The 57,671-nt window shown below is 70.8% G+C and carries 47 protein-coding genes and 2 tRNA genes (2 of these 49 cut by a window edge); 40 read left to right on the top strand and 9 right to left on the bottom strand.

Annotated features, from left to right (window positions below):
• A protein-coding gene (locus EDD93_RS17315; protein WP_123525991.1) for a biotin transporter BioY crosses the window boundary here: on the top strand, positions 1 to 119 show its end. 478 nt of this gene lie to the left of the window's left edge; 119 of the gene's 597 nt are visible here — the last part of the coding sequence; the start codon falls outside the window, past its left edge; it ends in the stop codon at positions 117 to 119.
• On the opposite strand, the gene EDD93_RS17320 is transcribed toward EDD93_RS17315, so the two are convergent.
• Positions 100 to 1,410 carry an FAD-binding oxidoreductase gene (locus EDD93_RS17320; protein ID WP_123525992.1) on the bottom strand — a complete coding sequence of 437 codons (1,311 nt, stop codon included), beginning with the start codon at positions 1,408 to 1,410 and terminating at the stop codon, positions 100 to 102. The genes EDD93_RS17315 and EDD93_RS17320 overlap by 20 nt on opposite strands.
• Positions 1,411 to 1,514: 104 nt before the next feature.
• The gene (locus tag EDD93_RS17325) at positions 1,515 to 2,966 is read right to left on the bottom strand and encodes an amino acid permease (protein ID WP_123525993.1); all 1,452 of its coding nucleotides are present in this window, start codon (positions 2,964 to 2,966) and stop codon (positions 1,515 to 1,517) included.
• A 229-nt stretch (positions 2,967 to 3,195) separates the two neighbouring features.
• On the opposite strand from EDD93_RS17325, the gene EDD93_RS17330 reads away from it, so the two are divergent.
• Together EDD93_RS17330 and EDD93_RS17335 are read left to right on the top strand one after the other, a co-directional pair.
• Positions 3,196 to 3,684, top strand: a complete 489-nt coding sequence (locus EDD93_RS17330) for a ribose-5-phosphate isomerase (protein ID WP_123525994.1) — start codon at positions 3,196 to 3,198, stop codon at positions 3,682 to 3,684.
• A gap of 86 nt (positions 3,685 to 3,770) precedes the next feature.
• Positions 3,771 to 4,580, top strand: a complete 810-nt coding sequence (locus tag EDD93_RS17335) for an Fpg/Nei family DNA glycosylase (RefSeq protein ID WP_123525995.1) — start codon at positions 3,771 to 3,773, stop codon at positions 4,578 to 4,580.
• Between the two features lie 36 nt (positions 4,581 to 4,616).
• On the opposite strand, the gene EDD93_RS17340 is transcribed toward EDD93_RS17335, so the two are convergent.
• Positions 4,617 to 5,849 (bottom strand): GNAT family N-acetyltransferase, encoded by a 1,233-nt coding sequence (locus EDD93_RS17340; RefSeq protein ID WP_123525996.1) that lies wholly within the window; start codon positions 5,847 to 5,849, stop codon positions 4,617 to 4,619.
• 105 nt (positions 5,850 to 5,954) lie between these two features.
• Here EDD93_RS17340 and EDD93_RS17345 point away from each other — a divergent pair, with 105 nt between their 5' ends.
• The gene (locus tag EDD93_RS17345) at positions 5,955 to 7,100 is read left to right on the top strand and encodes a PP2C family protein-serine/threonine phosphatase (RefSeq protein WP_123525997.1); all 1,146 of its coding nucleotides are present in this window, start codon (positions 5,955 to 5,957) and stop codon (positions 7,098 to 7,100) included.
• A 50-nt stretch (positions 7,101 to 7,150) separates the two neighbouring features.
• Here EDD93_RS17345 and EDD93_RS17350 read toward each other — a convergent pair whose 3' ends face one another.
• Complete coding sequence (locus tag EDD93_RS17350) at positions 7,151 to 8,314, bottom strand: cation:proton antiporter (protein ID WP_123525998.1); 1,164 nt, start codon at positions 8,312 to 8,314, stop codon at positions 7,151 to 7,153.
• A gap of 314 nt (positions 8,315 to 8,628) precedes the next feature.
• Here EDD93_RS17350 and EDD93_RS17355 point away from each other — a divergent pair, with 314 nt between their 5' ends.
• The 3 genes from EDD93_RS17355 to EDD93_RS17365 are packed head-to-tail and all read left to right on the top strand — an operon-like array spanning position 8,629 to position 12,488.
• On the top strand, positions 8,629 to 9,483 hold the full coding sequence (locus EDD93_RS17355; RefSeq protein WP_123525999.1) for an ABC transporter ATP-binding protein: 855 nt from the start codon (positions 8,629 to 8,631) through the stop codon (positions 9,481 to 9,483).
• Positions 9,483 to 11,993 (top strand): FtsX-like permease family protein, encoded by a 2,511-nt coding sequence (locus EDD93_RS17360; protein WP_123526000.1) that lies wholly within the window; start codon positions 9,483 to 9,485, stop codon positions 11,991 to 11,993. The genes EDD93_RS17355 and EDD93_RS17360 overlap by 1 nt, the downstream gene beginning before the upstream one ends.
• Before the next feature lie 9 nt (positions 11,994 to 12,002).
• Positions 12,003 to 12,488 (top strand): HD domain-containing protein, encoded by a 486-nt coding sequence (locus tag EDD93_RS17365; protein WP_123526001.1) that lies wholly within the window; start codon positions 12,003 to 12,005, stop codon positions 12,486 to 12,488.
• 64 nt (positions 12,489 to 12,552) lie between these two features.
• On the opposite strand, the gene EDD93_RS17370 is transcribed toward EDD93_RS17365, so the two are convergent.
• A complete protein-coding gene (locus EDD93_RS17370) occupies positions 12,553 to 13,710 on the bottom strand; it encodes an acyltransferase family protein (protein WP_123526002.1) in 1,158 nt (385 codons plus the stop codon).
• A 479-nt stretch (positions 13,711 to 14,189) separates the two neighbouring features.
• On the opposite strand from EDD93_RS17370, the gene EDD93_RS17375 reads away from it, so the two are divergent.
• Complete coding sequence (locus tag EDD93_RS17375; protein WP_123526003.1) at positions 14,190 to 14,384, top strand: hypothetical protein; 195 nt, start codon at positions 14,190 to 14,192, stop codon at positions 14,382 to 14,384.
• A gap of 157 nt (positions 14,385 to 14,541) precedes the next feature.
• Here EDD93_RS17375 and EDD93_RS17380 read toward each other — a convergent pair.
• Positions 14,542 to 14,615: transfer RNA gene (locus tag EDD93_RS17380), tRNA-Gly, on the bottom strand.
• Between the two features lie 165 nt (positions 14,616 to 14,780).
• On the opposite strand from EDD93_RS17380, the gene EDD93_RS17385 reads away from it, so the two are divergent.
• The 5 genes from EDD93_RS17385 to clpX all read left to right on the top strand — a co-directional run bounded on the left by EDD93_RS17385 (position 14,781) and on the right by clpX (position 19,485).
• Positions 14,781 to 14,857: transfer RNA gene (locus EDD93_RS17385), tRNA-Pro, on the top strand.
• 150 nt (positions 14,858 to 15,007) lie between these two features.
• Positions 15,008 to 16,396, top strand: a complete 1,389-nt coding sequence (gene tig, locus EDD93_RS17390) for a trigger factor (protein WP_123526004.1) — start codon at positions 15,008 to 15,010, stop codon at positions 16,394 to 16,396.
• Positions 16,397 to 16,660: 264 nt separating this feature from the next.
• Positions 16,661 to 17,266 carry an ATP-dependent Clp protease proteolytic subunit gene (locus tag EDD93_RS17395; protein ID WP_164494417.1) on the top strand — a complete coding sequence of 202 codons (606 nt, stop codon included), beginning with the start codon at positions 16,661 to 16,663 and terminating at the stop codon, positions 17,264 to 17,266.
• A 79-nt stretch (positions 17,267 to 17,345) separates the two neighbouring features.
• Entirely contained in the window at positions 17,346 to 18,029 is a 684-nt protein-coding gene (locus EDD93_RS17400) for an ATP-dependent Clp protease proteolytic subunit (RefSeq protein WP_024492986.1), read from the top strand.
• Positions 18,030 to 18,186: 157 nt separating this feature from the next.
• Positions 18,187 to 19,485: an ATP-dependent Clp protease ATP-binding subunit ClpX gene (gene clpX / locus EDD93_RS17405; RefSeq protein WP_123526005.1), complete on the top strand. Its 1,299-nt coding sequence runs from the start codon at positions 18,187 to 18,189 to the stop codon at positions 19,483 to 19,485.
• An 83-nt stretch (positions 19,486 to 19,568) separates the two neighbouring features.
• Here clpX and EDD93_RS17410 read toward each other — a convergent pair whose 3' ends face one another.
• Positions 19,569 to 20,579: a hypothetical protein gene (locus EDD93_RS17410; RefSeq protein ID WP_123526006.1), complete on the bottom strand. Its 1,011-nt coding sequence runs from the start codon at positions 20,577 to 20,579 to the stop codon at positions 19,569 to 19,571.
• A gap of 150 nt (positions 20,580 to 20,729) precedes the next feature.
• On the opposite strand from EDD93_RS17410, the gene EDD93_RS17415 reads away from it, so the two are divergent.
• From EDD93_RS17415 to obgE, 20 genes are all read left to right on the top strand, one after another.
• Positions 20,730 to 23,351 carry a valine--tRNA ligase gene (locus EDD93_RS17415; protein ID WP_123526007.1) on the top strand — a complete coding sequence of 874 codons (2,622 nt, stop codon included), beginning with the start codon at positions 20,730 to 20,732 and terminating at the stop codon, positions 23,349 to 23,351.
• Positions 23,352 to 23,465: 114 nt separating this feature from the next.
• Positions 23,466 to 24,989, top strand: coding sequence for a folylpolyglutamate synthase/dihydrofolate synthase family protein (locus EDD93_RS17420; protein ID WP_123526008.1), 1,524 nt, complete (start codon positions 23,466 to 23,468; stop codon positions 24,987 to 24,989).
• Positions 24,990 to 24,994: 5 nt separating this feature from the next.
• Positions 24,995 to 25,351: a DUF4233 domain-containing protein gene (locus EDD93_RS17425; protein ID WP_123526009.1), complete on the top strand. Its 357-nt coding sequence runs from the start codon at positions 24,995 to 24,997 to the stop codon at positions 25,349 to 25,351.
• A gap of 115 nt (positions 25,352 to 25,466) precedes the next feature.
• Positions 25,467 to 25,880 carry a nucleoside-diphosphate kinase gene (gene ndk, locus EDD93_RS17430; protein ID WP_024492992.1) on the top strand — a complete coding sequence of 138 codons (414 nt, stop codon included), beginning with the start codon at positions 25,467 to 25,469 and terminating at the stop codon, positions 25,878 to 25,880.
• Positions 25,881 to 26,170: 290 nt separating this feature from the next.
• Positions 26,171 to 27,190 (top strand): rod shape-determining protein, encoded by a 1,020-nt coding sequence (locus EDD93_RS17435; RefSeq protein WP_024492993.1) that lies wholly within the window; start codon positions 26,171 to 26,173, stop codon positions 27,188 to 27,190.
• Positions 27,191 to 27,289: 99 nt separating this feature from the next.
• Complete coding sequence (gene mreC, locus EDD93_RS17440) at positions 27,290 to 28,342, top strand: rod shape-determining protein MreC (protein WP_123526010.1); 1,053 nt, start codon at positions 27,290 to 27,292, stop codon at positions 28,340 to 28,342.
• An 11-nt stretch (positions 28,343 to 28,353) separates the two neighbouring features.
• Positions 28,354 to 29,019 (top strand): rod shape-determining protein MreD, encoded by a 666-nt coding sequence (gene mreD, locus EDD93_RS17445; protein WP_123526011.1) that lies wholly within the window; start codon positions 28,354 to 28,356, stop codon positions 29,017 to 29,019.
• Between the two features lie 61 nt (positions 29,020 to 29,080).
• Positions 29,081 to 31,246, top strand: a complete 2,166-nt coding sequence (mrdA, locus tag EDD93_RS17450; RefSeq protein WP_123526012.1) for a penicillin-binding protein 2 — start codon at positions 29,081 to 29,083, stop codon at positions 31,244 to 31,246.
• A complete protein-coding gene (gene rodA, locus EDD93_RS17455) occupies positions 31,246 to 32,436 on the top strand; it encodes a rod shape-determining protein RodA (RefSeq protein ID WP_123526013.1) in 1,191 nt (396 codons plus the stop codon). The genes mrdA and rodA overlap by 1 nt, the downstream gene beginning before the upstream one ends.
• A 62-nt stretch (positions 32,437 to 32,498) precedes the next feature.
• Complete coding sequence (locus EDD93_RS17460; RefSeq protein ID WP_123526014.1) at positions 32,499 to 34,025, top strand: CYTH and CHAD domain-containing protein; 1,527 nt, start codon at positions 32,499 to 32,501, stop codon at positions 34,023 to 34,025.
• Positions 34,026 to 34,075: 50 nt separating this feature from the next.
• Positions 34,076 to 36,001: a TIGR03960 family B12-binding radical SAM protein gene (locus tag EDD93_RS17465; RefSeq protein ID WP_123527834.1), complete on the top strand. Its 1,926-nt coding sequence runs from the start codon at positions 34,076 to 34,078 to the stop codon at positions 35,999 to 36,001.
• A gap of 87 nt (positions 36,002 to 36,088) precedes the next feature.
• Entirely contained in the window at positions 36,089 to 37,279 is a 1,191-nt protein-coding gene (locus EDD93_RS17470) for a hypothetical protein (protein ID WP_123527835.1), read from the top strand.
• A 122-nt stretch (positions 37,280 to 37,401) separates the two neighbouring features.
• Entirely contained in the window at positions 37,402 to 38,184 is a 783-nt protein-coding gene (locus tag EDD93_RS17475) for a TIGR03936 family radical SAM-associated protein (protein WP_123526015.1), read from the top strand.
• Positions 38,185 to 38,415: 231 nt separating this feature from the next.
• Positions 38,416 to 42,531 carry an Rne/Rng family ribonuclease gene (locus tag EDD93_RS17480; protein WP_123526016.1) on the top strand — a complete coding sequence of 1,372 codons (4,116 nt, stop codon included), beginning with the start codon at positions 38,416 to 38,418 and terminating at the stop codon, positions 42,529 to 42,531.
• A gap of 121 nt (positions 42,532 to 42,652) precedes the next feature.
• The gene (gene galU / locus EDD93_RS17485; protein ID WP_123526017.1) at positions 42,653 to 43,543 is read left to right on the top strand and encodes a UTP--glucose-1-phosphate uridylyltransferase GalU; all 891 of its coding nucleotides are present in this window, start codon (positions 42,653 to 42,655) and stop codon (positions 43,541 to 43,543) included.
• A gap of 79 nt (positions 43,544 to 43,622) precedes the next feature.
• Positions 43,623 to 44,375, top strand: a complete 753-nt coding sequence (locus tag EDD93_RS17490) for a sugar phosphate nucleotidyltransferase (RefSeq protein ID WP_123526018.1) — start codon at positions 43,623 to 43,625, stop codon at positions 44,373 to 44,375.
• Complete coding sequence (locus EDD93_RS17495; RefSeq protein ID WP_123526019.1) at positions 44,363 to 45,424, top strand: iron-containing alcohol dehydrogenase family protein; 1,062 nt, start codon at positions 44,363 to 44,365, stop codon at positions 45,422 to 45,424. Before EDD93_RS17490 ends, EDD93_RS17495 begins: the two co-directional genes overlap by 13 nt.
• A gap of 196 nt (positions 45,425 to 45,620) precedes the next feature.
• The gene (gene rplU, locus EDD93_RS17500; protein WP_024494442.1) at positions 45,621 to 45,941 is read left to right on the top strand and encodes a 50S ribosomal protein L21; all 321 of its coding nucleotides are present in this window, start codon (positions 45,621 to 45,623) and stop codon (positions 45,939 to 45,941) included.
• Between the two features lie 14 nt (positions 45,942 to 45,955).
• Positions 45,956 to 46,213: a 50S ribosomal protein L27 gene (gene rpmA / locus EDD93_RS17505; protein ID WP_018103204.1), complete on the top strand. Its 258-nt coding sequence runs from the start codon at positions 45,956 to 45,958 to the stop codon at positions 46,211 to 46,213.
• A gap of 139 nt (positions 46,214 to 46,352) precedes the next feature.
• Complete coding sequence (obgE, locus tag EDD93_RS17510) at positions 46,353 to 47,792, top strand: GTPase ObgE (RefSeq protein WP_123526020.1); 1,440 nt, start codon at positions 46,353 to 46,355, stop codon at positions 47,790 to 47,792.
• A 76-nt stretch (positions 47,793 to 47,868) separates the two neighbouring features.
• Here the strand turns inward: obgE and EDD93_RS17515 are convergent, their stop codons facing one another.
• The gene (locus EDD93_RS17515) at positions 47,869 to 50,100 is read right to left on the bottom strand and encodes a bifunctional glycosyltransferase/CDP-glycerol:glycerophosphate glycerophosphotransferase (RefSeq protein WP_123526021.1); all 2,232 of its coding nucleotides are present in this window, start codon (positions 50,098 to 50,100) and stop codon (positions 47,869 to 47,871) included.
• Positions 50,101 to 50,307: 207 nt separating this feature from the next.
• Here EDD93_RS17515 and galE point away from each other — a divergent pair, with 207 nt between their 5' ends.
• From galE to rfbD, 4 genes are all read left to right on the top strand, one after another.
• The gene (gene galE / locus EDD93_RS17520; protein ID WP_123527836.1) at positions 50,308 to 51,279 is read left to right on the top strand and encodes a UDP-glucose 4-epimerase GalE; all 972 of its coding nucleotides are present in this window, start codon (positions 50,308 to 50,310) and stop codon (positions 51,277 to 51,279) included.
• Between the two features lie 389 nt (positions 51,280 to 51,668).
• Positions 51,669 to 52,739 (top strand): glucose-1-phosphate thymidylyltransferase, encoded by a 1,071-nt coding sequence (locus EDD93_RS17525; RefSeq protein ID WP_123526022.1) that lies wholly within the window; start codon positions 51,669 to 51,671, stop codon positions 52,737 to 52,739.
• Positions 52,736 to 53,770: a dTDP-glucose 4,6-dehydratase gene (gene rfbB / locus EDD93_RS17530; RefSeq protein WP_123526023.1), complete on the top strand. Its 1,035-nt coding sequence runs from the start codon at positions 52,736 to 52,738 to the stop codon at positions 53,768 to 53,770. Before EDD93_RS17525 ends, rfbB begins: the two co-directional genes overlap by 4 nt.
• Positions 53,767 to 54,651, top strand: a complete 885-nt coding sequence (gene rfbD / locus EDD93_RS17535) for a dTDP-4-dehydrorhamnose reductase (RefSeq protein ID WP_123526024.1) — start codon at positions 53,767 to 53,769, stop codon at positions 54,649 to 54,651. The genes rfbB and rfbD overlap by 4 nt, the downstream gene beginning before the upstream one ends.
• Positions 54,652 to 54,690: 39 nt before the next feature.
• On the opposite strand, the gene rfbC is transcribed toward rfbD, so the two are convergent.
• Positions 54,691 to 55,347: a dTDP-4-dehydrorhamnose 3,5-epimerase gene (gene rfbC / locus EDD93_RS17540; protein WP_123526025.1), complete on the bottom strand. Its 657-nt coding sequence runs from the start codon at positions 55,345 to 55,347 to the stop codon at positions 54,691 to 54,693.
• Between the two features lie 203 nt (positions 55,348 to 55,550).
• On the opposite strand from rfbC, the gene proB reads away from it, so the two are divergent.
• The 3 genes from proB to EDD93_RS17555 form a co-directional block, all read left to right on the top strand.
• Positions 55,551 to 56,678, top strand: coding sequence for a glutamate 5-kinase (gene proB, locus EDD93_RS17545; RefSeq protein ID WP_123526026.1), 1,128 nt, complete (start codon positions 55,551 to 55,553; stop codon positions 56,676 to 56,678).
• A gap of 144 nt (positions 56,679 to 56,822) precedes the next feature.
• Entirely contained in the window at positions 56,823 to 57,323 is a 501-nt protein-coding gene (locus EDD93_RS17550; RefSeq protein ID WP_123526027.1) for a hypothetical protein, read from the top strand.
• A gap of 74 nt (positions 57,324 to 57,397) precedes the next feature.
• Positions 57,398 to 57,671: the 5' end (the start) of a glutamate-5-semialdehyde dehydrogenase gene (locus tag EDD93_RS17555; RefSeq protein WP_123526028.1), read on the top strand. 1,010 nt of this gene lie beyond the right edge of the window; 274 of the gene's 1,284 nt are visible here — the first part of the coding sequence; it begins with the start codon at positions 57,398 to 57,400; its stop codon lies off the right edge, out of view.

Genomic DNA, 57,671 nt, shown 5'->3' on the forward strand with positions numbered 1-57,671 from the left:
CGGCGAGCGCCGCGATCGCGGCCGGCCTGACGCCGTTCCTGCTCGGCGACGCGCTCAAGGCGGCGCTCGCGATGGGCGCGCTGCCCGCGTCCTGGAAGCTCATCGGCCGTCGCGGCTGACGCCGTAGGCGCCACCGAAGAGGCTCGCCGGGTCGTAACGCGACACCAGACCGGCGAGCCTCTCGCGTGTCCGGGCGTCGTGGAAGCCCTCCGTGCGGTCCCCGCCGCCGAAGGAGAAGTTCAGCGAACGGCCCACGGCGAGCGGGGCGAGGCCCCCGGCCACCTCCTCGTACAGCGCCCGGACCGAGGCCACGTCCGTACCGTCCAGCGGTGACAGCAGCCGGAGCAGGAACCCCGCCTCGCGGAACGGCACCGCGTTGCCCGCCGCCGGGGCGGTGGCCAGGGCGCCGCCCAGGTGGTTGAGCTGGACCACGGTCATCATCGGGGCCCCTCGGCCGGTCAGCTCCAGCACCCGCGCCGCACGCTCGGGGTCCAGCCCGCTCAGCATCAGCCCGTCGCCGTAGTACGCGTGCGGGAACGGCGGATCGTTGTGGATGGCGGGGCTGTCGCTGTACGGCATCTCCCGCAGCGAGTCCGCCAGTGCGGGCCCGATCGCCCGCAGCGGCGCGACCAGCCGCCCGCCCTCGGCCGGGGTGCCGCTGTACGCGACCCGCACCGAGACGACGTACCGTCCCCGCATCGCCTCCGGCACCTGCGGGATGTCCGGGTAGACGAGTGCGGCCACCGACGACGTCAGCGCGTCGGGCACGGTCCGGACCCACTCCAGGTAGCGCCGGACCACCCGCGCGGCCGTCCCGCCGTCCCCGTCGAAGGCGAGCGAACCGCCGTACAGCCGGTCCACCGGGACGAGGCCGGTCTCCAGCCCGGTCACCACGCCCAGCCGGTGCCCGCCGCCGCGCAGCCCCCAGAACAGCTCGGGCTCGTCCTGCGGGGTGACGTGGCGGGCCGCGCCGTCGCCCGTCACCACGTCGAGCGACCGCACGTGGTCGGCGGCGTACCCGAACTCCCGGCCCAGGATGCCCAGCCCGCCGCCCAGCGTGTACGAGACGGCGCCCACGCCGGGCGCGGAGCCGTTCAGCGGGGCGAGGCCGTGCGCGGCGGCTGCCTCGGCCACCTGCCCCCAGGTGGTGCCCGCCCCGATGGCGGCGGTGCGGCGCACCGGGTCGATCCGTACGGAGTCCATCCGGCTGGTGTCGATCAGGACCCCGCCCTCCACGGCACCCGCGAGCCCGTGCCCGGTGGCGTGGACGGCGACCCGGAGCCCGTCCGAGCCGGCGCGGGCCACGGCCTCGCGCACGTCGTCGGGTCCGGCGGCCCCGACGACGAGGTCCGGGCGGACGGGGAAGCCGGTCTGGAATCCGGACGGGGGACCGGTGGGTGAGGCAGTCATGGCGGAGGCTCTCCACTCGCTCGCTCGATGGCTTACGAGGGAGAGCCTCCCCGCTATACCTGACAGTTTCCGTCAGGTATGCGCACGCGTTCAGGTGTGCGCGCTCATTCGGCGGAGGTGTCGGCCGGGGCGCCGCGGCGACGCCCGCGCACCTCCCGTACCAGCGAGACGGCCACCACCAGGACCGCGACCAGCAGCGAGAGCAGCACCTGCTCGCGTCCCGCGTCGTCGGTCAGCATGTAGACCAGCACGAACGAGATCATCGCGATGGTCGCCCAGGTCAGGTACGGGAAGAGCCACATCCGTACGACCAGCTTCTCGGGCGACTCGCGCAGGATGATGCCGCGCATCCGCAGCTGGGTGAAGCAGATGACCAGCCAGACGAACAGGGCGACCGCGCCGGAGGAGTTCAGCAGGAAGGCGAAGACGGTGTCCGGCCACTGGTAGTTGAAGAAGACCGCGACGAAGCCGAAGACGACCGAGGACAGGATGGCCGCCTGCGGCACGCCCCGCTTGTTGGTCCGGGCGAAGGCCTTCGGCGCGTCACCTCGGCCGCCGAGCGAGAAGGCCATCCGGGAGGCCGTGTAGAGGCCGGAGTTGAGGCAGGACAGCACGGCCGTCAGCACGATGACGTCCATCACCTGTCCGGCGTGGGGGATGCCGATCGAGTCGAGCGCGGCGACGTAGCTGCCCTTCTCCATGATCGAGGCGTCGTTCCACGGCAGCAGCGTCAGCACGACGAAGATCGAGCCCAGGTAGAAGACCGCGATCCGCCAGATCACGCTGTTGGTGGCCTTCTGGACGGCGCGCTGCGGGTTCTCGGACTCGCCGGCCGCCAGCGTCACGATCTCGCTGCCCATGAAGGAGAAGACGACCATCAGCACCCCGGTGAGGATGGCGCCCGGCCCCTTGGGGAAGAAGCCGCCGGTGTCGGTGAGGTGCGCCAGCCCCGAGCCGGCGTTGTCCGAACCCGGCAGTATGCCGAAGACCGCGAGCAGCCCGATGATCACGAAGGCGCCGATCGCGACGACCTTGATCCCGGCGAACCAGAACTCGAACTCTCCGTACGAGCCGACCGAGACCAGGTTCGTCGCGGTCAGCACCAGCATCACGATCAGCGCCCAGGCCCACTGCGGGACGCCCGGCACCCAGTTCTCCAGGATCTTGGCACCCGCCGTGGCCTCGACGGCGAGCACCACGACCCAGAAGAACCAGTAGAGCCAGCCGATCGAGAATCCGGCCCAGCGGCCCAGCGCCTGGTCGGCGTAGGCGGAGAAGGAGCCCGACGCCGGACGGGCGGCGGCCATCTCACCGAGCATCCGCATCACGAAGACGACCATCAGGCCGACCAGTGCGTACGACAGCAGGATGGCCGGTCCGGCGGCCGCGATGCCCGCGCTCGACCCCACGAACAGGCCGGCGCCGATCACGCCGCCGATGGCGATCATCGAGAGGTGACGGTTCTTGAGCCCGGCCTGGAGCCCGTCCTCGGGGCCCTTGCGGTCCGGCCCGTCGGGCTGTTGGCCCGGTCCGGCCAGAGTCGTCTGCGACGTCATGGATCGAATCCTCACGTTTTCGGATCACTCGGTGCGTGCCCGCCGCGGCACGGTGGTGAGCGGCGAGCGTTGCATTGAAGCCCGGTGCACCCTGAAAGCGGAACCCCTGCATCCACATCGTTGACACGATCGTTGTCTCCGAGGCTTCGCCGTACACAGGGTCCGCACATCAGGGCCACACCGCACCCCGTCGTCGGTTACCCGGCGAAGCTCGTGCCACACTCCTCCCATGCGCGTGTACCTCGGCTCCGACCATGCCGGTTACGAACTCAAGAACCACCTCGTCGAGTGGCTCAAGGCCCAAGGCCACGAGGCCGTCGACTGTGGTCCCCACATCTACGACGCCCAGGACGACTATCCGCCGTTCTGCCTGCGTGCCGCCGAGAAGACGGCCGCGGACCCCGACAGCCTCGGGATCGTCATCGGCGGCTCCGGCAACGGCGAGCAGATGGCCGCGAACAAGGTCAAGGGCGTCCGCGCCGCACTCGCCTGGAGTGAGCAGACCGCCGCGCTGGGCCGCGAGCACAACGACGCCAACGTGATCTCCATCGGCGGCCGGATGCACACCGAGGAGGAGTGCGTGAAGTTCGTCGAGATCTTCCTGGCCACCCCGTACTCCGGCGAGGAGCGGCACAGCCGCCGCATCGCGATGCTCACGGCGTACGAGAACACCGGCGAGCTCCCCCCGGTCCCGGCCCACCACCCGCAGCAGGGCTGACCGCCCCACCGCCCCCGCCGTGCCGCCGGAGCCCCCGGCGGCACAGCCATGTCCGCACCACCGCCTCATCCAGGAGGGCCGCCACCGTGCCCGAGGGCCACACGATCCACCGCCTCGCGGCGGACCACCTGGACCGGTTCGCCGGACGGCCGGTGCGGGCGAGCAGCCCGCAGGGGAAGTTCTCCGGCAGCGCCGCCCTGCTCGACGGCCGGGTGCTGGACGGCGTGGACGCGCACGGCAAGCACCTCTTCCTCGGCTTCGAGCGCACCGGCTGGGTCCACATCCACCTCGGCCTGTTCGGCAAGCTCGGATTCGGTACGGCCCCGGCCCCGCCGCCCACCGACACGGTCCGGCTCCGCCTGCTGAACGACGAGCACTACGCGGACCTGCGCGGCCCCACCACGTGCGCCCTCATCACCGGCGCCGAGAAGCAGGCGATACACGACCGGCTCGGCCCCGACCCGCTGCGCTCCGGCGAGGACGGCGAGCGTGCCTGGCTGCGGATCTCCCGGAGCCGGATCACCGTGGCCGCCCTGCTGATGGACCAGAAGGTCGTCGCGGGCGTCGGCAACGTGTACCGGGCGGAGGTGCTGTTCCGGCACGGCATCGACCCGTACCGCGCCGGCAAGGACCTCACGCGGCGCGAGTGGGACGCGATCTGGGCGGACCTGGGCGAGCTGATGCGCGAGGGAGTGCGCAACAACCGCATCGACACGGTCCGCCCCGAACACCTGCCCGAGGCGATGGGGCGCCCGCCGAGGGTGGACGACCACGGCGGCGAGGTCTACGTCTACCGCCGCGCGCGCCAGGCCTGCCACATCTGCGGCACGGAGATCCGGGCGGCGGAGCTGTCGGCCAGGAACCTGTTCTGGTGCCCGGCCTGCCAGTCCCGCTGACCGAGGCGGCGCCGGGCCGCCGGTCGCACCCGGCGGCTAGAACCCCCGGGGCAGCCACGGGGCCACGTCCGCCAGGAACGCCGACGACGCCTCCGCCACCGCACCCGCCCGCAGCTCCCGTACCCGCCCGGCCAGGGCCAGCGCGCGCAGCGACTCGCCGCCCAGGTACGCCGAGCCCAACTCCCGCACGGACAGGGCCAGGTCCGCCGCGTCCTCGGTGCGCTTGCACGACGCGCCCCCCTTCGCGTCGGCCGTCAGCCGCCAACGCCCCGCGTTCCAGGGGCAGAACGCGTCCTCGACCTCGAACACCACGTCCACCGGCCCCCAGTAGCTCCGCGCCTCCAGCGCCGCGCCCACGTCCACCAGCCGCACGTACAGCGAGTCCCGGACCCGGATCTCGCACCGCCGCACGTCCGACACCAGGTGCAGCACCGCGTCGTCCACCGGCCGGTTCCGCGCCTCGACGGTGGACGTCAGGTCGATGCCGAAGAGGAACCGCCACAGCGCCGCGTACGCGGCCGGGTCGAGCGCCGCCAGATCGTTCACCGAGACCTGCCCCTTGGGTCCCGACAACTCCCAGTCCGGTTTGATGTGGTACGTCGTATAACCCACCACTTCGCCGTCCCGCTCGGCGAGCACGCACTGCAGCGCCGAACCGCCCTGCCGGGAACTCACCGGATCGACGAGCGACTTGCGCTCCCAGCCCGGACCGTGGGCCGGGGTGCCGGGGCGGCCCGGCACCAGGCGGGCGTACACGCCCTCGCAGGCCGCGACCGCCTCGTCCTTCTTCGCGTGCCGCAGCCGGACCCCGTCCGTGCCCTCGGGGACGTCCAGCCGCACCCGGTCCGTATCGATCGACAGCGTCATCTGGCGGCTCGCCGCCCCGTACCCGTAGCGGCCGTAGATCACCGGCTCCGACGCCGTGAGCACGGCGAGCGGTTCCCCCAGCGCCCGTACGTCGTCGAGCTGCCGGCGCATCATCGAGGTCAGCAGCCCGCGCCTGCGGTGGGTGGCCGCGACACTGACCATCGTCACGCCCGCGGCCGGCACCAGCGCACCGCCCGGAACGGCCAGCCGGAAGCTGAACGCCCCCGAGGTGGCGACCACATCGGAGCCGTCCCAGATCCCGAGCGAACGCCCGTGCTCGGTCAGTGACTCGTCCAGCTCGCGTTGCTCGGGCGGTTCCGCGACGCCTCCGAAGGCGAGTTCCAGGCACTCGAACCATGTGTTCCATTCGGACGGCCGCAATACGCGGAGCTCTGTAGTCATATGCCATGCCTACCAGGGGCGCGACGGACAGGCGACCCGATTTCGAACGCATTGTCACAGGGGTCCCCCTGCACCGGAGGCCGTCGGGTGGATAAGGTCCCCGCAATGGCCCGACGCGCAGGAGCAGACACCTACCCGGCCCGATTGAGGAAATCGGCGCACCGGGTGCGCAGCACGCTGCGCAGATCCGGCGTCGACTACTTCCGGGGTGACGGCTCCGACTGGATCGCCCTGGCCGCCCTGTTGCTGGTCATCCCGGCCATCACCTGCGGCACCCTGCTGAACCCGGTGTGGTGTTCACCGACGGCGCTCGTGCTGCCGATCGTCGCCGGCGGCCTGGTCCTGCGGCCCGCCAGCCTGCTCGGCCTGTACGCGGCGGCCGCCGCGGCTCTGATCGTCGAGTCCATCTGGCTCGGCCCGTTCAGGGACGGCACGGTGGGGGTCACCCCCGGAACCGTGCTGACGGTCGCGGCCTGCGGCTTCTTCGGGCTGGTGCTCGCCCAGTTCCGGGCCAGGGTCGGCGTGCCGTGGCGGCGCGGCGGCACGATGCTCTTCGACCTGCGCGAACGCATCCGGGTCCAGAGCGCGCTGCCCCGGCTCCCGCAGGGCTGGCACCGGGAGATGTCGCTGCGCCCGGCGGGCGGGCAGTCCTTCTCCGGCGACTTCGTCGTGGCGGCCAGGACCAACGGCGGCCGCACCCTGGAGGCCGTGCTCACCGACGTCTCAGGCAAGGGCATGGACGCGGGCTCCCGCGCCCTGCTGCTCTCCGGTGCCTTCGGCGGGCTCCTCGGATCGCTGCCGCCGCACGGTTTCCTGCCCGCGGCCAACGGCTATCTGCTGCGCCAGGACTGGGACGAGGGCTTCGCGACCTCGATCCATCTGGTCCTGGACCTCGAATCCGGCGACTACGAACTCCTCTCGGCCGGCCATCCCCCCGCGCTCCAGCTCCACGCCGGCAGCGGCAGGTGGGAGGAGAAGGCCGCGGAGGGCCCCCTGCTCGGGGTGTACGACGGGGCGCAGTTCGACGCCGTGAAGGGCTCGCTGGCCCCCGGCGACGTGCTGATGCTGTTCACCGACGGACTGGTCGAGACGTCCGAACGGGACATGGCGGAGGGCATCGACCGGCTCACCGGCGAGGCCGACCGCTATGTCTCGACGGGCTTCGAGGGCGCCGCCTGGCACCTCATCGAGGCCTGTGCCAAGGACGTCAACGACGACCGGGCACTCCTTCTGCTGTCACGTAAATCCTGAACCGTGCGCAACCGGCCCGAACCGGGCGTACGTCAACGGCTTCCGGTCCGTCACCGGATCGGGAGCGGTGCGGTGTCGCGCCCGCCCGGCAGGATCCTGGCCAGCCAGTGCGACCGTCCGGCCACCAGGGGGGCCAGGACCGCGAGGACGAGTACGTAACCGGCGATGAACGGCGCGAGCCGCTCGTCGAGCCCGGCGCCCGCCGCCATCGTCGCGAGGATCAGCGCGAACTCGCCGCGCGCCACCAGGGTGGTGGAGATGTTCGCCGTGGCCTGCGGTCCGAACCCGTACAGCTTGGCCGCGGCGATTCCCGCGAGGACGTTCATGGCGAGGGTCACCGCGACGGCGGCCAGCACCGCCCACAGCACGACCGGCAGATCGCCGGGGTTGATGGAGAGGCCGAAGGCGAAGAAGAAGATCGCGCCGAAGGCGTCCCGCAGCGGGTGGACCAGTTTGAGGATGCGCTCACCGGATGACGTGCTGCCGAGCATCAGGCCCACCATGAAGGCGCCGATGGCGTCCGCGACCCCGAACCACTCCGAGATGCCGGCCACCAGGACCGCGGCGCCGAGGAAGGAGATGACGAGGAGTTCGTCGTCCTTGGTGTTGATCAGCTTGCTGATGAGCCTGGTGCCGAAGCGGGCGGCCAGGGCCAGCGCCAGCAGGAAGCCGAAGGCCTTTCCGCCGTCGGCCGCCGCCGCCGCGAGGCTGTCCGCGCCCGAGAGGATGGGCTGGAGGGCGGCCAGGTACAGCGCGAGGAACACGTCCTCGACGACGATGATGCCGAGGATCGGCTTGGTCTCCGGATTGCCGATCCGGCCCAGGTCGACCAGCACCTTGGTCACGATGGCCGACGAGGAGATGCCGAGCACCCCGGCCAGCACCAGCGCCTCCGACGTGCCCCAGCCGAGCGCGAAGCCGAAGCCGAGCCCGGCGCCGACGTTCAGGGCGAGGTAGGCGCCCCCGGCGAGCGCCATCCGGCGACCGCCCGCCTTGAGGTCGTCGAGGTGGAACTCCAGGCCGAGGTAGAAGAGCAGCAGCACCAGGCCGAGCGCGGAGAGCATCTCCAGGTCGTGCGGGTCGGCGACAAGGACGATGCCGGGGGTGTGCGGGCCGAGCAGGATCCCGGCCAGGATGAACAGGGGGATGGTCGGCAGCCCGATGCGGCTGCCGACGCGGGCGAGAACGGCGGCGGCGAGGAAGGCGCCGCCCATGGCGATGAGCGTGTCTGCGTGTCCGATGAGCCCAGTCCTTCGCTTGGTCAAGAGAGCGTCAAGAAATCGTCAGTAATTAGTTTACCGAATGATTGACGTTGCAAGTATCAGGGCCCTTCCGGGGGCTCACCACAGAGACGCCCCCAGTGCACTTCCGGAGCACCTGCGAAGCCCCCCGGCCCACCTCCGGTCCACCCTGGGGTTTCCCCCACCCCCGATCCGCCAGCAGCCGCCATGGCCCCGGAGGCGCGCTGATCCGTACGTTCGAGGTACCGGTCACGGATGACCTCGGATGACTACGGAAGGCGGACGGCATGGGGCTTCGGCGCACCAGGCAGGGAGCGCGGGAGAGCGTGCGGGCGGCACGCGAGTCCCGCACGGCGCAGAGCTACCGGGGCCCCGCCCCGGCGGACCTGGCCGTCGAACTGCGCGGTGTCCGGCGGCAGTACGGCCGGGGCGGCTCGGCCGTCCACGCACTGCGCGGCATCGACCTCGCCCTGCCGCGTGGCAGCTTCACCGCGGTGATGGGCCCCTCCGGTTCCGGGAAGTCCACCTTCCTCCAGTGCGCGGCCGGACTCGACCGCCCCACCGCGGGCTCGGTCAGCCTCGGCGGCACGGAGATCACCGGCATGAGCGAGAACAAGCTCACCGAACTGCGCCGCACCCGGCTCGGCTTCGTCTTCCAGGCGTTCAACCTGCTCCCGTCCCTCACGGTCGAGCAGAACGTCGTCCTGCCCATGCGCCTGGCCGGGCAGCGCACCGGCTCCGCCCGCAGCCGCCGTGAGGCCGCCGCGATGCTCACCCGGGTCGGCCTCGGCGACAAGGGAAGCCGGCGCCCCGGCCAGCTCTCCGGCGGCCAGCAGCAGCGCGTCGCCGTCGCCCGCGCACTGGTCACCCGGCCCGACGTGATCTTCGCCGACGAACCGACCGGCGCCCTCGACACCACCACCGCCGCCGAGATCCTCCAGCTGCTCCGGCACGCGGTCGACACCCTCGGCGCGACCGTCGTGATGGTCACCCACGACCCGGCGGCCGCCGCCTACGCCGACAACGTGCTCTTCCTCGCCGACGGCGAGATCGCGGACAGCCTGCCCCGCGCCGGCGCCGGCCGGATCGCCGCGCGGATGGCCGCACTCACCGCCCCCGACCACGCAAGGGCCGCCGCCTGATGTTCACCCCGAACGGCCTGGCCCGCGCGGCCGTGCGCTTCAAGCCCGCGTCGTTCGCGGGCACCTTCGTCGCCCTCCTGCTCGCCGCGGCCATCGTCTCCGCCTGCGGCATCCTGCTGGAGACCGGCCTGCGCGCGTCCGTACCGCCCGACCGCTACGCCGAGGCGCCGGTGATCGTCGCCGCCGACCAGCAGGCCCGGCTGACCGTCGGCAGCGGGGACGACCGGCACGAGGAGGCCAGTGCGCTGCCGGACACCGCCCGGCTGCCCGACGCGCTGGTCGCGAAGGCCGCCTCCGCCCCCGGCGCCGCCACCGCGATCGGCGACGTCGGCTACCCCGTGCACCGGGGCGCCGCACCCCTCACCGCGCACGGCTGGGGCTCCGCCGCCCTCACCGGCACCCGGCTCGCGTCCGGCGACGCGCCGCGCACCGGCGAGGTCGTCGTCTCGGCCGGCCAGGGCGCCGGCGCCAGGACCGGCAACGGGGCCGGCAACCACGAGGCCCGCCCCGGCGACCGCGTCACGCTGGACACCCCGGCGGGCCCGAAGGACTTCCGGGTCTCCGGCACCGCCACCGACGACGCCACCGTGTGGTTCACCGACCGCGAGGCCGTGGCGCTCTCCGGCCACCCCGGCCGGGTCGACGCCGTCGCCGTGCTCGCCGCCGAAGGCACCGGCCCGTCCGTCCTGGCCCGCCAGGTCGCCGACGCGGTCGGTCACGCCCCGGGCGTGCGGGTCAGCACCGGGAACGACCGGGGCGCGGTCGAGGACCCGGGCCTCGCGGACGCCCGGGAACTCCTCACCGGGCTCGGCGGATCCTTCGGCGGCATCGCCACGATGGTCGCCGTCTTCACCGCCGCCGGCACGGTCGCCCTCTCCGTCGGCCAGCGCAGCCGCGAGTTCGCCCTGCTGCGCGCGATCGGCGCCACCCCGCGCCAGCTGCGCCGCACCGTCGCCACCGAGTCGCTGCTCGTCGCACCGCTCGCCGCGGCGCTCGGCTGCCTGCCCGGAATCGCCCTGGCCGACTGGTGGTTCGGGCAGCTCAAGGAGAAGGGCGCCGTCCCGGAGGCCGTCGGGCTGCGGATCTCCTGGCTGCCGCTGACGATCGCCGTCGCCGCCACGATGCTCACCGCGCTGGGCGCCGGATACATCGCCGCGCGCCGCCCGGCGAGGACGAAGCCGGGCCTCGCGCTCGCCCAGTCCGCCGTGGAGCGCCCGCCGTTCGGCTGGATTCGCACCCCGCTGGGCATCGCCGCGCTGGCCGGCGGCGGTGTCTTCGCGGGCGTCGCCGCCTCGCAGACCGGCGAGGACGCGGCCAACGCCGCACTCGGTGTGGTGATGCTCTTCATGCTCGCGGTCGGCCTGCTCGGCCCGCTGATCGCCCGGATCTGCGCCTCGGTGCTCGGCCTCCCGCTACGGGCCGGCGGCCCGTCGGCGTCGCTGGCCGCGGCCAACTCCCGTGCCAACTCCCGGCGGATGGCCTCCGCGATCACACCGATCGTGCTCGCCATGGCCTTCTCCTCGACCCTGGTCTTCATGCACACCAGCGAGGACCGGGCGACCGAGCACCAGCAGCGGGACGCCATCACCGCCGACCGCATCGTCTCCGCTCCGGGCGGCCTCGCCTCCGACGCCACCGAGCGCGCCGCCGCGACCCCCGGCGTCTCCACCGCGGTCGGACTGCTGGGCACCTCCGTGCTCGTCCCCGCCGGATCGGGCGGCGACACCTGGCTGCAGAGCGCCCCCGCGCAGGGAGTCATCGGCTCAGGGCGTGAACTGGCCGAGGTCCAGGACCTCGACGTCCGCACCGGATCGCTCGACGCCCTGGCCCCCGGCACCGTCGCGATCGACACCACGCTGGCGGGATCGGTGAAGCTGCACACCGGCGACCGCCTCGCGCTGCGCCTGCCGGACGGCACCAGGGCGTCGCCGAGGATCGTCGCGGTCTACGGCAGGGGCCTGGGGACCGGCCTCGTCACCCTGCCCGCCGCCGATCTGCGGGGCCACGTCACCTCGCCGTACGCATCGGACGTACTCGTACGGGCCAATCCGGCGGGCGCGGAGCGGCTCGTCGCACTCGGCACCGTCACCGACGCCGCCGGCTACGCCACCGCGCAGAGCCGGGACCGCGAGCTGAACGCCTGGGCCAACACCGTCATGGCCGCGGTCCTCGGCGGATTCGCCGCCGTTGCCGCGGTCAACACGCTGGTGATGACCGTCCTGGACCGCCGAGGGGAACTGATCATGCTCCGGCTCGTCGGCTCCACCCGCCGCCAGGTCATGCGCATGATCCGCTGGGAGGCCCTGCTGGTCACCGTGGCCGGGGCCGCGCTCGGCACGGCCATCGCGCTGGCCACGCTTGTCCCGATGATGAGGGGCCTGACCGGCGAGTCCCCGTACATCCCGCCGGTGCTGTACGGATCGTTCCTGGCGGCCACCGTGGGCCTCGGCCTCGCCGCTGCCCTGGTGCCGGCCCGCGCCGCCCTGAGCCGGGCCGCGGCCCGTCCGTAGAGTCGGGCCATGACGCCACCCCGCGCACCACTGACCCTGGCCGAAGTCGAGCGCATCGCCCGTGCGGCGCACGAGGGCCAACGCGACAAGGCGGGCCGCCCGTACGCCGAACACCTCGCGGCCGTCGCCGACGGCGTACGGGCCCGGGGCGGCAGCGACGACCAGATCGCCGCCGCCTGGCTGCACGACGCGGTCGAGGACGACGCTCTGTCGCAGGACTGGCTGGCGGCGGCCGCGCTGCCGCAGCAGGTCAAGGACATGGTCCTCGCGGTCAGCAAGCGCGAGGGCGAGGAGCTGCCGGCGTACGCCCGCCGCATCCTGGCCACCCCGGGGGCACTGCTGATCAAGGAGTCCGACCTCGCGCACAACGCGGACCCGGCCCGCCTCGCGGTGCTGGAGCCGGCGGCCCGTACCCGGCTGGCAAAGAAGTATGCGCAGGTGCGGAGCCTGCTCGGACTCACCGCACCGGAATCACCCACCGAACGGCGGGATTGAGCCAACACGGCGGAGCCGGACCCGGCCGGGTCCGGCTCCGCCGTGTTGGCTCAATCCCGCCGTCTCAGATCTTGGCGGCGTCCCGTCGGAACGCCCAGTTCATGTCCGGTTCGGTCACACAGCGCATGACCCGCCGCACCGGCGGCGTGCACAGCAGCGTCACCCCGGCCGAGGCGGCCACGGTGACGAGCACGAGACCGGTCGGCGAGATTAGCCAGTCGTTGTTGTCGAAGAGGCCCGCGTAGTCGGCGCCCTTCACCAGGAACCCGTGCAGCAGATAGCCGCAGATCGTCCCGGCGCCCAGCACCGTGAACCACATGTGGCGGCGCGGCACCAGGGCCAGGAAGCCGATGGTGAGCAGCGTCGCGCAGCCGAACAGGGCGAGGGTCATCACGGCCCCGGACCACCACGGGGCGTCCATGTCCTGGGCGCTGGAGTCACGCAGGAACCAGCCCAGCTGCATCCGGGGCGCGGCCCAGTAGGCGAACACCGCGGCGGCGGCGAACAGGGGCAGGGCGAGCAGCCGCACCTCGCGGCGCTTGACCATCCGGAAGTGTTCGGGCTTGAGCTGGAGCCCGAGTACGAAGAACGGCAGGAACTGCAGGACGCGCGGCAGGTCGAGGTCGTCGCCGATGCTGGGTGCGAACGAGGCGAGGACCGCGATCACGAGCGAGACCGCCAGCGGGTGGCGCAGGTTCTGCCAGATCGGCGTGGTGAGTCGCCAGATGAACAGCGCGGCCAGGAACCAGGTGAGGTACCAGGGCTCGAGCAGGCTGATCGCCACGTCGGGCGAGTCGTTCGCGTACCGGCGGAACAGCGAGTACGCCGTCTCGAACACGATGTACGGCACGGCGACCCCCGTCACCAGGCGCTTCACCTTGGCGGGGGTCAGGCTGAACGAACGCGAGAAATAACCGGAAATGATGATGAAGGCCGGCATGTGGAAGGTGTACGTGACCATGTAGAGCGCCCGCGCCGCTCTGCTGCCCTCCATGACCGGCACCCATGAGTGGGCCACCGCGACGAGCACGATGGCCAGGTACTTGGCGTTGTCGAAGTAGGCGTCACGCTTCTTGGCGGGCGGGGCCTGTACGGGCCGTTCCGCCACCGCCACCGAGGAGGATGCGTCCGGGGTCCGGCCCGGCTCTTGGGGTCTGGGCTCCGACTCCCGGGTCGCCGGGGGGAGCGGGGCCCTCTGGAATGCGTTCGGAGCGTGGAACATCTCAAACACCCTAGACGTCTCGATTGCATTTCGTAAAACTGCCATCGGATATCGCGTGTTCCCGTTCGCCGAAAAGGCAAACCTTTCTTTTTTGCCCGGTATGGGTGTGTTAATCCTCCTTAAATGGTGCATATCGGCAGGCAGTTGGCGACAGTGAATTACGTCGCAATCGGTCCCGGAAATTGCCTGTGAATAAAGTGTGTGGGTAAGGAAACGATCACCGTCGCAGATCATTTCCGTTCATCGGATCATTACTTCGCACGTTTCCCGCTCCCGCCGTGCGGGCACTGGACCGGCGGCCGCCCCCGGGCGCCGTGAGCCGGTGCACAACCGGCGCAAGATGGCGCGATACCGACTGGTCGCTTCGTCAGGCGGCAGCGACCACAGGGGAGTTGGTGGCACGATGGACGACAACGGAGGTGTGCGCGGCCGCACGCTTCCGGGCCGGCAAGGCGGACCGACCGAGGGTGTGATCAGTCGTGGCCATTTCACTGTCTGTGGTGCTTCTTTTGGCGATCATCCTGGTGGTCCTGATCCGAGGCGGCTCCATCAAGGCCGGACCCGCGCTCGTCGCGGTGCTCTTCGGCTTCTTCCTGGCATCGACCGGCATGGCGCCGTCGATCCAGAAGTTCATGGACTCGATAGCGCAGAGCATCAACCAGATCAGCTTCTGACCCCGCACCGCGTCCCGGCCCGCACGCCGGCCCGGGGCGCGGTGCGGGGAACTCCGGGGCGCGCGCATGCGCGCGCCTGCGCGGGAAGCCAGGTGAACGCAAAAGGCCCGGTCCGGCAGCCATCCGAAGAGGATGACGCCGGGCCGGGCCCGAGCCATGGAGCGGGCGACGGGAATCGAACCCGCGTAGCTAGTTTGGAAGACTAGTGCTCTACCATTGAGCTACGCCCGCATGCACCGCACCGCAGGTCACGAGGACCGCGGCACGAGAAGCATCGTAGCGGGTCGCGGGCGCTGCCCGCACACCCGATCCCGCACCCGGTGTCGTATCGGGCGACGCACTTGGAAAAGCGGCCGATGTACTGCCGGTCTGCATGTACCCTACGTGTCGCACCGACGGGGTGTGGCGCAGCTTGGTAGCGCGTCCGCTTTGGGAGCGGAAGGTCGTCGGTTCGAATCCGGCCACCCCGACCACCGGCAAGATCGCATTGTGGGAGTTCTCCACCTTGCCGTTACTATGCAAAATGCGTGCCCGTGTGTCTGATGTACCGGGCTCGGTCCGCGAAGCCGCCTCGTGTGCGGTGGAGCAGAACCCCAAGAAGTCAGCCACAAGGAGACCGAACCGTGAAGAGCGCCGTGGAGACCCTGAACCCGACCCGGGTTCGGCTCAGCATTGAGGTGCCCTTCGAGGAGCTCAAGGACAGCCTCGACGCGGCGTACAAGAAGATCAACCAGCAGGTCACGGTGAAGGGGTTCCGCAAGGGCAAGATCCCCAACCGGGTCATCGACCAGCGGTTCGGCCGTGGTGCTGTGCTGGAGGAGGCCGTCAACGACGCGCTCCCGAAGTTCTACACCGAGGCCGTCAACGAGGGAGAGCTCAACGTCCTCGGCCAGCCGGAGGTCGACATCACGGAGCTGAAGGACGGCGAACTGCTGGCCTTCACCGCCGAGGTTGACGTACGCCCCGAGATCGAGATTCCGGACTACTCCGGCATCGAGGTCACCGTCGACGCCCTCGAGGTCAGCGACGAGGACATCGAGAAGGCCGTGGAGCAGCTCCGTGAGCGCTTCGCCTCGACCAACCCGGTCGAGCGCGCCGCCGCCGAAGGCGACGTCGTGACGATCGACCTGACCGCCAAGGTCGAGGGCGAGGTCCTGGAGGACGGCGTGGCCGAGGGTGTCTCGTACACCATCGGTTCCGGCGAGCTCCTCGAGGGCATCGACGCCGCCGTGACCGGCCTGGAGGCGGGTGGCGAGGCCACCTTCACCTCCGAGCTGAAGGGCGGCTCGGCCGAGGGCAAGGAGGCCGAGGTCACCGTCAAGGTCACCGCGGTCGCCGCCCGTGAGCTTCCGGAGCTGGACGACGAGTTCGCCCAGATGGCGAGCGAGTTCGACACGCTCGACGAGCTCAAGGCCGACAGCCGCAAGCGGCTGGAGAGCACCAAGCAGTACGACCAGGCCACCCAGGCCCAGGAGCGGGTCCTGGAGGAGCTCCTGAAGCTCGCCGAGGTCCCGATCCCCGAGAAGCTGCTCGCGGACGAGGTCCAGACCCGCAAGCACAACCTGGAGCACCACCAGCTCGGCCAGATGGGTCTCGACCTGGAGAAGTACCTGGAGATCCAGGGCAAGACCCTCGAGGAGTTCGAGGCGGAGACGTCCGAGCAGGCCGTCAAGGGCATCAAGACCCAGTTCATCCTTGACGAGCTCGTCAACAAGGAGAAGCTGAACGTCAACCAGGAGGAGCTCACCGAGCACCTCATGCGGCGTGCGCAGTCCTCCGGCATGAGCCCCGACCAGTTCGCCCAGGCCGTCGTCGAGGGCGGCCAGGTGCCGATGCTCGTCGGCGAGGTCGCCCGCGGCAAGGCGCTGGCCGTGGTCGTCGAGGCCGCCAAGGTCGTCGACACCAATGGCGAGGTCGTCGAGCTGGAGGACGACGAGGAGGAGGGCACCGAGGCGGTCGAGGGCACCACCGACGCCGAGGCCGGCGAGGCCGCGGAGAAGACCGAGGCCTGAGCCTCGCGCTGAACCCGCAGACGGGCTCCGGACGCAATCGCGTCCGGGGCCCGTCGTCGTATCGGTGGACACTCCCCACAACCCGTGTGCGGACTGCGGAGCTTGCGCTCCCAGCGAACAGTTGGGGAAGCGGGATGGCGTTGTCCCACCTGCGCGTTAGGGTCCATGAATAGGAAGGGTCGGGGAGTCCCGGCCCACCCGGTACGAAGACGCTGAGACGGCCGGAGCCGTCAGAGACGAGCAGGTGGATACGTGACGAATCTGATGCCCTACGCCGCCGGAGAGCCGTCCCTCGGTGGAGGCCTCGGTGACCAGGTCTACAGCCGACTGCTCGGCGAGCGCATCATCTTCCTCGGCCAGCAGGTCGACGATGACATCGCCAACAAGATCACCGCGCAGCTGCTTCTCCTTGCCGCCGACCCCGACAAGGACATCTACCTCTACATCAACAGCCCCGGTGGTTCGGTGACGGCCGGCATGGCGGTCTACGACACCATGCAGTACATCCCGAACGACGTGGTCACCATCGGTATGGGCATGGCGGCCTCGATGGGCCAGTTCCTGCTCACCGGCGGCACCGCCGGCAAGCGCTTCGCGCTCCCGAACACCGACATCCTCATGCACCAGGGTTCGGCCGGTATCGGCGGTACGGCCTCGGACATCAAGATCCAGGCCCAGTACCTGCTGCGCACCAAGCAGCGGATGGCGGAGATCACCGCCCGCCACTCCGGCCAGACCGTGGAGACGATCATCCGCGACGGCGACCGCGACCGCTGGTACACCGCGGAGGAGGCCAAGGACTACGGCCTCATCGACGAGATCATCACGATCGCGTCGGGCGTTCCGGGCGGCGGCGGCACCGGCGCCTGATCCGGCTCCCACCGGACCGCGCCCTACCGCACCGCATCTCTCGTACGCCGAGACACCCAGCCCACAGAACGCCACCAGGATGGTGAACACCCACATGAACAACTTCTCCGGCGCCTCCGCGAGCGGCCTCTACACCGGCCCGCAGGTGGACAACCGCTACATCGTGCCGCGCTTCGTGGAGCGCACCTCGCAGGGCGTGCGTGAGTACGACCCGTACGCGAAGCTCTTCGAGGAGCGCGTGATCTTCCTCGGAGTGCAGATCGACGACGCCTCCGCCAACGACGTCATGGCGCAGCTGCTGTGCCTGGAGTCGATGGACCCGGACCGGGACATCTCGATCTACATCAACAGCCCCGGCGGCTCGTTCACCGCGCTCACCGCGATCTACGACACGATGCAGTTCGTGAAGCCGGACATCCAGACGGTCTGCATGGGCCAGGCGGCCTCCGCCGCGGCCGTGCTGCTCGCCGCCGGCACCCCGGGCAAGCGCCTGGCGCTGCCGAACGCGCGTATCCTGATCCACCAGCCGTCCTCGCAGACCGGCCGTGAGCAGCTCTCCGACCTGGAGATCGCGGCCAACGAGATCCTGCGGATGCGGACCCAGCTGGAGGAGCTGCTGGCCAAGCACTCCACCACGCCGATCGAGAAGATCCGCGACGACATCGAGCGCGACAAGATCCTGACCGCCGACGACGCCTTGGCCTACGGTCTGGTCGACCAGATCGTCGCAACCCGCAAGAGCGCGGCCGGAGCGGCCGCCTGACGTCGGCCTTTACCCCTTGGTACGGCAGGGTCACCCGGCCCCGGCCGTGTGAACCGTGCCAAGGGGGGCCCGAACGGGGGGCCAGGCAAGGTACCGTCGGATAGAGGCACCAGGAGCCGCTGAACCAGGCGTCTCCCAGGCGAAGGGGAAGCACCTCGTGGCACGCATCGGTGATGGCGGCGACCTGCTCAAGTGCTCGTTCTGCGGAAAGAGCCAGAAGCAGGTGAAGAAGCTCATCGCGGGACCCGGTGTGTACATCTGCGACGAGTGCATTGATCTCTGCAACGAGATCATCGAGGAGGAGCTCGCGGAGACCTCCGAGGTGCGGTGGGAGGAACTTCCCAAGCCGCGCGAGATCTACGAGTTCCTCGAGGGGTACGTCGTAGGCCAGGAGCCCGCGAAGAAGGCTCTCTCGGTCGCTGTGTACAACCACTACAAGCGGGTCCAGGCCGGGGAGAACGGCGGCGGGGCGAGCCGTGACGACGCGATCGAGCTCGCCAAGTCCAACATCCTGCTGCTGGGCCCCACGGGTTCGGGCAAGACCCTCCTCGCGCAGACACTGGCCCGCATGCTCAACGTCCCGTTCGCCATCGCGGACGCGACGGCACTGACGGAGGCCGGCTATGTCGGCGAGGACGTCGAGAACATCCTGCTGAAGCTCATCCAGGCCGCTGACTACGACGTCAAGAAGGCCGAGACCGGGATCATCTACATCGACGAGATCGACAAGGTCGCCCGCAAGAGCGAGAACCCGTCGATCACCCGCGATGTATCGGGCGAGGGCGTCCAGCAGGCCCTGCTGAAGATCCTGGAGGGCACCACCGCCTCCGTACCGCCGCAGGGCGGCCGGAAGCACCCGCACCAGGAGTTCATCCAGATCGACACGACGAACGTGCTGTTCATCGTGGGCGGCGCGTTCTCCGGCCTGGAGAAGATCATCGAGTCCCGGGCCGGCGCCAAGGGCATCGGCTTCGGCGCCACGATCCGCTCCAAGCTGGAGATCCAGGCGAGCGACCAGTTCCAGGAGGTCATGCCGGAGGACCTGGTGAAGTTCGGGATGATCCCCGAGTTCATCGGCCGCCTCCCGGTCCTGACCTCGGTCCACAACCTGGACCGCGAGGCCCTGCTCCAGATCCTCATCGAGCCGCGCAACGCGCTGGTGAAGCAGTACCAGCGGTTGTTCGAACTCGACGGTGTGGAGCTGGAGTTCGAGCGCGAGGCCCTGGAGGCCATCGCCGACCAGGCGATCCTGCGCCAGACCGGCGCGCGCGGTCTGCGCGCCATCATGGAGGAGGTCCTCCAGTCCGTGATGTACGAGGTGCCGTCCCGCAAGGACGTCGCCCGGGTCGTCATCACGGCGGACGTGGTCCGCAACAACGTCAACCCGACCCTGGTCCCGCGCGAGCCGCGGACGATCGGCAAGGGCGACGACGGGCGGCACGAGAAGTCGGCGTGACGGCTGCGCCGTAGACACGTACGCGAAGGGGCGCCCGGCCAGGTGAACTGGCTGGGCGCCCCTTCGCGTTGCGGTGCGCTGGATCAGACCTTGGTGCGGGAGGTGTTGTAGAGCTTGGCGGTGAGGCCCGCGACCTCGTCCTGGGGCATCCCCTTGCCGGTCATGGACAGAGCGACATCGACCCCGATCACTGTGCCCACCGTGCTGTAGTCCGCCCAGACGCACGTCGGGATGGTGAATTCCTTGGGTCCCTTTTCGGCGGTGCCGTCGCCTTCCTTGTTCAGCACCTTCAGGTCCTGGCACTTCATGAGGGCGCCCTTGAAGCCGGCTGGACTGACGGCCTTGGGGCTGCCGACGCGCTGTATTTCCATCCCGTCGGAGCCCTTCTTGAAGGAGTCCTCCGCGTCGTTGAAGGCGTTGTCGATGACCTTCGCGGGATCGGTGACATCGCCCCAGAAGCCCGAGAGCGTGATGGACTTGAGCCCGGCGGTGGGATTGTCCTCGGAGCCGGCCTGGTAAGTGGCCCCGACCTGCTGGGGGTCCTTGACGCCCAGATCCTCCAGCGTGGTCTTGTTCTTGCCGGTGGCCGGCCCCGAAGGTGTCCCGCCGGCGTCGCCCTTCTTGTAACCGTCCAGCGTCGCCGAAGGCGTCAGCTTGTACCCCTTCGTGGAGTCCGCCACGTCGCTGTTGCTCGCGCCGCCGCCCGACGTCAGGAAGTACACGCCGCCGCCTATGACCGCGAGCGCCACGATCACGCCGCCGATGATCAGGCCGGTCTTCTTCTTCGGCGGCTGGGCCGGGGGGAACCCGGGCTGCTGGCCGTAGACCGGCTGGCCGCCGTACGGGGGAGTGGGGGGCTGCTGGCCGTACGGGCCGGGCTGCTGGGCCTGGGGGTAGCCGTAGCCCGGCTGCGGGGGCTGCTGCTGCGGCGGGACGCCCTGGGGGGCCTGCTGCGGGTACCCGTAACCGGGCTGGCCCTGCGGCGGCTGGCCCTGCGGCGGCGGGCCACCGTAGGGACCAGGCTGCTGGCCGTACGGGCCGGGCTGGCCCTGGGGCTGCTGTCCGTCGTACGGGCCCGGCTGGTTGAAGCTCATCTGCGGATTCCCCTGTTCGTGAAGCTCAAGCGTTCTTATGCGTTCCGAACATCCTGACGGACGTCCCGCGTACGTGGGGCACCGGGAGGCACACCGTTACCGAACAAACCGGTTTCAGCGCACGACTGTGACGGCCCTAAACTGTGTCGCGTGACCGAGAACGCAGCGCAGCAGCCAGCCAGCAACCCCGAACTGCCGACCCAGTACACGCCGGCCGAGGTAGAGGGGAAGCTGTACGAGCGCTGGGTAGAACGTGGTTACTTCGAGGCGGACGAGAACAGCGACAAGCCCCCGTACTCCATCGTCATCCCGCCGCCCAACGTCACCGGCTCCCTGCACCTCGGGCACGCCTTCGAGCACACGCTGATCGACGCGCTGGTCCGCCGCAAGCGGATGCAGGGCTTCGAGGCGCTCTACCAGCCGGGCATGGACCACGCCGGCATCGCCACCCAGAACGTCGTCGAGCGCGAGCTCGGCAAGGAGGGCAAGTCCCGCCACGACCTGGGCCGCGAGGCCTTCGTCGAGCGCGTCTGGCAGTGGAAGGACGAGTCCGGCGGCCAGATCTCCGGCCAGATGCGCCGCCTGGGCGAGGGCGTCGCCTGGTCCCGCGAGCGGTTCACCATGGACGAGGGCCTGTCCAAGGCCGTCCAGACCGTCTTCAAGCGGATGTACGACGACGGGCTGATCTACCGCGCCGAGCGCATCATCAACTGGTGTCCGCGCTGCCTCACCGCGATCTCCGACATCGAGGTCGAGTACCAGGAGGACGACGGCGAGCTCGTCTCCATGAAGTACGGCGAGGGCGACGAGACCATCGTCGTCGCCACCACCCGTGCCGAGACGATGCTCGGTGACACCGCCGTCGCCGTCCACCCCGACGACGAGCGCTACAAGCACCTGGTCGGCCGGCAGATCAAGCTGCCGCTGACCGACCGCACGATCCCGGTCGTCGCCGACCACCACGTCGACCCCGAGTTCGGCACCGGCGCCGTCAAGGTGACCCCCGCGCACGACCCGAACGACTTCGAGATCGGCAAGCGCCACGACCTGCCGTTCCTCACCGTCCTGGACGAGCGCGCCGTGATCACCGTCCCCGGCCCGTTCCAGGGTCTGGACCGGCTGGAGGCCCGCTCCGCCATCGTCGCCGCCCTGCGCGCCGACGGCCGGATCGTCGCCGAGAAGCGACCCTACGTCCACTCCGTCGGGCACTGCTCGCGCTGCAAGACGACCATCGAGCCGCGCCTCTCCCTCCAGTGGTGGGTCAAGGTCGAACCGCTCGCCAAGGCGGCCGGTGACGCCGTCCGCGACGGCAAGGTCAAGATCCACCCGCAGGAGATGGAGAAGCGGTACTTCGACTGGGTCGACAACCTCCACGACTGGACGATCTCGCGCCAGCTCTGGTGGGGCCACCGCATTCCCGTCTGGTACGGCCCGAACGGCGAGGTCGTCTGCGTCGGGCCGGACGACGAGGCGCCCACCGGCGAGGGCTGGACCCAGGACAGCGATGTCCTGGACACCTGGTTCTCCTCCGGCCTGTGGCCGTTCTCCACGCTCGGCTGGCCCGAACAGACCGACAGCCTCGCGAAGTTCTACCCGAACTCCGTCCTGGTCACCGGCTACGACATCCTCTTCTTCTGGGTCGCCCGGATGATGATGTTCGGCCTGTACGTCAACGACGGCGTCCCGCCGTTCGGGACGATCGTCCTGCACGGCATGGTCCGCGACGAGCACGGCAAGAAGATGTCGAAGTCCTTCGGCAACGTGGTCAACCCGCTGGACTGGATGGACAAGTACGGCTCCGATGCGCTCCGTTTCACCCTGGCGCGCGGCGCCAACCCGGGTACGGACGTGCCGATCGGCGAGGAGTGGGTCCAGGGTTCCGCCAAGTTCTCCAACAAGATCTGGAACGCCACCCGCTTCGCGCTGATGAACGGCGCGACGATCGAGGGCGAGCTGCCGTCCGCCGACGAGATGTCGGTGACCGACCGCTGGATCCTGTCCCGCCTCAACAAGACGGTCGCCGAAGTCGACGCGTTCTACGACGACTACCAGTTCTCCAAGCTCAGCGAGTCCCTCCGGCACTTCGCCTGGGACGAGGTCTTCGACTGGTACGTCGAGCTGTCCAAGACCACGTTCTTCGGCGGCGGCCGTCCGGCCGAGGTCTCGGGCCGGGTCCTGGGCGAGGTCCTCGACGTGATGCTGCGCCTGCTGCACCCGGTCGTCCCGTTCGTCACGGAGACGCTCTGGACCGCGCTCACCGGCCGCGAGTCGGTCGTCATCGCCGAGTGGCCGCAGGACAGCGGCTTCCGCGACGACGCGGCCGAGAAGGAGATCGAGCTCGTCCAGCAGGTCGTCACCGAGGTCCGCCGCTTCCGCTCCGACCAGGGCCTGCAGCCCGGCCAGAAGGTTCCGGCCGAGCTCACCCTGACCGGCACGCCGCTCGCCCCGCACGAGGCGGCCATCCGCCAGCTGCTGCGCCTGCAGCCGGCCGGGGACGGCTTCCACGCCACCGCGTCGCTGCCCGTCGCGGGCGCCACGGTCGCGCTCGACCTGTCCGGCACGATCGACATCGAGGCCGAGCGCAAGCGGCTGACGAAGGACCTGGAGGCGGCCCGCAAGGAGAAGGCGCAGGCCACCGGGAAGCTCGGCAACGAGGCGTTCCTGGCCAAGGCCCCGGACAACGTGGTCGACAAGATCCGTGGCCGGCTCACCAAGGCCGAGACCGACATCGAGCGGATCACCAGCCAGCTCGACGCCCTGCCCAAGGGCTGACGGTCCGAGCACGGAGCCCCCGCGAACCCGGCCTGCCGGGAGCGCGGGGGCTCCGCCGTACCCGGGCCGCCGGGCGCTGCGCGCGATGTCGGTGCCCATCCGTAGACTGGTCCTGTGAGTGAGCCCCGCCCTTCAGACCGGCACGACGCGTCCGATCCCGACGACACCTTCGCGGAGATCGTCGACGAAGAGACCCAGCGCGACCCCGACCTGGCGGTGATCGAGGCCGGGAGCCGCACACTGCGCGCCGCCTCCGGTCCGCCGCAGGGCGACGAGGTCCCCGCCCGCCCCGCCGATCCGGAGGTGGACAAGGCGCTGCGCGCGGTGGAGCAGGAGCTCGCCGGGCGCTGGGGGGAGACGAAGCTGGAGCCGTCCGTGGCGCGCATCGCCGCGCTGATGGACACGCTCGGTGACCCGCAGCGCGCCTACCCCTCCATCCACATCACCGGTACCAACGGCAAGACGAGCACGGCCCGCATGATCGAAGGCCTGCTCGGCGCCTTCGAGCTGCGCACCGGCCGCTACACCTCGCCGCACGTCCAGTCGATCACCGAGCGGATCAGCCTGGACGGCGCGCCGATGGACGCCGAGCGGTTCGTCGAGACGTACCAGGACATCAAGCCGTACGTCGAGATGGTCGACGCGCAGCAGCCCTACCGGCTCTCCTTCTTCGAGGTGCTCACCGGCATGGCGTACGCGGCATTCGCCGACGCGCCGGTCGACGTCGCCGTCGTCGAGGTCGGCATGGGCGGCAGCTGGGACGCGACGAACGTGATCGACGCGACGGTCGCGGTCGTCACCCCGATCTCCCTGGACCACACCGACCGGCTGGGCTCCACGCCCGGCGAGATCGCGGTGGAGAAGTCCGGGATCATCAAGCAGGGCGCGACGGTCATCCTGGCGCAGCAGCCGGTGGACGCCGCTCAGGTGATGCTGAAGAAGGCTGTCGCGGCGGACGCCACGGTGGCCCGCGAGGGCATGGAGTTCGGGGTCGTCTCCCGGGAGGTCGCGGTCGGCGGGCAGCTGCTGACGCTGCGCGGCCTGGGCGGCGAGTACGACAACATCTTCCTCCCGCTGTACGGCGCCCACCAGGCGCACAACGCCGTGGTGGCGCTCTGTGCCGTGGAGGCGTTCTTCGGGATCGGCGCAGAGCAGGCCGGATCGCTCGACGCCGACATCGTCCGCAAGGCCTTCGCCGCGGTGATCTCGCCCGGCCGCCTGGAGGTCGTCCGCTCCAGCCCGACCGTCGTCCTGGACGCCGCCCACAACCCGGCCGGCGCCCGCGCCGCCGCCGAGGGGCTCTCCGAGGCGTTCGGCTTCTCCCGGCTGATCGGCGTGGTCGGGGCCAGCGGCGACAAGGACGTGCGGGGGCTCCTGGAGGCCTTCGAGTCGATCTTCGCCGAGGTCGTCATCACCCAGAACTCCAGCGGCCGCGCGATGGACGCGGACGAGCTGGCCGGCGTCGCCGTCGAGGTCTTCGGCAACGAGCGGGTGCAGGTCGAACCCCGTCTCGACGACGCGCTGGAGGCGGCGATCACCCTCGCCGAGGAAGAGGACGAGTACGCGGGCGCCGGGGTGCTGGTGACCGGATCCGTGATCACGGTCGGCGAGGCCCGGCTGCTTCTGGGAAGGCGCTGACCCACGTGCGTACGCTCTGTGCATCGACGCTGATCGGTGAGTTCTTCGTGATCGGCTTCGCCGGACTCGTCGCGATGAAGTCCGACGACCTGTCGTCCGCGACGGTGTGGACGGTCTGCGGTGTCGGCATGCTGCTCTCCGTGCTGCTCTGCGGGGTGATCACCCGTCCCGGTGGTGTGCACCTCGGCTGGGCGCTCCAGGTCGCGCTGGTCGCCAGCGGCTTCGTGGTGCCGATGATGTTCATCCTCGGGGTGGTCTTCGGCGGTCTGTGGTGGGCCTCGGTGCACTACGGCCGCAAGATCGACGAGGTGAAGGCCCGGTGGGCCGCGCAGGAGGCGGCGCAGGCCCCGGCCGGTACCTGAGCGGGGGAGCTCGTCCCCGCGCGGTCAAACCCGGCCGAGGGGCGTTCAGCGGGCCCCTGTAATCTCGCCTCACCGCACCCGTATGCCTGACCCGTATGTCTGCAAGGAGCCGCACATGACCCAGCGCACCCTCGTTCTTCTGAAGCCCGACGCCGTCCGTCGCGGTCTGGTCGGCGAGATCGTCGGCCGCATCGAGCGCAAGGCCGGCTGGAAGATCACCGCGCTGGAGCTGCGTACCCTCGACCGGGCCACCCTGGAGCAGCACTACGCCGAGCACGTGGGCCGGCCGTTCTACGAGCCGCTCGTCGAGTTCATGCAGTCCGGTCCGGTCGTCGCTCTGGTGGCGGAGGGCGAGCGGGTGATCGAGGGCGTCCGTGCCCTGGCCGGCCCGACCGACCCGATCGCCGCCGCGCCCGGCTCGATCCGCGGTGACTTCGGCACGATCACCCGGGAGAACCTCATCCACGCCTCGGACTCCGAGGAGTCCGCAGAGCGAGAAATGAAGCTCTTCTTTCCGGGACTTTCCTGAACTTCGCTCCGCCAAACAGCGCTCATGACCTGGGGCGACCGAAGTAATTCGGTCGCCCTTCGGCATAGGGCCACCGATCGCGGGAACGCATCCCCCCGACGTAACGTCACCATGAGTGGGACGGCCACCCGTTCTGCTCAGCATGGCGAAGGACCCTCGCGCTGTGTCGGCGTGTCCGGCACTACGATGGAAGCTTCCACGCCCGCAGCGCTCATCTCGCCTACCAAAACAAGCCATCGCTTTCGCTTGGGAAGGCCCGACGCATCCTCATGGGGAACAAGGGGAACTCAATGTCGTTCATCGGCCGTGACATGGCTATCGACCTCGGGACTGCCAACACGCTGGTGTACGTCAGGGGGCGCGGCATCGTTCTTAACGAGCCGTCCGTCGTGGCCATCAACACCAACACCGGCGGCATCCTGGCGGTCGGCGCCGAGGCCAAGAAGATGATCGGCCGTACACCGGGCAACATCGTTGCCGTACGGCCACTGAAGGACGGCGTGATCGCCGACTTCGAGATCACGGAGCGGATGCTCCGCTACTTCATCCTGAAGATCCACAAGCGCCGCTACCTGGCCCGCCCGCGCGTCGTCGTCTGTGTGCCCTCCGGCATCACAGGGGTCGAGCGACGCGCCGTCATCGAGGCGTCGACGCAGGCCGGCGCGCGCCAGGTGCACATCATCGAGGAGCCCATGGCGGCGGCCATCGGCTCCGGTCTCCCGGTCCACGAGGCCACCGGCAACATGGTCGTGGACATCGGCGGCGGCACCACCGAGGTCGCGGTCATCTCGCTCGGCGGGATCGTCACCGCCCAGTCGATCCGGGTCGCCGGTGACGAGCTGGACAACGCGATCATCCAGCACATCAAGAAGGAGTACTCGCTCCTCCTCGGTGAGCGCACCGCCGAACAGATCAAGATCACCATCGGGTCGGCGTTCGAGCTGGAGAAGGACGAGCACACCGAGATCCGCGGCCGTGACCTCGTCTCGGGCCTGCCCAAGACCGTGGTCATCTCCGCGACCGAGGTCCGCAAGGCGATCGAGGAGCCGGTCAACGCGATCGTCGACGCGGTCAAGACGACGCTCGACAAGTGCCCGCCGGAGCTCTCCGGCGACGTCATGGACCGGGGCATCGTCCTCACCGGCGGCGGCGCGCTGCTGCGCGGACTGGACGAGCGGCTCCGGCACGAGACGGGCATGCCGATCCACATCGCCGAGGACCCGCTGGACTCCGTCGCGCTCGGATCCGGCAAGTGCGTCGAGGAGTTCGAGGCGCTCCAGCAGGTGCTGGACGCCCAGCCCCGACGGTAGAAACTCAAGTGGCCCTCCGCGCGGACGCTGCCGCTCCGCGCGGAGGATCGTTGATATACAGGCACGAACATTCCTACGAGGAAGGCACGGCCGCCGCACGTGAGGGACACACGAGAGAGCCGGCTGCTCCTGGTGCTGCTGATCGCCATCGCGTTCGCACTGATCACGGTGGACATCCGCGGTGGCGAGGCGTCGCCGGTGGACGGCGCCCGGCAGGCCGCCTCCACGGTCTTCGGACCGGTTGAGAACGGGGTCGCGGCAGCCGTCGACCCGGTGGGCAACGCCATAGGGGCGGTACGCGCCTCCGGCGCCCGGCACGACAAGATCGCCGCGCTGGAGCAGCAGAACGCCGCGCTGAAGGCCAAGCTCGGCAGCGACGACCAGAACCGCAGCAGGGTCCGCGAACTCGACAAGATGCTGAAGAAGTCGGGCGCCGGACAGTACGGCATCAAGGCCGCCGAGGTCATCGCCATAGGAGCGGCCCAGGGCTTCTCCTGGACGGTCACCATCGACGCGGGCTCCAAGGACGGTCTCAAGCGCGACATGACCGTCCTCAACGGCGACGGACTCGTCGGCAGGGTCACCACCGTCGGCCCGGACACCGCGACGGTGCTCCTGGCCAACGACCCCGATTTCACCGTCGGTACCCGGATGGAGTCCACCGACGAACTCGGCTTCGCCACCGGCCAGGGCTCGCGCCCGATGGCCGTCCAGTTCCTGAACGGCAAGGCGAAGGTCAAGAAGGGCGACCGGCTCGTCACCTTCGGCTCCAGCAAGGACAAGCCGTTCGTGCCCGGCGTCCCGGTCGGCGAGGTCGTCCGGGTCGACCCGTCCGGCGGTGACCTGACCCGTACGGTCTACGTCCGCCCGTACGTCGGCTTCACCAAGCTCGACATCGTCGGCATCGTCGTCCAGGCCCCGCGCGAGGACCCCCGCGACACGGTCCTGCCGAAGAAGCCGGCCAAGCCCGCCAAGCCGAAGCCCACCCCGACGGTCACCGTCACCATCTCGCCCAACGGCGACATCGTGGACACCGGCGGCAACGTCGTCGGGAACATCCACGAGAGCGCGGACCCCAGCGGCAACCCGGACCCCAGCCCCAGCGGGAACGCCACACCGAACGCCGACAACGCGGTAAACGAACAGAGGTAGAGCTGATCCCCATGCACGTCAACCGGACTCTGCTCTCCATCGCCCTGGTCGTGCTCGCCCTCGTCGTCCAGGTCTCCGTACTCGCCCGGCTCCAGCTGCCCGGCGCGGTGCCCGATCTGCTCCTGATGGTCGTCCTCGGACTGGCCTTCGTCTACGGCCACGTCAGCGGCGCCCTCATCGGCTTCGGCGCGGGACTGCTCGCGGACCTGGCGCCGCCGGCCGACCACGCGGCCGGCCGGTACGCCCTGGTCCTCTGCGTCATCGGCTACCTCGCCGGACTGGCCAAGCCGGAGAACGGCCAGCTCAAGTCGGCCCTGATGCCGATGGCCGTGGTGGTCGCGGCGGCGATCGGATCGACCCTGCTGTACGCGGGGGTCGGCGCGCTCGTCGGCGACACGGCCGCCCGACATGTGGGGCTCGGCAGCCTGCTGTTCACCGCGGCCGTCTACGACCTGCTGCTCGCGCCGTTCACCGTGCCCCTGATCATGGCGATGGCCAGACGCACCGTGAACGACCCGCTCACCGAGTCCTCCTCCGGCGGCAAGGACGCCACCGCCGGCTGGCTCGCGGCGGGCACCGGACTGCGGATCGGCAGCCAGCGCGGCGGACTGCGCGTCAAGGCCGCCCGGAACCGGGCGGCGCGCGCCGGACGGATCAAGGGAGTCAAGCGACTGTGAGCCCGCAATTCCCGGGGACCGCCCACCGCGCCCCCCACCCGACCACCACCGGGGGCGCCCCGTGACCAACATCCCCGAGACGGGCCGGACCCAGCGGGTCCAGATCCGCCTCGTCGTCATCCAGGTCCTCGTCTTCTCCCTGCTGCTCACCCTCGGCGGCCGCCTCTGGTACCTCCAGATCCGCAACGGTCAGGAGTACTCCGACGAGGCGAAGAACAACCACGTCCAGCAGGTCGTCCAGCCCGCCGCCCGGGGCTCCATCCTCGACGCCCGCGGTGTGCCGCTGGCCGACAACGAGACCCGCCTCGTCGTCTCCGCCAGCCGCACCGAGCTGCTGAAGACGGACGACGACGGCAGGAGCGTGCTGACCCGGCTCGCGGACGTGCTCGGCATGAAGCCCAAGGACGTCATCGACAAGGTCCGGCTCTGCGACGCGAAGACCCCGCAGCCCTGCTGGAACGGATCGCCCTACCAGCCGATCCCGGTCACCGACGAGGCCACCACCCAGCAGGCCCTGACGATTCGCGAGCGCGCCGAGGACTTCCCCGGCATCACCGCAGAGCCCACCGCCGTACGCCGCTACGCCGCACCCGGCAAGGCCAACACCGCCCAGGTCCTCGGCTACCTCTCGCCCGTCACCGACGACGAGATCACCAAGGCACAGGACAGCGACTCGCCGTACCTGCGCTCCGACCAGGTCGGCCGCTCCGGCCTGGAGCGCACCTACGACAAGGAGCTGCGCGGCAAGGCGGGCGTCACCCGCTACGAGGTCGACAACCTCGGCCGGGTCATCGGCCAGGCGAAGAACGACGAGGCGGAGGCCGGCTCCAGCGTCGTCACCTCGATCGACGCCCGGGTCCAGGCCGTCGCCGAGTACGAGCTCAACCAGGCCATGAAGACGGCCCGCACCGAGTTCGACACCAACACCGGCGAGAACTACAAGGCCGACTCCGGCGCCGTCGTCGTGATGGAGGCCAAGACCGGCCGCGTCGTCTCGATGGCCTCGCTGCCCAACTACGACCCCAACGCCTGGGTCGGCGGCATCTCCGGCAAGGACTACGCCAAACTCACCGGCAAGAACTCGAACTTCCCGCTGCTGAACCGGGCCATCCAGGGCCAGGCCGCCCCCGGCTCCATCTTCAAGGTCATCTCCTCGACCGCCGCGGTCAACGCCGGATACCCCTTCAACGGCAACTACCCCTGCCCGAGCTCGTACTCCATCGGCGGCCAGACCTTCAAGAACTTCGAGTCCCAGGGCTACGGCGACATCACCATCGGCCGCGCCCTCGAAGTCTCCTGCGACACCGTGTACTACGGCATCGCGCACAAGGAGTGGCAGAAGGACGGCGGCAACAACCCGAAGAAGAAGCCCAACGACTGGTTCTACAAGACCGCCCACCAGTTCGGCCTCGGCAAGGAGACCGGCATCGACCTCCCCAACGAGGTCAGCGGCCGGGTCCCCGACCGCCAGTGGAAGCAGAACTTCGCCAAGGCCAACCACGACTCGTGGTGCAAGCAGGGCAAGAAGGACGGCACGTACGTCGAGAAGATCGCCTACGAGAACTGCCTCGAAGGCGACAAGATGCGTGCCGGTGACTCCGTCAACTACTCGATCGGCCAGGGCGACACCCTCGTCACCCCGATCCAGATGGCGACGATCTACTCGGCCATCTCCAACGGCGGCACCCTCTACAACCCCACCGTCGGCAAGGCGATCGTCAGCGGCGACGGCAAGAGCGTCCAGGAGATCGAGCCCAAGTCGCACGGCAAGCTGCCCTTCACCCAGAAGACCCGCAACGAGATCGACGGCGCCCTCGCGGGCGTCGCGACCCGGGGCTCCGCCGCCTGGCGGTTCGGCGGCTGGCCGCAGGACAAGATCCCGATGCACGCCAAGACGGGTACGGCCGAGGTCTACGGCAAGCAGACGACCTCCTGGTTCGCCACTTACACCAAGGACTACACGGTCGTCATGACGATCTCCCAGGGCGGTACGGGCTCCGGCGCCTCCGGGCCCGCCGTGCGCAACATCTACAACGCGATCTACGGTCTCGACGCCTCGGGCAAGCAGGACCTCAAGAAGGCGCTGCTGCCGCAGCCGCAGAAGTCCCTGCCGAAGATCCAGCAGGACGGCACCATCGACACCCCGAAGATCAAGCCGTACGACCCGAACTCGCAGAAGCCGCCGGCCGAGCAGACGCTCGCCGCGATCGTGGGGAGGCGCGACTGATGGCCGGTTTCTCCGTCCAGCGGTACGCCCCCGAGCGCTCGGCCTGGGGCCGGTTCACCGCCCGGGACTCCGTGGTCCGCCGGCTCGACTGGCCGCTGCTCGGGTCCGCGGTCGCGCTCTCCCTGATCGGCTCGATGCTGGTCTACTCGGCCACCCGGGGACGGGACTCGCTCACCCACGGCGACCCGTACTACTTCCTCTTCCGGCACGCCCTCAACACCGGCATCGGCTTCGCCCTGATGGTCGGCACGATCTGGCTCGGCCACCGCACCCTGCGCGGCGCGGTGCCGATCCTGTACGGCCTGTCCGTACTCCTGGTCCTGGCCGTCCTCACCCCGCTCGGGGCCACCGTCAACGGCGCCCACGCCTGGATCATCATCGGCGGCGGCTTCTCCCTCCAGCCCTCCGAGTTCACCAAGATCACGATCATTCTCGGTATGGCGATGCTGCTCGCCGCCCGCGTCGACGCGGGCGACCAGGCGCACCCCGACCACCGGACCGTCGCCAAGGCCCTCGGCCTCGCGGCGATTCCGATGGCGGTCGTGATGGGCATGCCGGACCTCGGGTCGGTGATGGTCATGGCCGTCATCGTGCTCGGCGTACTGCTGGCCTCGGGGGCATCGAACCGCTGGATCTTCGGACTCATCGGCGCGGGCACCGCGGGCGCCGTTGCCATCTGGCAGCTCGGGCTCCTCGACGACTACCAGATCGCCCGGTTCGCGGCCTTCGCCAACCCGGCGCTCGACCCGGCGGGCGTCGGCTACAACACCAACCAGGCCCGTATCGCCATCGGCTCCGGCGGCCTCTCCGGCACCGGCCTCTTCCAGGGCACCCAGACCACCGGCCAGTTCGTCCCCGAGCAGCAGACCGACTTCGTCTTCACCGTCGCGGGCGAGGAGCTCGGCTTCCTCGGCGCCGGACTGATCCTCGTCCTGCTCGGCATCATCCTGTGGCGCGCCTGCCGCATCGCCCGCGAGACCACCGAGCTCTACGGCACGATCGTCGCCGCCGGAATCATCGCCTGGTTCGCCTTCCAGGCCTTCGAGAACATCGGCATGACGCTCGGCATCATGCCGGTCGCCGGACTGCCACTGCCCTTCGTCTCCTACGGAGGGTCCTCGATGTTCGCCATCTGGGTGGCCATCGGACTGCTCCAGTCGATCAGGGTGCAACGGCCGATAACGGCCTGAGCCCCGGGTCCGCTCCGGCGAGCACCCTGCCCAGCCGGGCACATCACGTCTAGATTCGATGTATGGCGGACTCGAAGCGTGAGATCGAGCGGAAATACGAAGCCACCGACGCCACCCGGCTGCCCGACCTGAGCCGGGTGGCTGGCGTCTCGGCCGTCGACCACCCGGGCGTCAGCGAACTCGACGCCGTCTACTACGACACCGAGGACCTGCGGCTCGCGGCCGGCTCCCTCACCCTGCGCCGCCGAACCGGCGGGGACGACGCCGGCTGGCACCTCAAGTTCCCGGTCGCCACCGGCATCCGCGACGAGATCAGGGCCCCGCTCTCCGACACCCTGCCGCCCGAACTGGCCGCGCTGATCCGCTCCCGGGTCCGGGAAGCCGAGGTCGTCCCCGTCGTCCGGCTCCGCTCCGCGCGCGACGTCCACCACCTGACCGGCCCCGGCGGCGGGCTGCTCGCCGAGGTCAGCGTGGACCGGGTCCGGGCCGAGCGGCTGCACGGCGGCAGCGGCACCGCCTCCTGGACCGAGATCGAGGCCGAACTCGCCGACGGCGGCGACCCGGCCTTCCTCGACGCCGTCGAACGCCGGCTCCGCAAGGCCGGGGTACGGCCCTCGGCATCGCCGTCCAAACTCTCCCGGGCCCTGGCCGAGACCGGAACCGGCGGGAAGGAGCACAAACGGCCGGCCGGGAGCCCCGGGCCGCGCACCGACGGCGACCACGTCCTCGCCTACGTACGCCACCAGATCACCGCGATCGTCGCCCTCGACCCGGCCGTGCGCCGGGGCCTGCCCGACTCCGTGCACCGGATGCGGGTCGCCACCCGCAGACTGCGCAGCGCGTTGCGGACCTACGGCAAGATCCTCGACCCCGCCGTCACCGGACCGGTGACCGGGGAGCTGAAGTGGCTCGCCGCCGAACTCGGCGCCGACCGCGACCAGGAGGTCCTCGGCGAACGGCTGCGCACCCGGCTCGACGCACTGCCCCGCGCCCTGGTCATCGGCCCGGCCAGCGGCCGGCTCCGGACCTGGTCGGTGGCCCGCAGCACCAGCTTCCGCCACCGCACCGTCGCCGTACTCGACGGCAGCCGCTACCTGACGCTGCTCGCCGCCCTGGACGCCCTCCTCGCCGGCCCGCCCCTCCTGCCCGCCGCGGCGAAGCCGCCCGGAAAGGCGCTGCCGCGCGCCCTGCGCAAGGACCACCGGCGCCTCGCGCACCGCATCGCCCACGCCCTGGAACTGCCACCGGGACCGGAGCGCGACCTCGCCCTGCACCATGCCCGCAAAGCGGCGAAGCGCGCACGCTACGCGTCCGAGGCCGCCCGCCCCGCACTCGGGAAACCCGCCGGGAAGTCCGCCAAGCGGCTGAAGGCCGTACAGAGCGTGCTGGGCGACCACCAGGACAGCGTGGTGGCCCGCGAGGCCCTGCGCGCCCTCGCCGTCCAGGCACAGCTGTCCGGCGAGCCGTCGTTCACCTGGGGACTGCTGTACGGCCAGGAGGAGCGCACGGCGGCGGCACGCGAGGAGGAGCTGCCCGGGGTGTGGGCCGGGGCGTCCCGGGCGCTGGGCCGGGCGGCTCCGGAACGCTGAGCGCCGGGGTACGCTGGATGGTCATCCTTGCCGGCTCTCGAAAGTTCGCGATGTCTGTCGATTCGGTCTTCCCACAGCTCGAAGCTCTGCTCCCGCATGTGCAGAAGCCCATCCAGTACGTCGGCGGTGAGCTCAACTCCACCGTCAAGCCGTGGGACGAGTGCGACGTCCGCTGGGCCCTGATGTACCCGGACGCGTACGAGGTGGGGCTCCCCAACCAGGGCGTCATGATCCTCTACGAGGTGCTCAACGAGCGCCAGGGCGTCCTCGCGGAGCGCACCTACAGCGTCTGGCCGGACCTGGAGGAGCTGATGCGCGAGCACAAGGTGCCCCAGTTCACGGTGGACGGACACCGCCCGGTCAAGGCGTTCGATGTCTTCGGGCTCAGCTTCTCCACCGAACTCGGCTACACCAACATGCTCACCGCCCTGGACCTGGCCGGCATTCCGCTGGCCGCCAAGGACCGGGGCCTGGACGACCCGATCGTGCTCGCCGGCGGCCACGCCGCGTTCAACCCCGAGCCGATCGCGGAGTTCATCGACTGCGCGGTCATCGGCGACGGCGAGCAGGCCGTCCTGGAGATCACCGAGATCATCAGGGCCTGGAAGGCCGAGGGCCGCCCCGGCGGCCGCGAGGAGGTGCTCTTCCGCCTCGCGAAGACCGGTGGCGTCTACGTCCCCGGCTTCTACGACGTCGAGTACCTCCCGGACGGCCGCATCGGCCGCGTCGTGCCGAACAAGTCGGGCGTGCCGTGGCGGGTGTCCAAGCACACCGTCATGGACCTCGACGAGTGGCCCTACCCGAAGCAGCCCCTCGTCCCGCTCGCCGAGACCGTCCACGAGCGGATGTCCGTCGAGATCTTCCGGGGCTGCACACGCGGCTGCCGTTTCTGCCAGGCCGGCATGATCACGCGCCCCGTGCGGGAGCGAAGCATCACCGGCATCGGCGAAATGGTGGAGAAGGGTCTCAAGGCGACCGGCTTCGAGGAGGTCGGCCTGCTCTCGCTCTCCTCCGCCGACCACTCCGAGATCGGTGACATCGCCAAGGGCCTGGCCGACCGCTACACGGACGACAAGATCGGGCTCTCGCTGCCCTCCACCCGCGTCGACGCGTTCAACGTGGACCTGGCCAACGAGCTGACCCGCAACGGCCGCCGCTCCGGTCTCACCTTCGCCCCCGAGGGCGGCTCCGAGCGCATGCGCAAGGTCATCAACAAGATGGTCTCGGAGGAGGACCTGATCCGGACCGTCTCCACCGCGTACGGCAACGGCTGGCGGCAGGTGAAGCTGTACTTCATGTGCGGTCTGCCCACCGAGACCGACGAGGACGTCCTGCAGATCGGTGACATGGCGGTCAACGTCATCGCCAAGGGCCGCGAGGTCTCCGGCCAGAACGACATCCGCTGCACCGTCTCCATCGGCGGCTTCGTGCCCAAGCCGCACACCCCGTTCCAGTGGGCGCCGCAGCTCGGCGTCGAGGAGACCGACGCCCGGCTCGCCAAGCTCCGGGACAAGATCCGCGGCGACAAGAAGTACGGCCGCTCGATCGGCTTCCGCTACCACGACGGCAAGCCCGGCATCGTCGAGGGCCTGCTCTCCCGGGGCGACCGCCGGGTCGGCTCGGTCATCCGCGCCGTCTACGAGGCCGGTGGCCGATTCGACGGCTGGCGCGAGCACTTCAGCTACGACCTGTGGATGAAGAGCGCCGAGAAGACGCTGCCCGGCTTCGGCGTGGACGTCGACTGGTACACCACCCGGGAGCGGACGTACGAGGAGGTCCTGCCCTGGGACCACCTGGACTCCGGCCTCGACAAGGACTGGCTCTGGGAGGACTGGCAGGACTCGCTCGACGAGACCGAGGTCGAGGACTGCCGCTGGACGCCGTGCTTCGACTGCGGGGTGTGCCCGCAGCTCGACCTCGACATCCAGATCGGCCCGACGGGCAAGAAGCTCCTCCCGCTGACGGTCGTGAAGTGACACCGTCCGGCTCCGGCCGGGTGACAGCTCGATGACGAAGGCCCGGTCCGGGAAACCCCCGGACCGGGCCTTCGCGTCATGGAGTGCATGGACAACGCAGAGCACCAGGCCCCCGCGCGGTACGAGAGCGGCGACGGCTGTCTGACCACCCTGGTCCGGATCCCGGTGCGGATCGTGGTCCTCGTGCTCGTCCTGCCGCTCCGGATGGTCTGGGACGCGCTCGCCGCCTGCGCCCGCGCCGTCGACCGGACCCTGCTCAGGCCGCTGGGGCGGGGCCTGGCCCGGCTGTTCCAGGTGCTCGTGGTCACCCCGGCCGGATGGCTGTGGACCTGGGTACTGACCCCGGCGGGCCGCGCGGCGCGGTGGCTGGCGTGGGCGCTGCTCGTCCTGCCGTGGACCGCGCTGTGGCGGTACGTCGTGGTGCCCGGGGCGCGGTACGGGATCGCGGTCCCGGCCCGCTGGATGTACCGCGAGGTCCTCACCCCGCTCGGACGCGGGCTGCGGTGGGCGTACCTGAGGCTGCTCGCACCCGCCGGACGCGGACTCCTCACCGGGGTCGGATGGCTGCTCAGGGCCGTGCTCGTGCTGCCGGCCGTGGGCGTGTGGCGGTATGTGCTGGTGCCGCTGGGGCTGGCCGCCGCCTGGGTGGTCCGCTACCTGGTCGTCGTGCCCGCCCGGTGGACGTACCGGGAACTGCTCACCCCGCTGGGGCACGGCACCGCCCGGCTCCTCGACCTGCTGGGCCGAGGCGTCGCCGTCGGCTTCCGGGGGCTGTGGGCCGGTCTGTGCCTGCTCGTTTCGGTGCTTCTCGTCACTCCGCTGGTCTGGGGGTACCAGCGGGTGCTCGCCCCCGTGGGCCGGGAGGTCGCGGCCGCGTTCGGATTCGCGTGGCGCGCCGCCGGATTCGTCTCGCGGGCCGTCGGCCGGGCGCTGGCCTGGCTGGCATGGCACCTGGTCGGGGCGCCGGTGGCCTGGGCCTACCGCACGGTCTGCACCCCCGTCGGGCATTTCGTGCGCGACGCCGTGTGGGCCCCGGCCCGGCGGGCGGCCGTCGCGGCCGGCCGGACGGCCCGGGACACGATGCGCACCGCCCGCGAGGCCGTACGGCAGGCGCGCCGCGACACGTGGCGGGCACTGGTCGGCGGGCCGCGCGTGACCGAGCCCCGGGAACTCGACAGGCGGGTTGCGCGTACTCTGGGTAGTACAACGATTGTGCCCAGCGCGGCGCCCGAACCAGAGATCTCCCTGCACGGCGGGAAAGCCGCCCAGCGGGGGTGAGCCGGAGCGGACACCCCGGGCCACCCGTATTTCGTGGGCGGTGCGCCACCGCGTCCGCCCCGCACCGAGGAGAAGAACCACTGGGCAAGCGACAGCCCGAAGGCCCGCCGCCCGCACCCACAGTGCAGCGCATCCGTCTGCGTTACACCAAGCGCGGCCGCCTCCGGTTCACCAGTCACCGTGACTTCCAGCGTGCTTTCGAGCGGGCGCTGCGCCGCTCCGAGGTGCCCATGGCCTACTCGGCGGGCTTCACCCCGCACCCCAAGGTGTCCTACGCCAATGCCGCTCCCACCGGCACGGGCAGCGAGGCCGAGTTCCTGGAGATCGCCCTCAGCGAGGCGCGTGACCCCGATGTCCTGCGCGAGCTGCTGAACGACTCGCTACCGGACGGGCTCGACATCACGGACGCCGTGGAGGCCCGCACCTCGGGCCTCGCCGACCGGCTGACCGCCTCCATCTGGGAGATGCGGCTGGACGGGGTCTCGGCCGAGGAGGCCGAGAAGGCCGTGGCAGCCTTCAACGCGGCCGAGACCGTCGAGGTCCAGCGCCGCACGAAGAACGGCATCCGCAGCTTCGACGCCAGGTCCGCCGTGGTGGACCTGCAAGCCCTTGATCAACAGCCTGATAGGCCCGAGGTCAAGGCCTGTGCGATACTGCGGCTGGTTGTTCGGCACGTGACACCTGCCGTACGACCTGACGACGTCCTGTCCGGTCTCCACGTTGTGGCCGACCTGGCGCCGCCGGTCCCCGCAGCGGTGACCAGGCTGGCGCAGGGGCTCTTCGACGAGGAGTCCGGCACGGTGACCGACCCGCTCGCGCCTGACCGCGAGGCAGCCCCGGCCGCGCTACCCACGGCCACCGGGACCGCCGCCGCGACGGCGCCTGAAGGTGCGGGCACCGCGTAAGGCGGTCGTTGTAGCGCAGCCCTCGGACTCGGGAGCCACCTGGTCCGGGCCGCGCGCAGACCCATAAGACTTTCGCCAGGCCGTGCGCACACCGTGTACGGAACCGGCGAGCCAGACATTCAGCCCCCGTGCGGCGCCCGCGCCCCGGACGGCGGTACCGCGTACATGAGCGGACCGTGCCGGACCGGAAACAGACGCGGCGCCCGGGAGCCCGACGGGAGAACCGCCCGCATGCTCGAGCCCACCGAACCCGGCACGACCGGGAACGCAGAAGACAGCAACACCCCCGGGGACAAGCTGCCGCCGCGCCGCAGGCGCCGCGCGGCGTCCCGCCCGGCCGGCCCGCCCTCGGGCGGCGCGCAGGGCGCGGCGGACGCGCCGGCCATACCGGCCGTTGACGCCGGAGAGTCGGACCCCACCACCGAGGCCGAGGCCGCCCCGCCCGTCCGGGCCCGCCGCCGCGCGGTCCGCAAGGCCACCGCCCCGGCGGGTGCCCCGCAGGCCGCCGAGGCCGTGGAGCCCACCGCGGCCCCCGAGCCCGTCGCCGAGGAGCCGGCCGGGCAGGCCGAGCCGGTCGAGGCGCCGCGTGCGCGTCGCCGTGCCTCGCGCAAGGCCACCGCCCCGGCGGGCGCTCCGCAGGCCGCCGAGGCCGTGGAGATCGTCGAGGAGCCCACCGCGGCCCCCGAGCCCGTCGCCGAGGCGCCGGTCGAGGAGGCCGAGCCGGTCGAGGCGCCGCGTGCGCGTCGCCGTGCCTCCCGCAAGGCCACCGCCCCCGCGGGCGCTCCGCAGGCCGCCGAGGCCGTGGAGATCATCGAGGCCGTCGAGGAGCCCGCCGCCCCGGCGAGCCCCGAGCCCGCCGCCGAGGCGCCGCGCGGCCGTGCCCGCCGCAGGGCCTCCGCCCCCGCCGGTGCGCCGCAGGCCGCCCGCACCGAGACCGCAGAGCCCGTCGCCGCCGCCGAGCCCGTAGAGGCCGCCCCGGCTCCCGCCGAGCAGGCCGAGCCGGCCGAGGCCCCGCGCGGCCGCCGTCGCGCGGTCCGCAAGGCCACCTCCCCCGCCGGCGCCCCGCAGGCCGCCGAGGAGCGCAACGAGGCCCAGAGCGGCGAGAGCCTGCCCGAGGCAGCCGTCGAGGAGCTGGCAGCCGAGACCGCCGAGGTCGAGGAGGCCGCCCCGCGCGGCCGTCAGCGCCGCCGCGCCACCGCGGCCGCCGGCCGGCCCGAGTTCACCGGCAAGGTCGAGGAGCCCGCGCGCCGGAGCCGTGGCGCGGCGCGCCCCGCCGTCGCCGTGTTCCAGGCCCCGGTCTTCTCCGAGCCGATGTTCCAGACCCCGGAGACCGCCGCGGCGGCCGCCGCCGCAGGCACCGGTACGCAGGACGAGGAGCCCGAGGACGAGATCGGGACGGCCGAGGAGCAGACCCCGGCCGCCGAGGCACCCGCCCCCGCCGAGGCCCCGCAGGGCGGTTCGCGCCGCCGTCGCCGCCGTCGCGGTGAGACCGCCGAGGCCGAGCCCGCCGCCGCACCCGCGCCGGCCGCCGCCCCGGTGGAGGAGCAGGCCGAGGAGGACCACGACCCCTCGGGTGACAGCGAGAGCGACGCCGAGCACGACGGCGAGGACACCGACGAGTACGGTGACCGGCCCTCGCGCCGCCGCCGTCGTGGGGGCCGTCGCCGCCGCCGTGGCGAGTCCGCCGAGGACGAGAGCACGGAGCAGCACAGCGACGACACCGCCGACCACCGCTCCGACGACGAGCAGGAACGCGCCCACGAGTCCGAGGACGAGGGCGACGAGGACAACGACGACGACAGCGACTCCGGCGCCGCCGGTTCGAGCAGCAGCCGCCGTCGCCGTCGCCGCCGCCGTCGCAGCGGTGACTCCTCGTCCGACGCCGAGAACGGCACGGACGACCCGGAGCGCACGGTCGTCAAGGTCCGCGAGCCCCGCAAGAAGGAAGCCGAGCGCGAGCCCGGCACCGGCTTCGACGAGGTCCAGTCCATCAAGGGCTCGACGCGTATGGAGGCCAAGAAGCAGCGCCGTCGCGAGGGCCGCGAGCAGGGCCGCCGCCGGGTCCCGATCATCACCGAGGCGGAGTTCCTGGCCCGCCGCGAGGCCGTCGAGCGCGTGATGGTCGTCCGCCAGAACGGCGAGCGCACCCAGATCGGCGTCCTCGAGGACAACGTGCTCGTCGAGCACTACGTCAACAAGGAGCAGGCCACCAGCTACGTCGGCAACGTCTACCTGGGCAAGGTCCAGAACGTCCTGCCGTCCATGGAGGCCGCCTTCGTCGACATCGGCAAGGGCCGCAACGCCGTCCTGTACGCCGGGGAGGTCAACTTCGAGGCGCTCGGCATGGCCCACGGGCCGCGCCGCATCGAGACCGCGCTCAAGTCCGGCCAGTCCGTCCTCGTCCAGGTGACGAAGGACCCGATCGGCCACAAGGGCGCCCGCCTGACCAGCCAGGTCTCGCTGCCCGGCCGTTACCTGGTCTACGTGCCCGAGGGCTCGATGACCGGGATCAGCCGCAAGCTGCCCGACACCGAGCGCGCCCGGCTCAAGACCATCCTCAAGAAGATCGTCCCCGAGGACGCGGGCGTCATCGTCCGCACCGCGGCGGAGGGCGCGAGCGAGGACGAGCTGCGCCGCGACGTCGAGCGGCTCCAGCAGCAGTGGGAGGACATCCAGAAGAAGTCGAAGAGCAGCGGCAGCTCCAACGCGCCGACGCTGCTCTACGGCGAGCCGGACATGACCGTCCGGGTCGTCCGCGACATCTTCAACGAGGACTTCTCCAAGGTCATCGTCAGCGGCAACGAGGCGTGGGACACCATCCACGGCTACGTCTCGCACGTGGCGCCCGACCTGACGGACCGGCTGTCGCGGTGGACCTCCGAGGTCGACATCTTCGCGACGTACCGGATCGACGAGCAGCTCATGAAGGCGCTGGACCGCAAGGTCTACCTGCCGAGCGGCGGCTCGCTGGTGATCGACAAGACCGAGGCGATGGTCGTCGTCGACGTCAACACCGGCAAGTTCACCGGTCAGGGCGGCAACCTCGAGGAGACCGTCACCAAGAACAACCTGGAGGCGGCCGAGGAGATCGTGCGCCAGCTGCGGCTGCGCGACCTCGGTGGCATCGTCGTCGTCGACTTCATCGACATGGTGCTGGAGTCCAACCGGGACCTGGTGCTGCGGCGTCTCCTGGAGTGCCTGGGACGCGACCGTACGAAGCACCAGGTCGCCGAGGTCACCTCGCTCGGCCTGGTCCAGATGACCCGCAAGCGGGTCGGACAGGGTCTGCTGGAGTCCTTCTCGGAGACCTGTGTCCACTGCAACGGGCGCGGCGTGATCGTGCACATGGAGCAGCCCACCTCGGTGGGCGGTGGCGGTGGCAACGGCAAGCGGTCCAAGAAGCGCCGCGGCGGTTCCGGCCAGGACCACGAGCAGGACCACAGCCACGAGCACGATCACGACCACGAGCACGACGGCGACAACGAGGTCGAGACCGAGGCGGAGGTCGCGGCCGAGGTCGCCGCCCCGCTGGCGCTGCCCGAGCCGGAATTCGTCCCGGACGAGGAGCTGTACAGCAGCGCGGCCGAGGCCGAGGCTGCGGCAGGCCGAGGCCGTGGCCGTCGCCGGGCGACCCGTAAGGCGTCCGCCCCGGCCGGTGCCCCGAAGCAGGCGTCCGCGCCCGCTCCGGTGGCCGAGCCGGAGCCGGTCGTGGAGCCGGAGCCCGTCGTGGAGCCGGTTGCCGAGACCCCCGCCGCCGAGGCGCCCCAGGGCCGCACGCGCCGTCGTGCGACCCGCAAGGCGACAGCCCCGGCCGGTTCGCCGGCCCAGGCCGAAGCGGTAGTGGCCGAGCCGGTAGTGGCCGAGCCCGCTCCGGCGGCGCCCGCCCCGGCCGCCGAGGCGCCGGTCTCCGACGCCGACCCGGTCGCCGCGGAGGACCCGGTGGCCGAGGCCCCGCACGTGGAGGTCCCGGCCGAGGAGCCGGCCGCACCGCCGCGTGCCCGGCGCCGCGCCACCCGCAAGGCCACCGCGCCCGCCGGCTCCCCGGCCGGTACGGACGAGGCCGCGACCGTCGTGGTGACCGCCTCCACCGAGGACGGGCAGGCGCCGGAGTCCGCAGCGGACGCCGACGCCGGGTCCGAGGCCGCGCCGGCCAAGAAGGCGGCCCGCAAGACCGCCAAGAAGGCCACGGCCAAGAAGGCGGCCACCAAGAAGGCGACCGCCACGAAGACCGCCGCCAAGAAGACCGCCGCGAAGAAGACGACGGCCAAGAAGGCGGCAGCGAAGAAGACGGTGGCGGCGGAGCAGCAGAGCCCCTCCTCCGTCACGGCTTCGGCGGACGAGGTCTGAGCGACCCCGCACCGTGCGCCCGTACACAGCCGGACCGGTTCCGTCACAGGAACCGGCCCGGCTGCGTACTGCCGCCCCCGCCGCACCGAAACCTTCCCCGCGGACACGGGAGTCTGAGCACATGCGCAAGATCCAGAAGGCCGTCATACCGGCCGCCGGGCTCGGTACCCGGTTCCTGCCGGCGACCAAGGCGACTCCCAAGGAGATGCTGCCGGTGGTCGACAAGCCCGCGATCCAGTACGTCGTGGAGGAGGCCGCCGCCGCGGGACTGAGCGACGTCCTGATGATCACCGGGCGCAACAAGCGTGCCCTGGAGGACCACTTCGACCGGAATTACGAGCTGGAGTCGGCGCTCACCCGTAAGGGCGACGCCGAACGGCTGCGCAGGGTCCAGGAGTCGAGCGACCTGGCGACCATGCACTACGTCCGCCAGGGTGACCCGCGCGGCCTGGGCCACGCCGTCCTGTGCGCGGAGCCCCATGTGGGCGACGAGCCGTTCGCCGTGCTTCTGGGCGACGACCTGATCGACCCGCGCGACCCGCTGCTGGCCCGCATGGTGGAGATCCAGGAGCGCGAGGGCGGCAGCGTCGTCGCGCTGATGGAGGTGGCCCCCGAGCAGATCCACATGTACGGCTGCGCCGCGGTGGAGCCCACGTCCCTGGGCGACGTCGTCCGGGTCACCGGGCTGGTCGAGAAGCCGGAGCCGGGCGATGCGCCCAGCAACCTCGCCGTCATCGGACGCTACGTACTGGACCCCGCGGTCTTCGGCGTGCTGCGTGAGACGGAGCCGGGCCGGGGCGGCGAGATCCAGCTGACGGACGCGCTCCAGGAACTGGCCGCCGACGAGAAGCTCGGCGGCCCGGTCCACGGCGTCGTCTTCCGGGGCCGCCGCTACGACACCGGTGACCGGGGCGACTATCTGCGCGCCATCGTCAGACTCGCCTGTGAGCGAGAGGACCTGGGCCCCGACTTCCGCGACTGGCTGCGCGGTTACGTGGCGGCCGAGCTCTGAGAGGCTGTCGGGGCCCATCCCGTACGGCACCCGGACCCACCACCCGGGACACACGCACCAAGGACCAAGGAGAACCCTCATGATCGGCATGATTCTGGCGGCCGGCGCAGGCCGTCGTCTGCGCCCCTACACCGACACGCTGCCCAAGGCCCTGGTGCCGGTCGGCCCCGAGGGGAACGAGGAGAGCCTCACCGTCGTCGACCTGACGCTGGGCAACTTCGCCGAGGTCGGCCTGACCGAGGTCGCGATCATCGTGGGCTACCGCAAGGAGGCCCTGTACGAGCGCAAGGCCGCCCTGGAGGCCAAGTACGGGGTCACCCTCACCCTGATCGACAACGACAAGGCCGAGGAGTGGAACAACGCCTACTCCCTCTGGTGCGGCCGTGACGCCCTCAAGGACGGCGTGATCCTCGCCAACGGCGACACCGTGCACCCCGTCTCCGTCGAGAAGACGCTGCTGGCCGCCCGGGGCGACGGCAAGAAGATCATCCTCGCCCTCGACACGGTGAAGAAGCTCGCCGACGAGGAGATGAAGGTCGTCGTCGAGGACGGCAAGGGTGTCCGGCGGATCACCAAGCTGATGGACCCGGCCGAGGCCACCGGCGAGTACATCGGTGTCACGCTCATCGAGGGCGAGGCGGCCGAGGAACTGGCCGACGCGCTGAAGACCACGTTCGAGCGCGACCCGGACCTCTACTACGAGGACGGCTACCAGGAGCTCGTCAACCGAGGCTTCAAGGTCGACGTGGAGCCGATCGGCGACATCAAGTGGGTGGAGATCGACAACCACGAGGACCTGGCCAAGGGCAGGACCATCGCGTGCCAGTACTGACCCGGCTGATCCCCGCACCGGTCGTCGTCGACATCCGGGCCGGAGCTCTCGCGGATCTGGCGGGTGTCCTCGCCGATCAGCGGATCTCCGGCTCGGGGAAGCTGGCGGTCGCGATAAGCGGGGGCTCCGGCCGGGCGCTGCGGGAGCGGCTCTCGGACAGCCTGCCCGGCGCCTCCTGGTTCGAGGTCGGCGGCGGCACGCTGAACGACGCCGTCAAGCTGGCCGAGGACATGAAGTCCGGGCGGTACGACGCCGTGGTCGGCCTCGGCGGCGGCAAGATCATCGACTGCGCCAAGTTCGCCGCGGCGCGCATCGGGCTGCCGCTGGTCGCCGTGGCGACGAACCTGTCGCACGACGGTCTGTGCTCACCGGTGGCCACGCTGGACAACGACGCGGGCCGGGGCTCGTACGGTGTCCCGAACCCGATCGCCGTCGTCATCGACCTCGACATCATCCGTGAGGCCCCGGTCCGCTTCGTGCGGTCCGGGATCGGGGACGCGCTCTCGAACATCTCCGCCGTGGCGGACTGGGAGCTCGCGCACCAGGTCAACGGCGAGGACATCGACGGGCTGGCCGCGGCGATGGCCCGGCAGGCCGGTGAGGCCGTGCTGCGTCACCCCGGTTCGCTGGACGAGGACCGGTTCCTCCAGGTGCTGGCGGAGGGGCTGGTGCTCACCGGGATCTCGATGTCGGTCGCGGGCGACAGCCGGCCCGCCTCCGGCGCCTGCCACGAGATCAACCACGCCTTCGACCTGCTCTTTCCCCGGCGGGCGGCCAGCCACGGGGAGCAGTGCGGTCTGGGCGCGGCCTTCGCGATGCATCTGCGCGGCGCTCACCAGGAGTCCGCGCGGATGGCCGCGACACTGCGGCGCCACGGCCTGCCGGTCACCGCGCAGGAGATCGGTTTCAGCGTGGACGAGTTCGTCTCGGTGGTCGAGTTCGCACCCCGGACCAGGCCGGGCCGGTACACCATCCTGGAACACCTGAACCTGTCCCCGGACGGGGTCAGGGACGCCTACGCCGACTACGTCAGGGCGGCCGGGTCCTGAAACGGGGCCCGGTTTGACCGGGGTGTCCCGGGCCCCGTAATCTTGACCCTCGGCGTTTGTTTCGCCACACCTCTGAGCACTGACCTCCCGCTCGTTCGGGAGAGGCCGCTCGTCCAATCCGGATCATCACGGGTCCCCGGACCCGTGTGAGCGGCTGGCTTCAGGGGTTTCGTCTTCGAGTGAGAGTGAGATCCGCGTGTACGCCATCGTGCGCAGCGGTGGTCGCCAGCACAAGGTTGCTGTCGGCGACATCGTTGAGGTTGACAAGATTCCCACCGCCAGTGTTGGCGACACGGTAGAGCTCTCTACCCTGCTCGTTGTCGACGGCGACGCCGTGACCAGCGACCCGTGGGTGCTTGACGGCATCAAGGTCCAGGCCGAGATCGTGGACCACCACAAGGGCGCGAAGATCGACATCCTTCGCTACAAGAACAAGACCGGCTACCGCCGTCGCCAGGGTCACCGCCAGCAGTACACGGCGATCAAGGTCACCGGTATCCCCGCGGCTGCGAAGTAAGGGACTGAGGAGACATGGCACATAAGAAGGGCGCATCGTCCACCCGTAACGGGCGCGACTCCAATGCCCAGCGGCTCGGCGTGAAGCGCTTCGGCGGTCAGGCCGTCAACGCCGGTGAGATCCTGGTCCGCCAGCGCGGCACCCACTTCCACCCGGGCACGGGCGTCGGCCGTGGCGGCGACGACACGCTGTTCGCCCTCGCCGCCGGTGCGGTCGAGTTCGGCACGCACCGTGGCCGCAAGGTCGTGAACATCGTTCCGATCGCCGGCTGATTCCCGGCGCTCGTAGAACGGTTTGACGTGGAGGCGGACCTCACTTCCTGTTACGGGAAGTGGGTCCGCCTTTCGCGTGTTGCTCCTACAGGGGCACGAGCGAGACTTTTCTGCACGTATGTAACTGGAGGTTCCAACCATGACCACCTTCGTGGACCGCGTCGAGCTGCATGCCGCCGCGGGTAACGGGGGCCACGGCTGCGCCTCCGTTCACCGTGAGAAGTTCAAGCCGCTCGGCGGCCCGGACGGCGGCAACGGCGGCCGCGGCGGCGATGTGACCCTGATCGTCGACCAGGCCGTCACCACGCTCCTCGACTATCACCACCACCCCCACCGCAAGGCCACCAACGGCCAGCCCGGTGCTGGTGACAACCGCACCGGCAAGGAGGGCCAGGACCTGATCCTGCCCGTGCCGGACGGCACCGTCGTGCTCGACACCGACGGCAACGTGCTCGCCGACCTGGTCGGCCAGGGCACCATGTTCGTCGCCGGCCAGGGCGGCCGAGGCGGCCTCGGCAACGGCGCGCTGGCCTCCGCCCGCCGCAAGGCCCCCGGCTTCGCGCTGCTCGGTGAGCCCGGTGAGAGCCGGGACATCGTCCTGGAGCTGAAGACCGTCGCCGACGTGGCTCTGGTGGGCTACCCGAGCGCCGGCAAGTCCTCGCTGATCTCGGTCCTGTCGGCCGCCAAGCCGAAGATCGCGGACTACCCGTTCACGACCCTGGTCCCGAACCTCGGCGTGGTCACCGCGGGCTCCACCGTCTACACCATCGCGGACGTCCCGGGCCTGATCCCGGGCGCCAGCCAGGGCAAGGGCCTCGGCCTGGAGTTCCTGCGCCACGTCGAGCGCTGCTCGGTCCTCGTGCACGTACTGGACACCGCGACGCTGGAGTCCGACCGCGACCCGCTCTCCGACCTCGACATGATCGAGAAGGAGCTGAAGCTGTACGGCGGTCTGGAGGACCGGCCCCGGATCGTCGTCCTCAACAAGATCGACATCCCGGACGGCCTGGACCTGGCGGAGATGATCCGTCCGGATCTGGAGGCCCGCGGCTACCGCGTCTTCGAGGTGTCCGCAGTGGCGCGCACCGGGCTCAAGGAGCTGTCCTTCGCGCTGGCCGGTGTCATCGCCGAGGCGCGCGCCGCCAAGCCGGTGGAGGAGGCGACCCGTATCGTCATCCGGCCCAAGGCCGTGGACGACGCCGGGTTCACCGTGGTCCTGGAGGACGACGGCATCTACCGGGTGCGCGGCGAGAAGCCGGAGCGCTGGGTGCGCCAGACCGACTTCAACAACGACGAGGCCGTCGGCTACCTCGCGGACCGGCTGAACCGGCTCGGGGTCGAGGACGCGCTGCGCAAGGCCGGCGCCCGTGCGGGCGACGGAGTGGCGATCGGTGCCGAGGACAACGCCGTCGTCTTCGACTGGGAGCCGACCGTGACGGCCGGCGCCGAGATGCTCGGCCGCCGTGGCGAGGACCACCGCCTGGAGGAGCCGCGTCCGGCCGCCCAGCGCCGCCGCGACCGCGAGGACGAGCGCGACGACGTCAGCAAGGAGTACCAGGAGTTCGACCCGTTCGCGTAGGCGACGGGAGACCTCCGCGGTCCCGGTTCCCCCGGTGGGGGAGCCGGGACCGCGTGCGTTCCGCGGCGCCCGGCTCTCAGGACCGGCCGGACCGCTCCAGCGCTTCTGCGGGGGAGGGCGCCGGGGTGCGCTCGTCGAGCGGGAGGTACGGGAGCATCGTCTTCTCGCCCAGGAACACCCGGCGCACGACGCGCTCCGCGGCGCGGCCGTCGTCGTAGTCGCAGAAGCGCTCCCGGAACGCCTTGCGCAGCCCCGCCGACCTCTCGCTCCGCCACTCCTGGGAACCCAGCACCGAGGCCAGCTGCTCCTGGCTGGTGGCCACGGCGCCCGGGGGCTCCGCCATCAGGTCGAAGTAGGTGCCGCGCACGGCCCGGTAGGTGTCCCAGTCGTCGGCGTAGATCACGATCGGCCGGTCCAGGTTGGCGTAGTCGAACATCGCCGAGGAGTAGTCCGTGACGAGGGCGTCCGCCGCGAGGTAGAGCTGCTCGACGTTCCCGTGCGAGGAGACGTCGATGATCCGGCCGCTGGCCTGGAGATCGGCGAGCCGGCCGGACGCCTTGTAGAAGTAGTGGCCGCGCACCAGCAGGGTGACGTCGGGGCCCAGCTCCTCGGCCAGCTTCGGCAGGTCGAGCCGGGGCGTGAAGGACTTCTGGTACTCGCGGTGGGTCGGGGCGTAGAGGAACGCCGTCGAGCCGTCGGCCAGGCCGAGTTCGCGCCGGGCCCGCGAGACGTCGGCCGCGGTGGCGTTGAGCAGGATGTCGTTGCGCGGGTAGCCGGTCTCCAGCGACTTGTACCGGCAGGGGTACACCCGCTCCCACACGGTGGTGGAGAAGCGGTTGGCGGCCAGGCTGTAGTCCCAGCGGTCGCACCGGCGCAGCAGTTTCTCCATGTCCATGCTGGTGGACGCGGGGTACTGGGCCTGGTCGAGGCCCATCGTCTTCAGCGGTGTGCCGTGATGGGTCTGCAGATGGATCTGGCCCTCGCGCTTGATCACGGTGTCGCCGAAGTTCACGTTGTTCGTGAGGTACTTCGCGCGGGCCATCACCGACCAGTACTCGCGGGAGCCGACCACCACCGCCTCGACGCCCTCGGGGACCCGGTCGCGGTGCTCGGACCTGACCGCCCAGACCCGGCGCATGCCCGGGGCCAGCCGGCCCAGCTCCGCCTCGATGGCCGCGGGGTTGCAGGAGTAGCCGCGGCCCCAGTACGCGGAGAACACCGCGAGGTTCTCGTCCAGCGGCATGCGCAGCTGGGACTTGTAGAACACGCCGAGCACGGCGCGCTTGGCCCGGCCGGCGCGGGCCCGGACGCCCAGCCTGGCCCGGTTGCGCACGTTGTTGACCCGGGTGATGCCGACGAACGTCGGATAGGAACCGAGGCCGAGCAGGGCGTACTTGTAACCCTTGCCGCCCGGCGGCCGCTGGAAGCCCTCCGGCAGCCGGCTCCGGTAGTCCTTGGCCGCGCGGTGGAAGAACTCGGCCCGCGCGTTCTGCGGAAGCCGGCCCGGCTTCTCCAGGATGGTCAGGAAGTGGTCGGCCATCTTCCCGAAGAGCGCCGGGCGCCAGATCTCCAGCTCCGGGCGCGCGTCCACATAGGCGAAGACGCGGTCGTACTGGTCGAAGACGTCGAAGTGCTTGCGGCTGACCGTGCGGAGGATGTTCCCGCCCTCCCGCCGCTGCCGGTACAGCACGCAGGAGCGGTCCAGGACGGCGATGGTCTCCGCCGTGATCAGCGAGGAGAACGTCCAGGGCGCGTCCTCGTAGTAGCCGACCGGGAACCGGAAGCCGTGCCGGCTGACGAAGTCGCGGCGGTAGGCCTTGTTCCACACGATCTGCAGCAGGTCGAGCAGCTGAGGCCGGTCGGCGAGCGCGAAGACGTCGGGACCGCTCTCGTCCAGCAGCTCCACGCGCCTGTTGCGCAGGAGCCGCCCGTCCCAGTAGGTGCGGGTGTAGTCGTAGACCAGGACGTCGGGGTCGTCCGTCGCGTCGAGGCGCGCCGCGATGGCCGCCAGCGAGCCCGGGGCCAGGGTGTCGTCGCTGTCCAGGAAGAGCAGATAGTCACCGGTCGCCTCGTCGATACCCGCGTTGCGGGCATGTCCCAGACCCACGTTCTCCGTGAGGTGGAGCACACGGACGCGGGAATCGCGTTTCGCGTATGTGTCCAGGATCGCGCCGGAGCCGTCCGGCGAGCAGTCGTCGACGCCGATGATCTCGAAGTCGGTGAAGTCCTGCTGGAGCACGGAGTCGAGACACTCTCCGATGTACCCCTGCACGTTGTACGCAGGCACGATGAGTGTCAGTCGAGGCATCGTCCACCAGTCCTGAGAGCTGTCCGAGGGGGGTGTGCGAGGTACGCGGTGCGCACCGTTGAACAGTGCGGGGGTGTCCAGCACCCGGACAGCGTAATTGATTGCTGTCAGCCCTCTTTGAGGGGCAGGAGCGGGTTCGCCGGTCCCCCTTCATGTGCACGTAGAGTGAACCGGATGCGCGAAGAATCGGACACGGAGACGCACGGCATGACCTGGATGGTTACGGGCGGGGCGGGATACATCGGCGCACACGTCGTGCGCGCGATGCTCGCGGGCGGTCAGCGGGTCGTCGTGTACGACGACCTGTCGACCGGCAGCGCCGAGAAGGTACCCGAAGGGGTGCCTCTGGTGACCGGCAGCGTCCTGGACCGTCCGGCGCTGGGCGCGGCGATCCGCGACCACGGGGTGACCGGTGTGGTGCACATCGCGGGCAAGAAGCAGGTCGGTGAGTCCGTCGAGCGGCCCCTGCACTACTACCGGGAGAACGTGACGGGCCTGGAGGTGCTGCTGGAGAGCATGGTCGACGCGGGTGTCGACCGGCTGGTGTTCTCCTCGTCCGCCGCCGTCTACGGCATGCCCGACGTCACCCTCGTCACCGAGGACACCCCGTGCGCGCCGATGAGCCCGTACGGCGAGACCAAGCTCGTCGGGGAGTGGCTGATCCACGCCGCCGCCCGCGCCCACGGGCTGCGCTGCGCCTCGCTCCGCTATTTCAACGTGGCCGGCGCGGCGTCGCCCGAACTGGCCGACGCCGGGGTGTTCAACCTCATCCCGATGGTCTTCGAGCGCCTCGAGGCCGGCCTGGGCCCGCGGATCTTCGGCGACGACTACGCGACGCCCGACGGCACCTGCGTCCGCGACTACATCCACGTCGAGGACATCGCCTCCGCCCACCTCGCGGCCGCGCACCGGCTCGACGACGCGGAGCGCGGTACGGATCTCACGCTCAACATCGGACGCGGCGAGGGCAGCTCCGTACGGGAGATGGTCGACCGCATCCTCAAGGTCACGGACCACGCGGACACCGTCCCCGAGGTGACCGCCCGCCGGCCCGGTGACCCCGCGCGCGTGGTCGCGGCCGCCGACCGGATCCGGGCGGAGCTGGGCTGGTCGGCCCGGTTCGGCCTGGACGAGATGATCGACTCCGCCTGGCAGGGCTGGCGCCTGCGCCACCCGTAGCCCGGCCGCCGGGCCCACGCCCCGGGTGCGGTCCAGGTTTTCCCTGCCCGCCGCTTCGGCCTCCTCCAACGCTGCCCCGGAAGTGCGGGCCTCGCCGTTCTCGCCGTACGGGCTGCGCCCAATGCTCCGCGCACCCGCCCAGGGGGCGAATCCCGGGAACCGACGCATTCGTTATTCAGTTCGATGTAATGAAATGCGGAGCTGCATTCCGGGCCGGGCGGGCCCGGAAGGCGGTCGGCGGTTACGGGTGTCCGTCGGATTTCGTCCGGATGTGTCGGCAATCGGTCATGAGGGCTGTTTTGCCGCAGATGGGACAGCGAATCTAAGTATGGTCGCCCGACAGGTCGCAGCCGCGACAGGACCGCCATCTCATCGTGGGGGCAGAAACAGTGAAGGCTCTCGTACTTTCCGGTGGGGCAGGCACCCGGCTCCGTCCCATCACCCACACCTCTGCCAAGCAGCTGGTCCCCGTGGCGAACAAGCCGGTGCTGTTCTACGGCCTGGAAGCCATCGCGGAAGCGGGCATCACCGAGGTCGGCATCATCGTGGGGGACACCGAGGAGGAGATCCGCGCGGCGGTCGGGGACGGTTCCCGGTTCGGCATCGACGTCACCTACATCCCGCAGGCCGAGCCGCTCGGCCTCGCCCACGCGGTCCTGATCGCGCAGCGCTTCCTCGGTGACGAGGACTTCGTCATGTACCTCGGTGACAACTTCATCATCGGCGGTATCGCCGGTCTGGTCGAGGGATTCCGGACCGACCGGCCCGACGCGCAGATCCTGCTCACCCAGGTGCCGGACCCGACCTCGTTCGGCGTCGCGGAGCTCGACGGGGACGGCAGGGTGGTGGCCCTGGAGGAGAAGCCCAGGGAGCCCAAGAGCGACCTGGCACTCGTCGGCGTCTACCTCTTCACCCGGGTCATCCACGAGGCGGTCCGGTCCATCCGCCCGTCCTGGCGCGGTGAACTGGAGATCACCCACGCCATCCAGTGGCTGATCGACCAGGAGCGCGACGTCCGCTCCACCATGATCCGCGGGTACTGGAAGGACACCGGCAACGTCACCGACATGCTGGAGGTCAACCGGACCGTCCTGGAGACCATCGAACCGTCCACCGAGGGCGCCCACGTCGACGACGAGAGCGAGATCATCGGCCGGGTGCGGATCGAGCAGGGCGCCCGGGTCACCCGCAGCCGGATCGTCGGCCCCGCCATCATCGGCGCCCGCTCGGTGATCAGCGACGCCTACGTGGGACCGTTCACCTCGGTCGCCCAGGAGTGCCGGATCGAGGACAGCGAGATCGAGTACTCCATCGTCCTGCGGGGCGCCTCGATCGACGGCGTCCGCCGCGTGGAGGCCTCCCTCATCGGCCACGAGGTCGAGGTGACCCCGGCCCCCCGCAGCCCCTCGGCCCACCGTCTCGTCCTCGGCGACCACAGCAAGGTGCAGATCTCCTCATGACGAATCCCACGACGAACCCCACGGCGGACCCCATCACGCCCCGCACGACGACGCGCATCCTGGTGACCGGTGGCGCCGGCTTCATCGGCTCGCACTACGTCCGCACGCTGCTGGGCCCCGAGGGACCGGGCGACGTGGCCGTCACGGTCCTCGACAAGCTCACCTACGCCGGCAACCCGGCCAACCTCGACGCCGTCCGCGACCACCCCGGCTTCTCCTTCGTCCAGGGCGACATCTGCGACGCGGAACTGGTCGGCGGTCTGATGGCCGGGCACGACCAGGTGGTGCACTTCGCCGCCGAATCGCACGTGGACCGCTCCATCGACGGCGGCGCCGCCTTCGTCCGTACCAACGTCGTGGGAACGCACACCCTCGTCCACGCCGCGCACCTGGCGGGTGTCTCGGTCTTCGTCCACATCTCCACCGACGAGGTCTACGGATCGATCGACGAGGGCTCCTGGACCGAGAGCGAACCCCTCGCGCCCAACTCCCCGTACTCCGCCTCCAAGGCGTCCAGCGACCTGATCGCGCTCTCGTACCACCGCACCCACGGACTCGACGTGCGGGTGACCCGCTGCTCCAACAACTACGGGCACCACCACTTCCCCGAGAAGGTCATCCCGCTCTTCGTCACCAACCTCCTGGAGGGCCGGCCGGTCCCGCTGTACGGCGACGGCGCCCACGTCCGCGACTGGCTGCACATCGACGACCACGTCCAGGGCATCGAACTCGTCCGCACCCGGGGACGGGCGGGCGAGGTCTACAACATCGGCGGCGGCACCGAGCTGTCCAACAAGGAACTCACCGGACTGCTGCTGGAGGCCTGCGGCGCCGACTGGGACACGGACGTCACCCATGTCGAGGACCGCAAGGGCCACGACCGGCGCTACTCGGTGGACTGCACCAAGATCCGCGAGGAGCTCGGTTACGAACCGCGCAAGGACTTCCGCAAGGGCCTCGCGGAGACCGTGCGCTGGTACCGCGAGAACAGCGCCTGGTGGGAGCCGCTCAAGGAGAGGGCGGCGCTGTGAGCCCGGTCTGGCTGGTCACCGGAGCGGCCGGAATGCTGGCCCAGGACCTGCTGGCGGCCCTCGCGGCCGAAGACGTCACCACCGTCGCCACGGACCGCGAGGCCCTGGACATCGCCGACCCGGACCGCGTCCGCGAGGCGTTCGCCGCCCACGGTCCCGCCGTCGTGGTGAACTGCGCCGCCTGGACCGCCGTGGACGACGCCGAGACCCGGGAGGAGGACGCGCTGCGCGTCAACGGCACCGGCCCCGCGGTCCTCGCGCGCGCCTGCCGCGAGCACGGCGCCGTCCTGCTCCACGTCTCCACGGACTACGTGTTCGCCGGGGACGGCGCCCGGCCGTACGGGGAGGACGCCCCCACCGGCCCGCGCAGCGCCTACGGACGCACCAAGCTCGCGGGCGAACGCGCCGTCCTGGAGACCCTCCCCGACACCGGCTACGTGGTCCGCACCGCCTGGCTCTACGGGGCCGGCGGCGGCAACTTCGTCCGGACGATGATCAGGCTGGAGGGCGCCAGGGAGACCCTCGACGTGGTGGACGACCAGCGCGGCCAGCCCACCTGGACCGTCGACCTGGCCGCCCGGCTGGTCCGGCTCGGCCTTGCCGCCCTGGAGGGCACCGCCCCGGCGGGCGTCTACCACGGCACCAGCGGGGGCGAGACGACCTGGTTCGGCTTCACCCAGGAAATCTTCCGGCTGCTCGGCGCCGACCCGGCCCGGGTGCGCCCGGCCACCAGCGAGGCCTTCGTCCGGCCCGCCCCGCGCCCGGCGTTCAGCGTGCTGGCGCAGAGCCGCTTCGCGGCGGCCGGCATCGAGCCGATCCGGGACTGGCGCACCGCCCTGGGCGAGGCGTTCCCGGCGCTGCTCGCAGCGGAACGCCCCTGACCGGGCCCCTGTCGCGCCGCGTACCGGGACGCCCCCGACTCAGCGCCCCGCGGTGCTGAGCAGCGGTCCGCCGTCCGCCCGCAGGCCGATGGGCGGCGGACCGGCCGTCCGCAGCCGCGCGTAGTACGCCTCGCACTGCGCGTACGAGGGGAGCAGCCCCTGCTCCTCGGCCTCGGCCAGCGAAGGGGCCGACGCGTCCTTCCCGGACAGCAGCGGGGCCACATCCAGCGGCCAGTCGATGCCCAGCTCCGGATCGAGCGGATCGATGCCGTGCTCGCGCGCCGGCGCGTAACCCTGCGAGCAGAGATACAGGACGCACGCGTCGTCGGTCAGCGCCATGAAGGCGTGGCCGAGCCCCTCCGCGAGATAGACCGCCCGGTGGGCGCTGTCGTCGAGGCGCACCGCCTCCCACCGCTTGTACGTGGGCGAGCCGGCCCGGATGTCCACCACCACGTCCAGCACCGCGCCGCGCACGCACTTCACGTACTTCGCCTGGCCCGGCGGCACATCGGCGAAGTGGATCCCGCGCAGCGTGCCCCGGGCGGAACTGGAGAAGTTGGCCTGCGCGAGCCCCAGCGTGTGCCCCTGCGCCGCATCGAGATCCGAGGCCCTGAACCACTCGTGGAAGCTGCCTCGGCCGTCCGTGAGGACCTCGGGCTCGTGCACCCAGGCCCCTGGAATGGAGAGCTGGCGCATGCGATCACGTCCTTGTTCCTGGAGATTCCCGAATCCGCCGACCGTGCTGCCGACAACTCCTGCAACGAGAAGCGGGGCATTTCGGACACGGAGCGGCACGGATCAGGATGAACCGGGGTCCACGGGGCGGAACGCCCACGCGCCGATTCCGCCGCTCGCGTAGATTGCGGATTCCGGTCGAGGGCGAACCACGGGGGATACGCGTGTCAGGGGCAAGGCAGGGCGTCACGGAGGCCCGCAGGATCGTCGTCAAGGTCGGTTCCTCCTCCCTCACCACCGCCGCGGGCGGCCTCGACGCGGACCGCGTCGACGCGCTCGTCGACGTCCTGGCCAAGGTGCGCGACGGCGGTGAACGCGAGGTCGTCCTGGTCTCCAGCGGCGCCATCGCGGCCGGGCTCGCCCCGCTCGGCCTGCACCGCAGGCCCAAGGACCTGGCCAGGCAGCAGGCCGCCGCCAGCGTCGGCCAGGGACTGCTCGTCGCCCGCTACACCGCCTCCTTCGCCCGCTACGGCGTTCGCGTCGGCCAGGTGCTGCTCACCAGCAACGACACCAGCCGCCGCGCCAACTACCGCAACGCCTACCGCACCCTGGACCAGCTCCTGGACATGGGCGCGCTGCCGATCGTCAACGAGAACGACACCGTCGCCACCGACGAGATCCGGTTCGGCGACAACGACCGGCTCGCCGCCCTCGTCGCCCACCTGGTCCGCGCCGATCTGCTGATCCTGCTCTCGGACGTGGACGGCCTCTACGACGGCGACCCGAGCATCCCCGGCACCACCCGCATCGCTGAGATCACCGGCCCCGCCGATCTGGCCGGGGTCAGCATCGGCAGCGCGGGCAAGGCCGGCGTCGGGACCGGCGGCATGGTCACCAAGGTGGAGGCGGCCCGGATCGCCACCGCCGCAGGCGTCCCGGTCGTGCTGACCTCGGCCAGCCACGCCGCGGACGCGCTGGCGGGCCGCGACACCGGTACGTACTTCCACCGCACCGGACGCCGCAGCGCGGACCGGCTGCTGTGGCTGGCCCACGCCTCCACCCCGCAGGGTGCGCTGACGCTGGACGACGGTGCCGTGCAGGCGGTCGTCGAGCGCCACAGCTCGCTGCTGCCGGCCGGGATCGCCTCGGTCGAGGGCGAGTTCGCCGCGGGCGACCCGGTGGAGCTGCGCGATCTGCGCGGCCGGCCGGTGGCCCGGGGGCTCGTCAACTTCGACGCGAAGGAGATCCCGCAGCTCCTCGGCCGGTCCACCCGCGATCTGGCACGCGAACTGGGCCCGGCCTACGAGCGCGAGGTCGTACACAGGGACGATCTTGTAGTTCTGTACAGCTGACAGACCCCTGAAACGGCTGAAAGTCCAGCCTTCGGGCAGAGACCTTCACGAAAACCGCCCCACGCCGGGCCGCGGACTGGTCCACTTTGTAGCAGGGACACTGCGGGGGACACCGCACAGCAACACATTCACAGGAGGCCGCCGGTGAGACGAGCGCGCCCGGGGGCGCCGCCCCGAGGAACGGGTGGCCGCGCCCTGACCAGCGTCGGAGCAGGTGCCGAATTCGACGGGAGGAGGTCTGCGGACCGGAGGGACGAGCGGCCGGCCGGGGCCGAACAGACGGCGGTGGGCCAGGAGCTCATCCAGTCGAAGCTGTGGCACATCACGCTCTGCGTCTCAGGTACTGAGACGCCGCTGAACGAGGTCAGACGCGGCCTCGAACAACTCGCGCACGACCACCCCTTCCTGCTGACGAGCAGGTATGCCAACGACCACGCGGAGATCCGGTACTGGGAAGAGGCCCGCGACCTGCACGACGCGGCGGCGGTCGCCCTGAGGCTGTGGGGTGAGCACCGTTCCAGCGCCGGCCTGCCGCCCTGGGAGATCGTCGGCCTGGAGGTCATCGACCGCGAGACGTACCACCAGCGCATCGCCGAGGGGTACGGGCCGCCGCCCGCTGCCCCGGTCGGTGTGCACCCGTACTGACGCGGCGGCCGGCGGCCGTCTCGCATCACGGGATACGTGACGGATGCCCGCAGTGTGCGCACTACTCTGCGGGCATGACCACGCTTTCGCCGTACGACAACATGTCCCCGGTCGCCCAGGCCGCCTACCGCGCACGGGCCGCAGCCGCTGATATCGCGCCGCTTCCGCGCGCGGCCAAGGACGACGCGCTGCTGGCGATCGCGGACGCGCTCGAGGTACGGACGAGCGACATCATCGCGGCCAACGCCGAGGACGTGGCGCGTGCCCGCGAGGCCGGCACCGGCGAGTCGGTCGTCGACCGGCTCACGCTCACCCCCGAGCGGATCCGCGCCATCGCCGCCGATGTGC

The organism is Streptomyces sp. 840.1 (assembly GCF_003751445.1).
Taxonomy (GTDB): Bacteria; Actinomycetota; Actinomycetes; order Streptomycetales; family Streptomycetaceae; genus Streptomyces.

Bases quoted from the DNA above. Each gene is read 5' to 3' on its own strand.
- EDD93_RS17480 (WP_123526016.1), top strand. From the start codon at position 38,416: ATGCTCGAGCCCACCGAACCCGGCACGACCGGGAACGCAGAAGACAGC.
- galU (WP_123526017.1), top strand. From the start codon at position 42,653: ATGCGCAAGATCCAGAAGGCCGTCATACCGGCCGCCGGGCTCGGTACC.
- EDD93_RS17330 (WP_123525994.1), top strand. From the start codon at position 3,196: ATGCGCGTGTACCTCGGCTCCGACCATGCCGGTTACGAACTCAAGAAC.
- EDD93_RS17350 (WP_123525998.1), bottom strand. From the start codon at position 8,314: ATGGGCGGCGCCTTCCTCGCCGCCGCCGTTCTCGCCCGCGTCGGCAGC.
- mreD (WP_123526011.1), top strand. From the start codon at position 28,354: ATGCACGTCAACCGGACTCTGCTCTCCATCGCCCTGGTCGTGCTCGCC.
- EDD93_RS17325 (WP_123525993.1), bottom strand. From the start codon at position 2,966: ATGACGTCGCAGACGACTCTGGCCGGACCGGGCCAACAGCCCGACGGG.
- EDD93_RS17345 (WP_123525997.1), top strand. From the start codon at position 5,955: ATGGCCCGACGCGCAGGAGCAGACACCTACCCGGCCCGATTGAGGAAA.
- galE (WP_123527836.1), top strand. From the start codon at position 50,308: ATGACCTGGATGGTTACGGGCGGGGCGGGATACATCGGCGCACACGTC.
- EDD93_RS17470 (WP_123527835.1), top strand. From the start codon at position 36,089: ATGGACAACGCAGAGCACCAGGCCCCCGCGCGGTACGAGAGCGGCGAC.
- EDD93_RS17355 (WP_123525999.1), top strand. From the start codon at position 8,629: ATGGGGCTTCGGCGCACCAGGCAGGGAGCGCGGGAGAGCGTGCGGGCG.
- EDD93_RS17320 (WP_123525992.1), bottom strand. From the start codon at position 1,410: ATGACTGCCTCACCCACCGGTCCCCCGTCCGGATTCCAGACCGGCTTC.
- obgE (WP_123526020.1), top strand. From the start codon at position 46,353: ATGACCACCTTCGTGGACCGCGTCGAGCTGCATGCCGCCGCGGGTAAC.
- EDD93_RS17365 (WP_123526001.1), top strand. From the start codon at position 12,003: ATGACGCCACCCCGCGCACCACTGACCCTGGCCGAAGTCGAGCGCATC.
- ndk (WP_024492992.1), top strand. From the start codon at position 25,467: ATGACCCAGCGCACCCTCGTTCTTCTGAAGCCCGACGCCGTCCGTCGC.
- EDD93_RS17515 (WP_123526021.1), bottom strand. From the start codon at position 50,100: ATGCCTCGACTGACACTCATCGTGCCTGCGTACAACGTGCAGGGGTAC.
- EDD93_RS17360 (WP_123526000.1), top strand. From the start codon at position 9,483: ATGTTCACCCCGAACGGCCTGGCCCGCGCGGCCGTGCGCTTCAAGCCC.
- EDD93_RS17460 (WP_123526014.1), top strand. From the start codon at position 32,499: ATGGCGGACTCGAAGCGTGAGATCGAGCGGAAATACGAAGCCACCGAC.
- EDD93_RS17400 (WP_024492986.1), top strand. From the start codon at position 17,346: ATGGTGAACACCCACATGAACAACTTCTCCGGCGCCTCCGCGAGCGGC.
- EDD93_RS17410 (WP_123526006.1), bottom strand. From the start codon at position 20,579: ATGAGCTTCAACCAGCCGGGCCCGTACGACGGACAGCAGCCCCAGGGC.
- rpmA (WP_018103204.1), top strand. From the start codon at position 45,956: ATGGCACATAAGAAGGGCGCATCGTCCACCCGTAACGGGCGCGACTCC.
- EDD93_RS17465 (WP_123527834.1), top strand. From the start codon at position 34,076: ATGTCTGTCGATTCGGTCTTCCCACAGCTCGAAGCTCTGCTCCCGCAT.
- EDD93_RS17490 (WP_123526018.1), top strand. From the start codon at position 43,623: ATGATCGGCATGATTCTGGCGGCCGGCGCAGGCCGTCGTCTGCGCCCC.
- rodA (WP_123526013.1), top strand. From the start codon at position 31,246: ATGGCCGGTTTCTCCGTCCAGCGGTACGCCCCCGAGCGCTCGGCCTGG.
- EDD93_RS17370 (WP_123526002.1), bottom strand. From the start codon at position 13,710: ATGTTCCACGCTCCGAACGCATTCCAGAGGGCCCCGCTCCCCCCGGCG.
- EDD93_RS17340 (WP_123525996.1), bottom strand. From the start codon at position 5,849: ATGACTACAGAGCTCCGCGTATTGCGGCCGTCCGAATGGAACACATGG.
- rfbB (WP_123526023.1), top strand. From the start codon at position 52,736: ATGACGAATCCCACGACGAACCCCACGGCGGACCCCATCACGCCCCGC.
- rfbC (WP_123526025.1), bottom strand. From the start codon at position 55,347: ATGCGCCAGCTCTCCATTCCAGGGGCCTGGGTGCACGAGCCCGAGGTC.
- EDD93_RS17395 (WP_164494417.1), top strand. From the start codon at position 16,661: ATGCCCTACGCCGCCGGAGAGCCGTCCCTCGGTGGAGGCCTCGGTGAC.
- EDD93_RS17435 (WP_024492993.1), top strand. From the start codon at position 26,171: ATGTCGTTCATCGGCCGTGACATGGCTATCGACCTCGGGACTGCCAAC.